This window comes from uncultured Pedobacter sp., assembly GCF_913776295.1.
Lineage (GTDB): Bacteria > Bacteroidota > Bacteroidia > Sphingobacteriales > Sphingobacteriaceae > Pedobacter.
Window position 1 is genome coordinate 57672 of record NZ_CAJYOJ010000013.1, and the last position, 57671, is coordinate 115342.

Annotated in this window: 56 protein-coding genes (2 of these 56 cut by a window edge); 34 read left to right on the plus strand and 22 right to left on the minus strand. The window is 39.4% G+C overall.

Going from position 1 to position 57671, the window contains the following annotated elements; all coding sequences use genetic code 11:
- The 10 genes from QZ738_RS02560 to QZ738_RS02605 all read left to right on the plus strand — a co-directional run.
- Positions 1-422, plus strand: partial view of a hypothetical protein gene (locus QZ738_RS02560; RefSeq protein ID WP_293784097.1) — the end only. It extends 847 nt beyond the left edge of the window; the window shows 422 of its 1269 coding nt (coding positions 848-1269); the start codon falls outside the window, past its left edge; its stop codon occupies positions 420-422.
- Between the two features lie 85 nt (positions 423-507).
- Complete coding sequence (gene upp / locus QZ738_RS02565) at positions 508-1152, plus strand: uracil phosphoribosyltransferase (protein ID WP_293784100.1); 645 nt, start codon at positions 508-510, stop codon at positions 1150-1152.
- A gap of 52 nt (positions 1153-1204) precedes the next feature.
- Positions 1205-1534 (plus strand): protein tyrosine phosphatase, encoded by a 330-nt coding sequence (locus QZ738_RS02570; RefSeq protein ID WP_293784103.1) that lies wholly within the window; start codon positions 1205-1207, stop codon positions 1532-1534.
- Between the two features lie 571 nt (positions 1535-2105).
- Positions 2106-2795: a YjjG family noncanonical pyrimidine nucleotidase gene (locus QZ738_RS02575; RefSeq protein ID WP_293784106.1), complete on the plus strand. Its 690-nt coding sequence runs from the start codon at positions 2106-2108 to the stop codon at positions 2793-2795.
- A gap of 185 nt (positions 2796-2980) precedes the next feature.
- The gene (locus QZ738_RS02580) at positions 2981-3499 is read left to right on the plus strand and encodes a DinB family protein (protein WP_293784109.1); all 519 of its coding nucleotides are present in this window, start codon (positions 2981-2983) and stop codon (positions 3497-3499) included.
- Between the two features lie 27 nt (positions 3500-3526).
- On the plus strand, positions 3527-3730 hold the full coding sequence (locus QZ738_RS02585) for a hypothetical protein (RefSeq protein WP_293784112.1): 204 nt from the start codon (positions 3527-3529) through the stop codon (positions 3728-3730).
- Between the two features lie 55 nt (positions 3731-3785).
- The gene (locus QZ738_RS02590; RefSeq protein WP_293784115.1) at positions 3786-5105 is read left to right on the plus strand and encodes a flippase; all 1320 of its coding nucleotides are present in this window, start codon (positions 3786-3788) and stop codon (positions 5103-5105) included.
- A 210-nt stretch (positions 5106-5315) separates the two neighbouring features.
- Positions 5316-6077: a class I SAM-dependent methyltransferase gene (locus tag QZ738_RS02595; RefSeq protein ID WP_293784118.1), complete on the plus strand. Its 762-nt coding sequence runs from the start codon at positions 5316-5318 to the stop codon at positions 6075-6077.
- A 172-nt stretch (positions 6078-6249) separates the two neighbouring features.
- Entirely contained in the window at positions 6250-7167 is a 918-nt protein-coding gene (locus tag QZ738_RS02600) for a sugar transferase (protein WP_293784121.1), read from the plus strand.
- Between the two features lie 126 nt (positions 7168-7293).
- The gene (locus tag QZ738_RS02605) at positions 7294-7749 is read left to right on the plus strand and encodes a PA2169 family four-helix-bundle protein (RefSeq protein WP_293784124.1); all 456 of its coding nucleotides are present in this window, start codon (positions 7294-7296) and stop codon (positions 7747-7749) included.
- Between the two features lie 242 nt (positions 7750-7991).
- Here QZ738_RS02605 and cphA read toward each other — a convergent pair whose 3' ends face one another.
- On the minus strand, positions 7992-10607 hold the full coding sequence (gene cphA / locus QZ738_RS02610; protein ID WP_293784127.1) for a cyanophycin synthetase: 2616 nt from the start codon (positions 10605-10607) through the stop codon (positions 7992-7994).
- 296 nt (positions 10608-10903) lie between these two features.
- On the opposite strand from cphA, the gene QZ738_RS02615 reads away from it, so the two are divergent.
- The 4 genes from QZ738_RS02615 to QZ738_RS02630 all read left to right on the plus strand — a co-directional run bounded on the left by QZ738_RS02615 (position 10904) and on the right by QZ738_RS02630 (position 15919).
- Positions 10904-11779, plus strand: a complete 876-nt coding sequence (locus tag QZ738_RS02615) for a cyanophycinase (RefSeq protein ID WP_293784130.1) — start codon at positions 10904-10906, stop codon at positions 11777-11779.
- 148 nt (positions 11780-11927) lie between these two features.
- Complete coding sequence (locus tag QZ738_RS02620; protein ID WP_293784133.1) at positions 11928-12770, plus strand: isoaspartyl peptidase/L-asparaginase; 843 nt, start codon at positions 11928-11930, stop codon at positions 12768-12770.
- A gap of 29 nt (positions 12771-12799) precedes the next feature.
- Entirely contained in the window at positions 12800-13486 is a 687-nt protein-coding gene (locus QZ738_RS02625; RefSeq protein WP_293784136.1) for a hypothetical protein, read from the plus strand.
- Positions 13487-13729: 243 nt separating this feature from the next.
- Positions 13730-15919, plus strand: a complete 2190-nt coding sequence (locus tag QZ738_RS02630) for a carboxy terminal-processing peptidase (RefSeq protein ID WP_293784139.1) — start codon at positions 13730-13732, stop codon at positions 15917-15919.
- Positions 15920-15982: 63 nt separating this feature from the next.
- Here the strand turns inward: QZ738_RS02630 and QZ738_RS02635 are convergent, their stop codons facing one another.
- From QZ738_RS02635 to QZ738_RS02645, 3 genes are all read right to left on the minus strand, one after another.
- Positions 15983-16903, minus strand: coding sequence for an AraC family transcriptional regulator (locus QZ738_RS02635; protein WP_293784142.1), 921 nt, complete (start codon positions 16901-16903; stop codon positions 15983-15985).
- An 8-nt stretch (positions 16904-16911) separates the two neighbouring features.
- A complete protein-coding gene (locus QZ738_RS02640) occupies positions 16912-17805 on the minus strand; it encodes an SDR family oxidoreductase (RefSeq protein WP_293784145.1) in 894 nt (297 codons plus the stop codon).
- 199 nt (positions 17806-18004) lie between these two features.
- Positions 18005-18937, minus strand: coding sequence for an SPFH domain-containing protein (locus QZ738_RS02645; protein ID WP_293784148.1), 933 nt, complete (start codon positions 18935-18937; stop codon positions 18005-18007).
- 165 nt (positions 18938-19102) lie between these two features.
- Between QZ738_RS02645 and QZ738_RS02650 the strand changes: the two genes are divergently transcribed.
- Positions 19103-21145, plus strand: coding sequence for a M13 family metallopeptidase (locus tag QZ738_RS02650; RefSeq protein ID WP_293784151.1), 2043 nt, complete (start codon positions 19103-19105; stop codon positions 21143-21145).
- 99 nt (positions 21146-21244) lie between these two features.
- Here QZ738_RS02650 and QZ738_RS02655 read toward each other — a convergent pair whose 3' ends face one another.
- Entirely contained in the window at positions 21245-22654 is a 1410-nt protein-coding gene (locus QZ738_RS02655; RefSeq protein ID WP_293784154.1) for a hypothetical protein, read from the minus strand.
- 359 nt (positions 22655-23013) lie between these two features.
- Between QZ738_RS02655 and QZ738_RS02660 the strand changes: the two genes are divergently transcribed.
- Entirely contained in the window at positions 23014-23199 is a 186-nt protein-coding gene (locus QZ738_RS02660; protein WP_293784157.1) for a hypothetical protein, read from the plus strand.
- 68 nt (positions 23200-23267) lie between these two features.
- Here the strand turns inward: QZ738_RS02660 and QZ738_RS02665 are convergent, their stop codons facing one another.
- The 3 genes from QZ738_RS02665 to QZ738_RS02675 all read right to left on the minus strand — a co-directional run bounded on the left by QZ738_RS02665 (position 23268) and on the right by QZ738_RS02675 (position 25348).
- The gene (locus QZ738_RS02665; protein ID WP_293784160.1) at positions 23268-23447 is read right to left on the minus strand and encodes a hypothetical protein; all 180 of its coding nucleotides are present in this window, start codon (positions 23445-23447) and stop codon (positions 23268-23270) included.
- A 44-nt stretch (positions 23448-23491) separates the two neighbouring features.
- Positions 23492-24589: a CapA family protein gene (locus QZ738_RS02670; RefSeq protein ID WP_293784163.1), complete on the minus strand. Its 1098-nt coding sequence runs from the start codon at positions 24587-24589 to the stop codon at positions 23492-23494.
- A gap of 201 nt (positions 24590-24790) precedes the next feature.
- Positions 24791-25348, minus strand: a complete 558-nt coding sequence (locus tag QZ738_RS02675) for an NlpC/P60 family protein (RefSeq protein WP_029274974.1) — start codon at positions 25346-25348, stop codon at positions 24791-24793.
- 498 nt (positions 25349-25846) lie between these two features.
- Between QZ738_RS02675 and pdhA the strand changes: the two genes are divergently transcribed.
- Together pdhA and QZ738_RS02685 are read left to right on the plus strand one after the other, a co-directional pair.
- On the plus strand, positions 25847-26842 hold the full coding sequence (pdhA, locus tag QZ738_RS02680; protein ID WP_293784173.1) for a pyruvate dehydrogenase (acetyl-transferring) E1 component subunit alpha: 996 nt from the start codon (positions 25847-25849) through the stop codon (positions 26840-26842).
- Between the two features lie 30 nt (positions 26843-26872).
- On the plus strand, positions 26873-28546 hold the full coding sequence (locus QZ738_RS02685) for a pyruvate dehydrogenase complex dihydrolipoamide acetyltransferase (protein WP_293784176.1): 1674 nt from the start codon (positions 26873-26875) through the stop codon (positions 28544-28546).
- 164 nt (positions 28547-28710) lie between these two features.
- On the opposite strand, the gene QZ738_RS02690 is transcribed toward QZ738_RS02685, so the two are convergent.
- Complete coding sequence (locus QZ738_RS02690; protein ID WP_293784179.1) at positions 28711-29088, minus strand: GxxExxY protein; 378 nt, start codon at positions 29086-29088, stop codon at positions 28711-28713.
- A gap of 404 nt (positions 29089-29492) precedes the next feature.
- Here QZ738_RS02690 and QZ738_RS02695 point away from each other — a divergent pair, with 404 nt between their 5' ends.
- The 5 genes from QZ738_RS02695 (at position 29493) to QZ738_RS02715 (ending at position 33388) form a co-directional block, all read left to right on the plus strand.
- Positions 29493-30044, plus strand: coding sequence for a cupin domain-containing protein (locus QZ738_RS02695; protein WP_293784182.1), 552 nt, complete (start codon positions 29493-29495; stop codon positions 30042-30044).
- A gap of 68 nt (positions 30045-30112) precedes the next feature.
- On the plus strand, positions 30113-31342 hold the full coding sequence (locus QZ738_RS02700; protein WP_293784185.1) for a serine hydrolase: 1230 nt from the start codon (positions 30113-30115) through the stop codon (positions 31340-31342).
- A 4-nt stretch (positions 31343-31346) separates the two neighbouring features.
- The gene (locus tag QZ738_RS02705) at positions 31347-32330 is read left to right on the plus strand and encodes a hypothetical protein (protein WP_293784187.1); all 984 of its coding nucleotides are present in this window, start codon (positions 31347-31349) and stop codon (positions 32328-32330) included.
- A 21-nt stretch (positions 32331-32351) separates the two neighbouring features.
- The gene (locus QZ738_RS02710) at positions 32352-32657 is read left to right on the plus strand and encodes a YbaB/EbfC family nucleoid-associated protein (protein WP_293784189.1); all 306 of its coding nucleotides are present in this window, start codon (positions 32352-32354) and stop codon (positions 32655-32657) included.
- 53 nt (positions 32658-32710) lie between these two features.
- On the plus strand, positions 32711-33388 hold the full coding sequence (locus QZ738_RS02715; RefSeq protein WP_293784191.1) for a metal-dependent hydrolase: 678 nt from the start codon (positions 32711-32713) through the stop codon (positions 33386-33388).
- A 270-nt stretch (positions 33389-33658) separates the two neighbouring features.
- On the opposite strand, the gene QZ738_RS02720 is transcribed toward QZ738_RS02715, so the two are convergent.
- The gene (locus tag QZ738_RS02720) at positions 33659-34000 is read right to left on the minus strand and encodes a hypothetical protein (RefSeq protein ID WP_293784193.1); all 342 of its coding nucleotides are present in this window, start codon (positions 33998-34000) and stop codon (positions 33659-33661) included.
- 182 nt (positions 34001-34182) lie between these two features.
- Positions 34183-36990 (minus strand): DNA polymerase I, encoded by a 2808-nt coding sequence (gene polA, locus QZ738_RS02725; RefSeq protein ID WP_293784196.1) that lies wholly within the window; start codon positions 36988-36990, stop codon positions 34183-34185.
- Between the two features lie 168 nt (positions 36991-37158).
- Between polA and QZ738_RS02730 the strand changes: the two genes are divergently transcribed.
- Together QZ738_RS02730 and QZ738_RS02735 are read left to right on the plus strand one after the other, a co-directional pair.
- A complete protein-coding gene (locus QZ738_RS02730; protein WP_293784199.1) occupies positions 37159-37929 on the plus strand; it encodes a hypothetical protein in 771 nt (256 codons plus the stop codon).
- Positions 37930-37977: 48 nt separating this feature from the next.
- Positions 37978-38658, plus strand: coding sequence for a hypothetical protein (locus QZ738_RS02735; RefSeq protein ID WP_293784202.1), 681 nt, complete (start codon positions 37978-37980; stop codon positions 38656-38658).
- A gap of 37 nt (positions 38659-38695) precedes the next feature.
- On the opposite strand, the gene QZ738_RS02740 is transcribed toward QZ738_RS02735, so the two are convergent.
- From QZ738_RS02740 to QZ738_RS02755, 4 genes are read right to left on the minus strand one after another with little or no spacing between them, the layout of a single operon-like run.
- Complete coding sequence (locus tag QZ738_RS02740; RefSeq protein ID WP_293784205.1) at positions 38696-39238, minus strand: GNAT family N-acetyltransferase; 543 nt, start codon at positions 39236-39238, stop codon at positions 38696-38698.
- Complete coding sequence (locus QZ738_RS02745; protein WP_293784208.1) at positions 39238-39825, minus strand: DNA-3-methyladenine glycosylase I; 588 nt, start codon at positions 39823-39825, stop codon at positions 39238-39240. The genes QZ738_RS02740 and QZ738_RS02745 overlap by 1 nt, the downstream gene beginning before the upstream one ends.
- 1 nt (position 39826) lies before the next feature.
- Positions 39827-40189 carry a four helix bundle protein gene (locus tag QZ738_RS02750; RefSeq protein ID WP_293784211.1) on the minus strand — a complete coding sequence of 121 codons (363 nt, stop codon included), beginning with the start codon at positions 40187-40189 and terminating at the stop codon, positions 39827-39829.
- 54 nt (positions 40190-40243) lie between these two features.
- Complete coding sequence (locus tag QZ738_RS02755) at positions 40244-40597, minus strand: carboxymuconolactone decarboxylase family protein (protein WP_293784213.1); 354 nt, start codon at positions 40595-40597, stop codon at positions 40244-40246.
- Between the two features lie 52 nt (positions 40598-40649).
- On the opposite strand from QZ738_RS02755, the gene QZ738_RS02760 reads away from it, so the two are divergent.
- The gene (locus QZ738_RS02760) at positions 40650-41009 is read left to right on the plus strand and encodes a hypothetical protein (protein WP_293784216.1); all 360 of its coding nucleotides are present in this window, start codon (positions 40650-40652) and stop codon (positions 41007-41009) included.
- Here QZ738_RS02760 and QZ738_RS02765 read toward each other — a convergent pair.
- Both QZ738_RS02765 and trmB read right to left on the minus strand, forming a co-directional pair.
- The gene (locus tag QZ738_RS02765; RefSeq protein ID WP_293784219.1) at positions 40999-41331 is read right to left on the minus strand and encodes an MGMT family protein; all 333 of its coding nucleotides are present in this window, start codon (positions 41329-41331) and stop codon (positions 40999-41001) included. The genes QZ738_RS02760 and QZ738_RS02765 overlap by 11 nt on opposite strands.
- Positions 41331-41981, minus strand: coding sequence for a tRNA (guanosine(46)-N7)-methyltransferase TrmB (gene trmB / locus QZ738_RS02770; RefSeq protein ID WP_293784222.1), 651 nt, complete (start codon positions 41979-41981; stop codon positions 41331-41333). The genes QZ738_RS02765 and trmB overlap by 1 nt, the downstream gene beginning before the upstream one ends.
- Before the next feature lie 113 nt (positions 41982-42094).
- Between trmB and QZ738_RS02775 the strand changes: the two genes are divergently transcribed.
- The gene (locus QZ738_RS02775; RefSeq protein WP_293784224.1) at positions 42095-43021 is read left to right on the plus strand and encodes a GDP-L-fucose synthase; all 927 of its coding nucleotides are present in this window, start codon (positions 42095-42097) and stop codon (positions 43019-43021) included.
- A 51-nt stretch (positions 43022-43072) separates the two neighbouring features.
- On the opposite strand, the gene QZ738_RS02780 is transcribed toward QZ738_RS02775, so the two are convergent.
- Positions 43073-44200: a glycoside hydrolase family 130 protein gene (locus tag QZ738_RS02780; RefSeq protein WP_293784226.1), complete on the minus strand. Its 1128-nt coding sequence runs from the start codon at positions 44198-44200 to the stop codon at positions 43073-43075.
- A gap of 220 nt (positions 44201-44420) precedes the next feature.
- Between QZ738_RS02780 and QZ738_RS02785 the strand changes: the two genes are divergently transcribed.
- Positions 44421-45353 (plus strand): hydrogen peroxide-inducible genes activator, encoded by a 933-nt coding sequence (locus tag QZ738_RS02785; protein WP_293784228.1) that lies wholly within the window; start codon positions 44421-44423, stop codon positions 45351-45353.
- 254 nt (positions 45354-45607) lie between these two features.
- Here the strand turns inward: QZ738_RS02785 and QZ738_RS02790 are convergent, their stop codons facing one another.
- From QZ738_RS02790 to QZ738_RS02805, 4 genes are all read right to left on the minus strand, one after another.
- Entirely contained in the window at positions 45608-46069 is a 462-nt protein-coding gene (locus tag QZ738_RS02790; RefSeq protein ID WP_293784231.1) for a hypothetical protein, read from the minus strand.
- A gap of 98 nt (positions 46070-46167) precedes the next feature.
- Positions 46168-46776 (minus strand): superoxide dismutase, encoded by a 609-nt coding sequence (locus QZ738_RS02795; RefSeq protein WP_293784234.1) that lies wholly within the window; start codon positions 46774-46776, stop codon positions 46168-46170.
- A 246-nt stretch (positions 46777-47022) separates the two neighbouring features.
- Positions 47023-47490, minus strand: a complete 468-nt coding sequence (locus tag QZ738_RS02800) for a nucleoside deaminase (protein ID WP_293784237.1) — start codon at positions 47488-47490, stop codon at positions 47023-47025.
- 304 nt (positions 47491-47794) lie between these two features.
- Positions 47795-48130 carry a tRNA-binding protein gene (locus QZ738_RS02805; protein ID WP_293784240.1) on the minus strand — a complete coding sequence of 112 codons (336 nt, stop codon included), beginning with the start codon at positions 48128-48130 and terminating at the stop codon, positions 47795-47797.
- A 186-nt stretch (positions 48131-48316) separates the two neighbouring features.
- Here QZ738_RS02805 and QZ738_RS02810 point away from each other — a divergent pair, with 186 nt between their 5' ends.
- From QZ738_RS02810 to QZ738_RS02835, 6 genes are all read left to right on the plus strand, one after another.
- Positions 48317-49801 carry an FGGY family carbohydrate kinase gene (locus QZ738_RS02810; RefSeq protein WP_293784243.1) on the plus strand — a complete coding sequence of 495 codons (1485 nt, stop codon included), beginning with the start codon at positions 48317-48319 and terminating at the stop codon, positions 49799-49801.
- A 72-nt stretch (positions 49802-49873) separates the two neighbouring features.
- A complete protein-coding gene (xylA, locus tag QZ738_RS02815; protein WP_293784245.1) occupies positions 49874-51205 on the plus strand; it encodes a xylose isomerase in 1332 nt (443 codons plus the stop codon).
- A 268-nt stretch (positions 51206-51473) separates the two neighbouring features.
- The gene (locus QZ738_RS02820) at positions 51474-53141 is read left to right on the plus strand and encodes a sodium/sugar symporter (RefSeq protein WP_293784247.1); all 1668 of its coding nucleotides are present in this window, start codon (positions 51474-51476) and stop codon (positions 53139-53141) included.
- Between the two features lie 921 nt (positions 53142-54062).
- Positions 54063-56507, plus strand: a complete 2445-nt coding sequence (locus QZ738_RS02825; protein WP_367268555.1) for a TonB-dependent receptor — start codon at positions 54063-54065, stop codon at positions 56505-56507.
- Positions 56508-56588: 81 nt separating this feature from the next.
- Positions 56589-57233: a thiamine phosphate synthase gene (locus tag QZ738_RS02830; RefSeq protein WP_293784249.1), complete on the plus strand. Its 645-nt coding sequence runs from the start codon at positions 56589-56591 to the stop codon at positions 57231-57233.
- 60 nt (positions 57234-57293) lie between these two features.
- Positions 57294-57671, plus strand: partial view of a hypothetical protein gene (locus QZ738_RS02835; RefSeq protein ID WP_293784252.1) — the 5' portion only. The gene runs 915 nt beyond the window's last position; only the first 378 of its 1293 coding nucleotides appear in the window; it begins with the start codon at positions 57294-57296; the stop codon falls past the right edge of the window.

Here is a 57671-nt window from a genome sequence, read left to right on the forward strand (position 1 = left end):
TGGTAAAGCTCAAAAAAATACATCCAGATCTCATTAAGTTGACCGCCCAACAGCTGGATGCATTAAAATTCCCGGTATGTTATTTAAATATGCTTAATTCAGGAATTAGCGCCGATTATTCGATGGGTTATAGCCATGTAACAGGATTTAGGGCAGGTACGTGTACTCCGTTCAACTGGTATGATCTGCAGCTGGAGAAAGTTACACCGTTGATGATTAACCCTTATTGTTTAACCGACCACAGCCTTCAGTTTTTAACCCGAGAAGAGGCCGTAAAAGAAGTATATCACTACATTGATGCGGTTAAGGTAGTAAACGGGTCCCTTTACAGCAGTTGGAGCCTGAAAAGTCTGTCAGGCCATCCCAAATACAAGAAATTAAAATTACTCTTCGAAGAAAGCCTGCGTTATGCAGCGAATTGATTTTAACTGACCTTATTCCGCTTAGAATTGCTAAATTTAATGATTGAACCCATTGTTGCAACCATAATATTCCAAAAACAAAATCATGATTTTTGATATCAGCAAGACAAAATCTATTGCTAATACCTTCATAGCCGAACTCCGGGATGAACATATCCAAAAAGATGCTATGCGTTTCCGCAAAAATATGGAGCGGCTGGGCGAATTTTTTGCCTACGAGATCAGCAAATCATTAAAATATGTGGCCCGGGAAACCGTAACGCCATTAGGGGTATCTTCTTGCGAAGTGTTGAGCGAACAACCCGTTCTGGCTACCATACTCAGGGCAGGGCTTCCACTCCAGCAAGGCCTGCTCAATATCTTCGATAAAGCTGAATGCTGCTTTATTTCTGCTTACCGCAAGGCAAATAAAGGAGGTGATTTTATTATTCAGATGGATTACATTTCTACTCCGGATTTAGAAGGAAAAGTTTTGATTATGGCCGACCCGATGCTGGCCACCGGACAAAGCATGGTGATGTGCTGTAAAGAGCTGATTAACCGCTACAAAATTGCCGAGCTTCATATCGTTGCGGCAATAGCGAGTGCAGAAGGTGTTGCGCATGTACGTGCCAACCTGCCTAAAGCCAAACTTTGGCTCGGGGCAATAGATCAGGAAATGACCAGTAAATCTTACATTGTACCGGGCCTTGGCGATGCGGGCGATTTAGCTTATGGAGAAAAGGTTTAGGTTAGTCCTCAGTCTGGAGTCTTTAGTCCGGAGTCTGTAACGTTTAATATAAATGAATATCCTCTTTGTATGCAGCAGAAATAAGTGGCGTAGCGCAACTGCCGAAACCATGTATAAAAATCACCCCGGGCAACAGGTGCGATCAGCCGGAACCGAACCATCAGCAAGGATTAAAATCAATGCAAAAATGATTGAATGGGCTGATGTGATTTTTGTGATGGAAAAAAAACACAAACAAAGAATAACGGATCGTTTCCCTCAGGAAGTTTATGAAAAAGAAATAATCATCTTGGATATCCCTGACGATTATCAATACATGGATAAGGAGCTTATCGAAGAAATTGATTCAAAAGTTGCGCCCTACCTATCCGAACGTGGATAAATGTCCTACCAGGGTTATCGCACCTAATTTCATTATCCTGTAGGTTGGTGCCGCACCGACCGAAATAGATTTTAGGAAATGAGCATGCAGTATTGCTTGGCGGCGTGCAGCCCCGCTTTTCGCTTTACTCCGTTTCACTTTGTGTTCGCTTTAATCCGGGTTTAGCAACAAAGGCTTCTGCACCCAACACCCCGAAAATGAAATGCAGGTGTAGCCATCTAGCCCCGGTTGCAGCGGTACCCTGCAGCAACGAGGAACGAGGCAGCGAAGCGTAAAAGCGGAAGACGGGAGGAAACCCAGTGTTTTGTACTAAACCTGCGCTCCTTTCAATAAGAATATAATACTATGGGCTGGTGTCGCGATCACCGAAATAGGATTTGGGGATGAGCATGCAATAATCCGGGGTGGTGGATAGCCCCGCTTTTCGCTTTACTTCGTATTCGCTTCAATCGGGTTTGGCAAAAAAGCTTCTGCATCACAGTACTAAAAAAAGAAAAACGGCAATAAATAATCGAACTCCGATTATCTGTAAATCAGAGATCATTCAGTTACCTTTGTTAAAATATTATAAATGAAAAAACACATCTTCTTCGACCTCGACCATACCATCTGGGATTTTGACCGCAATGCTGAAGAAACATTAAATGAACTTTATCACACTTATCAGTTAAATACACTCGGCCTTAAATCCTGTGCCGATTTTATTACTACCTATACCGAAAATAACCATCAGTTATGGGCCGATTATCATTTAGGTAAAATCACCAAAGACTTTTTAAGATCGGAGCGGTTTAGCAAAACCTTTATTCAATTGGGTATTCATCCTGACGCTGTGCCTCATCAGTTTGAAGATGATTATGTTAATATTTCACCTACCAAAACCAATTTATTTGAAGGTGCTGAACATGTTTTAGCTTATCTACAGCAAAAATATACACTGCATATCATTTCCAATGGTTTCAAGGAAACTACCTTAACCAAAATGAACCTATCCAATCTTAACCCCTATTTTAAAAATGTAATTATCTCAGAAGATGTGGGCGCAAACAAACCCAGCCCAATCATTTTTGAATATGCATTGGATCAGGCAAAGGCTCTGAAAGAAGAAAGTATCATGATTGGTGATAGCCTCGAAGCTGATATTTATGGTGCGTTAAATTTCGGTATAGATGCCATCTTTTTTAATCCATTGCGGAAAGAAAAACCTGAAGATGTAAAAAAGGAAATCTTTCATTTAGAAGAGCTGTTGAAACTTTTTTAGTGTAACCACCTGAAGTTCGGTATAAATCGTTAAAAATCAATATAAAACTTTATAATCGACAACGTCTATCAAACAGTTATAAATCAACAAATTATTTTATAATTGCTGAAACATTTGAATTTCCCTATCATAAACCCAAATTTTAAAATATTTGGAGAAGCGGCAATTCAACTTATCTTTATGATATGACGGCTACAAAAGTGAAGGCATCGATACATCAGGTTGTGGATGCCTACAAATCGAAATTATCGCGTTATCCTGATGATATTTTCCAGATTACTCCGCCAATTTCTGGCTGGAGTTATAGCGAGGTATACTCGCATATTTTTGACTCGAGCCTCCTTTCATTAATTGCCTTTGCCCATGCAGCAAATGGTAAAGGCGAAGAAAAGCCTACTCATTTTATGGTGAAGCTGATTTTATTACTGGGCGCATTACCTCCGGCACAAAAGTATAAAGTGCCGAAACGGCTGGAAGAGCGCATAAAAAAGATCAGTAAAACAGAAGCCCTCAACTTGATCTTGGAATTTGAAAAAGCTTTGAACGATAATTATGCATTACTTGAACATGCAAAAGCCAACAGCAAAACGAAACATCCAAGATTAGGTTATTTAAATGCTAAACAATGGCTCAGGTTTATAGAGATACATCTAAAGCACCACCTCAAACAGTTAGAAAGAATAGAAAAGAGTTTTCAGTTTTAAATTAATATCTGATTAATCCTGAAATCTATGGCCATTAAATATGTTTTTTTCTTCTCAAATCCACATCACGGCCGGGCTGATCACATGAATGGTTTTGCAGTTGGTGCACCATCGAACAGCAAAGCAGCCACTACTGCAAACCCAGCACCAATTCCAACACCTAAGGCCAAAACCACAGAGACAAAAGTTTTGAAAACCAAACGTGAAGGCTGGTTTCCAAACCGGGAATAAATATTTGAATTCGGGCTGCCTCACTTAACGCACATTTTTTTACATCTTTGCGCTAATGAAATTACCCACCATAAAAGGTTTTGATGAAGCCGCATTTAACAAGTATTTGAAGAATACGGGTTGGTTAATGTTCGGGCGGATTTTAAGTATGGTAGTTGGCTTTATGGTTGCCAGATTTTTAGGGCCTGTATCTTTTGGCGACCTGAGCTTTGCAGATGCATTTACAGCAATAGCTGCCGCTATCGGTGCATTGGGTTTAGATACTTTTATTATTCGTGAAATCATAAACGATCCATCTAAAAAGGATGAAATTCTAGGGACTTCATTATTTTTAAGATTAAGTGTAAATCTATTGCTCATTCCTATATCTATTGGTTTATATCTTATATTCCATCGCCTATCGAATAATCCGGGCGCTCCACTTACTTATGTTGTAATACTTTTATCCTTTGCCGCTTTCTTTAAATCATTTAACGTAATTGATTCCTATTTTCAATCACAAGTACAGTCTAAATATGTAGTTCAGGTTCAGAATATCTGTGTAATACTTTCTGCATTGGTAAAAATAGTGCTGGTAATACTGCATCTTCCGGTTATCTGGTTTGCATGGGCATTGGTTTTTGATGGATTTATTTTGGCTTCTGGCCTGATGTTAGTGTATCGATTAAAGGGATTCGAAATATCTAAATGGCACTTTAAGAAAAGCAGGGCAAAGTCTTTGCTCAAACAATCGGCACCACTTATTTTGTCGGCAGTAATGGTTTCTATTTATATGAAGATAGATCAAGTAATGCTAAAAACTGAGGGAAGTAAAGCTGTGGGGATTTATTCTGCTGCGGCAAAAATAAGTGAGGCATGGTATTTTATACCCGTGGCTATTGTAACCTCGGTTTTCCCAGCACTTATCCTTGCTAGAAAAACGGATCATGAACGTTATCTAAAAAGGTTGCAAAACCTCTACGATTTATTAGTCGCCATAAGCTTGCCAGTGGCGGTAATCATTACTTTCACATCATCATTTATAATCGATATTATTTACGAGAACCGTTTTGAAGGAGCGGAAACCATGTTACCGATCCATATATGGTCTGGGGTTTTTGTATTTCTTGGAAGTGCAAGTTCTCAGTTTCTGCTTGCAGAAGGTTTCACTAAAATTTCTTTCTATCGAACTGCATGTGGAGCTGTATTAAATATTTTGCTCAATCTTTGGTTAATCCCATTGTACGCAGGAGTTGGAGCCTCGATTGCTACATTAGTTGCCTGTGCAAGCTCCACATTTTATCTTTTATTGATTCCAAAAACACGTAAACAAGGTATTATGATGCTAAAATCATTATTTTTGGTCACCGCATTCCAAAAAATATTTAACCGGTAAACGCAGGTACGTTAAGTTTTTGCAAAAAAGGTATAACCTTATCCTTTCAGAATTTGTATATCGGCGAATGATTGAGGTCGCCAATATTAACATTTGGTGTAGATTCAATGTCGGATCCCCCTTCCACCCACATAGAAACGTTAAGACAGGAAAAAAACTTGGTATTTACTAAATTTAACTATTTTTATCGCAATTAATAATACCAGCTCCATGTTAACTGAAGAAGTAAAAACAGCCTACGATAATTTTTATACCAACAGCGATGTGGCATGGAGGATGCTCGGGGCAAAATATAAGGCCCAGAACATTGTTGAGGTATGCAAAGGACTAAAACCCAAAAAAGTGCTTGAGGTTGGCGCCGGAGATGGCAGTATTTTACATTTTTTAAATGAATGGCATTTCGCACCAGAACTTTATGCTTTAGAAATTGCACAAAGTGGTGTCGACCTAATAAAAGATCGTAACCTCCCCAGCTTAAAAGAAGCCCAGACTTTTGATGGCTATAAAATCCCTTACCAAGATAATACATTTGATCTGATTATCCTTGCGCACGTTTTAGAGCATGTAGAGCATGAACGGATACTCATCAGAGAATTAAAACGCGTAGCTAAATATATTGTAGTGGAAGTACCGAAAGATTACCGTTTTGATGTAGACAAACGCATGAAACACTTCCTTGATTATGGGCACATTAACATGTACACTCCAACTTTGCTCCGGTTTTTACTACAAAGCGAAGGGCTGGAAATCTTAGCTGATAAGATATCGATGACAGCTACCGAAACCGTAAAATTTAATGAGTTTGTGAATAGAAAAGCAGCTAGAACATTTACTAAAAGTCTGAAAATAGAACTGGAATATCGCATAAAGAAAACCTTGGGTAATTTACTGGGAAGGAAAAAGCAGGAACAGTTTGCCAATGCCTATACCGTGTTAACCCAAAAATCAGATCAGGATCTGCAGATATTTTAGGTGGTAAAGAGGATGCTCTGGTTATCGTCATTTCGAGCGAAGTGAAACGGAGCCGAGAACCACGAAGTGCTCAGCGAAGCTAAATCTATCCAGACAGATCTCTCCATTCCACTGCGTTTCAGTCGAGATGAAGAACACTTTAATTAAAAATCGGTAATTGAAATAAAACAACATGCAAAACCTTGCTCCTATAGCTCTCTTCGTATACAACCGTCCGCAGCATACTGAGCGCACGTTAGAATTCCTGCAACAGAACGAACTGGCTGCTGAAAGCTATTTGTATATCTTTTCTGATGGTGCAAAAACCGTTCGGGATGAAGAAAATGTGGTTGCCGTGAGGAAAATCATCAATAAAACAAAGGGCTTTAAATCCGTTAAAGTCATCGAGAGAAAGCATAACGCAGGCTTGGCCAATTCGGTAATTGCAGGTGTTACCCAGCTTATAGAAGAATACGGTCAGGTAATTGTTTTTGAAGATGACCTGATTACCTCTCCGCACACTTTGCACTATTTTAACGAAGCCTTAAACCGCTATAGTGAAGAAGAAAAAGTGATGCATATTGGCGCTTATATGTATCCCTTAAAGGCAAATAACCTTCCTCAATCGTTTTTTTACAGGGCAGCCACCAGTTGGGGTTGGGCTACATGGGGAAGGGCTTGGAAAAATTTCGAACCAGATATTGATGTTCTGATCAAACAGTTTGATAAAAAGAAAAGAGCTGCGTTTTCCATTGATCATAAAATGAATTTCTGGAAACAGGTGCAGGACTTTAAAAAAGGGAAAAACAATAGCTGGGCCATAAGATGGTATGCTTCCATATTTTTAAAAGGTGGAATTACACTTAACCCGTCGCAATCACTCGTAAACAACATTGGCCACGATGGCACTGGCGTACATTCAGGAATCAACGATATTTATAATGTCGTTATCAACCCTAAACCAATTGTCGAATTCCCAACAGTAATAGCTGAAGATCCCGTTGCCTATCAGGCCATTAAACGCTTTCTGATTAAGCGAAAAGGTAATATGGTTACCCGGGTGAGGCGTTTCGTAAAAGAAAAGCTGACACAATATTTTTCCAAAAAATAATAACAAGCTACTATCTCTCATCTGATAGCCCATATCACTCCATGTTGTAGGCCGTTGTAAAAAATGACAAACTTTTTTTGATTGCTCATGTTGCTTTTATACATCGAAACTATAAAAATATAAAACATGAAAACGACAACAGAAACAGCAGAAGTATTAAATGATTTGATCCAAATTAATAACGATCGTATTGAAGGTTATGAAAAAGCCCGTCAGGAATTAAAGGATGAAGATGCCGATTTGAGGACGTTATTTTTGAATATGATAAGCGAAAGTCAAAAATATAAAATGGCATTGGCAACAGAAGTGTCTGCTTTGGGTGAAGATATTGAAACCGGAACTACCAATTCAGGTAAAATTTACAGGGCCTGGATGGATGTTAAAGCCTTGTTTACCGGCCACGACCGCAAAACAGTGTTAAACAATTGCGAGTTTGGTGAAGATGCTGCACAAAATGCCTATAAAATGGCTTTAGAGGCAGATGATATCCCTTCAAATATCAGAGAATTAATTTCAGACCAAAAAGCAGCTTTAAGACAGTCGCACGATGAAATCAAAAGATTACGTGACGCTCAGGCTTAATCAGCAAATCATTACATAATGAAAAACCTCCTTTGATCATAATCAGAGGAGGTTTTTCATTTTATTATTTCGTCATCTTGACTGAAGCATTGCGGAATGCCCGCCTGTGCGGACAGGCCTGTCCGGACAGGCGGGGAGATCTATCTCGGCAGATTTAGCTTCGCTGAGCACTTCGTGGTTCTCGGCTTCATTGCATTTCGCTCGAAATGACGATCTTTTGAAGCGAAAACTCAATTAGGACATTATGATTCCAATTCCCTATCCAAATGTTCAGTAACTCGCTGGATCGTATTATCAATCGTATTGCTTAAAATGGTAAGGTAAGAACCTTTTTTAGCGGTTTCAATGGCAATCTGTAAACAAGCTGTACTTTTATGGTTTACAATAATTTCCTTATTAGGATCGATCTCTCTTATGCCTTTAATCAGCAAATCAACCAGTTCCTGCTGTTGCCGGCCACGAAGATATTTCTCCTGGCAGATATAAATCTTGTCAAACATCTGGGCAGAAATACGGGCAGTTTCCAAAATATCCTCATCTCTTCTATCTCCTGTTGCCGAAATAATTCCAACCTGTTCTGTTGCCTCAACACCTTGCAAGAAACCTTTCACGCCATTAAACCCATCAGGATTGTGCGCAAAATCAACCAGTACTTTAAAATCTTTGAACCTGAAAACATTCATTCTACCTGGTGTATGCGCCGCAGATGGGATAAAGGTTTCTAATGATAAGCGGATATCCTCTGGCTTATATCCCCATAAATAAGTTGCCAGCGTCGCAGCAAGCACATTCTGGATCATGAAATTTACAGACCCACCAAAAGTTAAAGGAATGTGGGTGGCTTTATCTACCCTTAATTTCCAGTCGCCCGTTTTGATGGTGATGTATCCATTTTCGTAAATAGCCGCAATACCACCTTTCTTGCAATGCTCTTTTATTACAGGATTATTTTCATCCATGCTAAAATAAGCCACATTGCAACGGGCATCTTTGGCAATCCGAACACAATAACCATTATCGGCATTTAAAACGGCCCAGCCTTTCCGGCGCACCGCCCCAATTACAACGGCTTTAACTCTCGTTAAATCGTCAAGATTATGAATATCAGAAAGCCCCAGGTGATCTTCCTGAATGTTGGTCACCACACCGATATCGCAGGCATTAAATCCTAAACCCGCCCTCAAAATTCCGCCACGGGCAGTTTCCAGTACCGCAAACTCCACTGTCGGGTCTTTTAAAATGAATTCGGCACTTACCGGTCCGGTGGTATCGCCTTTCATCAACATGGTATTGTGCACATACACACCATCACTGGTGGTGAAACCTACACGTTTGCCATTGCTACGGATAATGTGCGCAATTAAGCGCGTGGTGGTGGTTTTTCCATTGGTTCCCGTTACGGCAATAATCGGGATTTGTGATAATTTACCCTGTGGATATAACATATCAATTACCGGTGCCGCAACGTTACGCGGCAAACCTTCGCTCGGTGCCAAATGCATTCTGAAACCCGGGGCAGCATTCACTTCCAATACCACACCTCCATTTTCGGTCAAAGGCTGGGTAAGGTTCTGCGCCATAATGTCGATACCGCAGATATCCAATCCGATTACCCTCGAAATCCTCTCGCAGATAAAAATATTCTGTGGGTGAACAATATCGGTCACATCAATGGATGTTCCGCCAGTACTTAAATTAGCGGTTGATTTCAAATAAACCACCTCTCCCTTTTCCGGAACGGTTTCTAAGGTATATTCTTTTTTGGCTAACAAATCCAACGTATCACGATCAACTGCTATTTCGGTTAGCACATTTTCATGGCCATAACCACGGCGTGGATCTTCATTTTCCTTGTCAATTAATTCCTGGATGGTATGGATACCGTTTCCTTTTACATGTGCCGGATCGCGTTGCGCCGCAGCAACCACTTTATGATCTATCACCAGCACCCGGAAGTCAAATCCGGTAATGTATTTTTCAATAATAACCCTTCTAGAATACGTTTTGGCATACTCAAAAGCTGCCACAGCACCTTCCATTGTTTTTACATTAATGGTTGCACCTTTTCCATGGTTGCCATCAAGTGGTTTAAAAACGAGAGGAAATCCCACCTTTTTAACAGCAGCTTCCAGATCATCAGGATTTGAAATGGTTACTCCAGATGCTACCGGAATAGCAGCTTCTGTAAGTAAACGTTTCGTTTCTTCCTTATTACTGGCAATATCTACTGCAATACTGCTGGTTTTTTCGGTCATGGTGGCCCTAAAACGTACCTGGTTTTTACCATAGCCCAACTGTACCAACGAACTTTTATTCAATCTAATCCATGGAATGCTTCTCTTTACGGCTTCCTCAACAATCGAACCTGTACTAGGGCCTAAGGCTTCCAGTTCACGTATTTCCTTCATCCTGCGGATATCGTGTTCCAGATCGTACTCTTCATTGTTGATCAAAGCCTCGGCAATTTTCACCGATGCTTCGGCAGCATAAACGCCCACCTTCTCTTCCAGGTAACTAAAAACAACATTATAAATGCCTTCGGTTTTGGTCATGCGTGTTCTGCCAAATCCGGTTTCCATACCAGCAAGCGTCTGAATTTCAAGCGCAATATGCTCAATTACGTGTCCCATCCAGGTTCCCTCTTTCACACGTGTAAAAAAGCCACCTTCAACACCTTTTGAGCAACGATGGGTAAACATGCTTGGCAACAATTTCTCCATCCTTTCGCTAAATCCTTCTATTACGTTTGTTGGTTTTTGCTCCAGATCTTCCAGGTCCAATCGCATCTGGATCAATTTTTTCCGGTTAATAGACCATATGTTTGGTCCTCTTAATACTTGTATATTTAATATCTTCATGTAATGTTTTGTCCGTTTTTTTTGCAAAGAGGAGAATTTAGGAACAACTCTTTATACTCCATATTAAGATTGAAATTGACGACTGTAAATTATGCATTTATTTTGAAAATAGACCTTCCATTTAGCTAAATCAATTTTAAGCTGTATTTGTTTTATTTTCAAGTACAATCCAGTGAATTTTAGATCAGGGAATTTTAACTTTTTGTTAATAAATTGAAATTCTTGACAAAAAAAGTCGTGTTTTTTATCTTAAGCCTATATATTTGGGTTTTTTGATACACTATAATACACAAAGAATGGTTCCGAAAGGTAAACTCATCATCATTGGTGGCGCAATAAATACTGGTAGCTTTGCAGAAACTCAATTTGGACTGCCTGAAAATATGAATTTTTTCGAGCGTGGCATTTTAAAACGGATTACCACAGAATCAATAAAAGATACTCAATCCCGTTTCGAAATCATTACCACAGCCTCATTAATGCCTGAAAAGGTTGGTGAAGAATACATTAAAGCTTACGCACAATTGGATGTACATAATGTTGGTGTGCTTAATATTACCAATCGAGAAGAAGCCAATTCTGATGAAAATTACGAGCGTATCAGAGCTGCAGAAGTAATTATCTTTACCGGTGGCGATCAGCTCCGCCTTTCTTCCATCTTCGGCGGCACTAAAACCCACCAGATCCTGTTAGAAAAATATAGAAACGAACCTGTGGTTATTGCAGGTACTTCAGCCGGAGCTGCTGCGAGCTCCAAAAACATGATTTATCAGGGTAGCAGTAAGGATGCCTTGCTTAAGGGAGAAGTTAAAATTACCGGAGGCTTAGGCTTTATTGACGATGTGATTGTAGATACTCATTTTGTTCAGCGCGGCAGAATCGGCCGGTTATTATATGCTGCAGCCAGTAATCCTGGTATTTTAGGGATCGGACTCGGCGAAGACACCGGGCTTTTCATATCTGATGGCCATAAAATGGAAGCCATAGGCTCCGGAATGGTAATTTTAGTAGATGGCCGCACTATGGCCGATACCAATTTAACCGATGTAGAAATGGGGCAGCCTGTTTCTATTAAAAACATGGTGGTACATGTAATGTGCGATGGTGACGTTTACGATCTAACAGACCATAGCCTAGTAATCCATCATCCAAAGGTTGTTCCTATTGCCTAAAGGTGGAAGGTTGAAGGTTTAGGGTTTAAGGCTTAGAACCATATCCTTATGCTTCACGCTATCTTTAAGGTTTAGGGTTCAATAAATTTCAATCATCATGCTGTGGGTATTTTCTCATATCACACATCTCAACACTAAAATCTAACTCATGAAACTAATCATACATGGCGGTTTCTTCAGCGAATCGTCTACCAACCAGGAAACGAAAAAAGCAAAACAAGATGCCTTAGCTTCAATTGTTACACTTGGGCACGAGTATTTAAAAACGCATACCGCTTTGGAAACCGTTGTTTATACTGTTGCACTGCTGGAAGATAACGAGCTGTTTAATGCAGGTATTGGTTCGCAGATCCAGAGTGACGGAAAAGTAAGGTTGAGTGCGGCCCTGATGGATGGCAAAACGGAGAAATTTAGTGGGGTTATTAATGTAGAAGATGTAAAAAATCCTATACAGATTGCACAGGAACTACTCGCATATGATGACCGAGTATTAAGTGGTGATGGTGCCCGGCAATTTGCCAGAACAAATGGATTTGGACATTTCAATCCCATTACTCCACAGCGCCAATCGGAATACGAAGCTAAATTAAACCAAAAGAACAATAAAGGAACGGTAGGCTGCGTAGCGCTTGATGCAAATGGCAACTTAGCAGCTGCAACATCTACTGGCGGAAAAGGATTTGAAATCCCCTGCCGGGTGAGCGATTCTGCAACCGTAGCAGGCAACTATGCCAATCAGCACGCAGGTATATCCTGTACGGGAGTAGGTGAAGATATTGTAAGCGGTGCTTTGGCTGCAAAAATTGTAACCCGCGTTACCGATGGTTTTTCTTTAAAAGAAGCATCAGATAAATCTTTTGCAGAACTTCAAGCTTTTGATGGCTTTGCCGGTGTGGTTGGTATTTCTGCAACAGGTGAAATTTACCATTGCGATTCGCACCCTTACATGGTTTGGGCATCTTTTGATGTTAATTTACAGGTATTTAGCTGAAATTAGATTTAAAGTATTATTTTTGTTGCATGACCAAAATTGTATTGGCTTTAATCAGCCTTTTTGTATCATTACAACTACAAGCTCAAAATCTGGATAAATCTGAGATCCAGGAACCTAATGGTAGTGCGATCAGTATTGCTGTATCTAAGTTTGAACTGGAGGATGGAAATTCTTTTTTTCAGGAAGCAGAAGATTTTGAGCGAAAAGGCGATTACAACGAGGCCCTCACCTTATTTGGCAAGGCAGCTTTTGAATATAATTCCGTAAAAAACTTCAATAGGTATGGCCTGGCCGTGATCAAGATGAGCAATATGCACTATCAGCTTGGCCGTTTCGCAGATGCTGAACAGATTCTTTTAAACGTAGCGCTAAAAAATTATTCTAAAACCGGGAACAGGGCGGGAATAATGAATACCTATAACTTATTGGGCAAAGTTTATCTGGCCAATACAAAATATACCCAATCCATGTGGTTCTATACCCAGCAAGGTATTTTGGCAAAACAATTAAAAAGCAACAATGCCTATATCGAATCAATTCTCGGTATTGCTCAGGTCAAAATTAAAAAGAAGGATTTCACACTTGCGCTGAGAGATCTTAAATCGGCCGAATGGTTGGCCAACTCCATCAAAACCAATCAATATAAAACCCAGATTAAAGATGCCAGGGAGATGATAGCCAGTAAAACCGGCAAAAAGGTTAATCCAAGCTAATTAAGCAGCATATCTTGCTATAAATTCTCTTTACTTATCTATTTATAATCTGTCAGAGCTTGTAAATAAACAAAGTTGGTTATAGATAAAACAAAAAATAATACTCAACGTTCTACATAAGCAATTGTTAAATAAAGTGCTTTTAGTTAGATTTGATAAAATTTTAACAAGAGACAGTAATAATGCTGTCTCTTTTTTGTTTTTTTGCTAAAATGGTATCATATTGGCTATATAGAATTGAAAATGGATTTTAAATCATTTAAAGAAATGTTAAAGAGGATATTTTTTGTAATTTTTACTGCGGCAGTACTTGCTTGTCATGCTGCCCCTAAAACTCAGCCAATGGTTGAGGGGGTTACCAATGTGAAGCCAGATGAACAGCAGCAACTGGTTATCAGGGAAGTTGTAAATTTGATCGAGAGTTATAATTACAAAAAAGTTAAGATCAATGATTCTATTTCCTCAATCGTTTTAGACAAGTACATCAAATCTTTAGATCCGGGTAAAAATTACTTCCTGGCATCAGATATCAAGGAATTTGAGAAATACAGGTATACTTTAGACGATGATTTCAAAAATGGCGACCTGAGTGGACCATTTTTTATATATAATGTTTATGCTAAAAGACTTAATGAATATTTCACCTATTCACTGGCGCAGATCAAAACCAAATTTGATTTTAACCAAAACGACACTTATGTTTACGACAGAGAGAAACAGCCATGGGCAACTTCTTCTACAGCTTTAAATGACAACTGGAAAAAACGGGTTAAATACGAATTGATTAATTTGAATCTGGCCGGTACTGCTGAAGCAAAGAATGTAGAGACATTAACCAAACGTTATAAAAATTTACAATCACAAACTTCAAAAACCAATAATCAGGACGTTTTTCAAATTCTGATGGATGCTTTTACCGAATCCATTGATCCACATACCAATTATTTTAACCCAACCAATGCCGCAGCATTTAACGAAGACATGTCACGCTCTTTTGAAGGTATTGGCGCCCGCTTACAATTGGAAAATGAGGTAGTTAAAATTTCTGAAATTATTGCCGGCGGACCTGCTTTTAAGGGCAAACAACTCAGTGCGGGCGACCGTATTATTGCAGTAGCACAAGGTGACGGGGAGTTTGTAGATGTTGTAGGCTGGAGGCTGGATAATACTGTTGCGAAAATAAAAGGTCCGAAAGGGACTAAAGTGCGTTTAAAAGTAATCCCAGTAGGCAAAGAAATGTCATCTAAACCAGTGATTATCGAATTGGTTCGTGACCGAATTGTTTTAGAAGAAACATCTGCCAAAAAGAAAGTTAAAACCATTAATAGTAACGGTAAAGAATATAAAATCGGGATTATTACCTTACCTGCATTTTACGCAGATTTTAAAGCTGCAAATGCAGGCGATAAAAATTACAAAAGCACCACCCGTGATGTTAAAAAATTAATCGACTCGTTAAAGACCTTCGATAAGGTAAATGCAATCGTAATGGACTTACGTGGAAACGGCGGAGGTTCACTGGTTGAGGCCATATCATTAACAGGATTGTTTATCGATAGAGGTCCTGTTGTACAGGTTAAAGATCTACGTGGTAAAATAGAAGTGGATGAAGACGAAAATAGTGGTGTAGCCTGGGATGGTCCATTTGGCGTGATGGTAGACCGTTTAAGTGCATCAGCATCAGAAATTTTTGCAGGCGCTATACAAGATTACGGACGCGGAATTATCATGGGCAGCCAAACCTATGGTAAAGGTACCGTACAATCTTCAATAGATTTAAATAAACTGGTAAACCCAAGTATGCTACAAAGAGTAGCAGGATTAATTTCCAAAGATAAAACTATTGGAACCTCACCTAGCAGTGCCAACCCAGCAGATATTAATTTAGGCCAGATTAATTTAACCATGGCGAAATTTTACCGTGTGGCCGGTAGCAGTACGCAGCACAAGGGTGTAACTCCTGATGTTGTTTTTCCTTCTGTTTATCCGATGGATAAAATCGGAGAGGATACTGAATCATCCGCTTTGCCATGGGATGTTATTCCTAGTTCGAACTTCAAAGCAGTTGCCAATTTGAGTGCTGTTAAAGCGCAGTTGATCAAAAACAGCGAGCAGCGTGTTGCAAACTCGTTGGATTTTAAATACCTGAAACAAGATGTTGCAGAACTTAAAAAACGCGATAGTGAAGTTTCTGTAACGTTGAACGAGGCTAAACTTAAAGCAGAGCGCGATGCACAGGAAGCTAAAACCCTGGCCAGACAAAATGAATTAAGGGCATTAAGAGGATTGCCTGCGCTTAAAAAGGGTGCTAAAGTGACCAAGCAGGATGCATTCGATTTCATTGAAGATGAATCGCTAAAAGTAATGGGCGATTTCATGCAGCAATCTGGAAATTATGTGATGAATCTGGGTATAACGCCGTCGAAACTTTAATAAAAGAGATTTTATACCGAGCGAGCTATCTTTATTCAGATAGCTCGCTTTTTTTTAACATTTTCAGTTAAACGATTGTCTGAATGCTGAAGGTGTAAGGGTTGTTTTCGATTTGAACAGCTTGGTAAAAGATTGTAAATGTTCGAAGCCAAGGGCATAAGCAATTTCACTAACCGAAAGATCTGTTGTAGAAAGCTTTTCCTTTGCCAAATCAATTACTTTTTGATGCAAATATTGTTGTGTGTTTTGTCCGATAAGCGTTTTCAACAATCCGGATAGATATCCTGGCGAAACGTTGAGCATTTCGGCAATATAAGTTACAGTTGGTAAGCCCCTGTTACCAGGATGATCATGTAGAAAATAATTTTTAACAACATGCTCCAGTCGATCGAGCAGCTGGTTATTGATTGTTTTACGCGTAATAAACTGACGGCCGTAATAACGTTGTGCATAGTTGAGAAGAAGTTCTATTTGCGCTATTACAACATTTTGAGTAAAATGATCGATATTGTTATTGGTTTCATTTTCCACCAATTTAGCAATCGAATTAAGTACGGCTTCTTCATTTTCAGAAACATGCAATGCCTCAGACAGCGAGTAATTAAAGAAGTCATAATCCTTGATTGCTTTAGCTAAATGAGTGTGCCAAAGTAAGTCAGCATGGAAAAGTATCATCCAGCCCGTTGGGCGATGCGTTTTATCCTGATCAATTTCGACTGTAAAAACCTGTCCGGGAGCCATAAAAAATAACACACCGTTGTCAAAATCACTGATTTGCTGCCCGTATTTAATTTTCGCATCAGGAACCCGTTTGAGTGAGATGGAGTAAAAATCAAAAATTATAGTTTTTAATCCGCCATCGAATGGCATATTAACTTCTGCCATATTAACGACACTAACTAACGGATGGCCTGGTTGAGGCAATCCGGCAAGTTTATGGTAGGCTGATATTGTTTTAAAACGGTAACGGTTTGAAAGTTCCACGATACAATTTACTTAAAATAAATGCCCTTTTCCAAATCTTCAAGCAAACTGGAATATTGAGGTTTCCAATTTAAAAGTGTTCTGGTTAAACGCCCCGAAGCCGGTCCATTTACTGCTACGAAACGTTCAAACCAACCAAAATGTGCTGCTGCCTCGTTTTTAGCTATAGAAACAACAGGTAAACCGAGCTGTTCGCCAATGGCCTCTGCTATTGCTTTAAGGGGAATCGATTCTTCAGCTACCCCATGAAAACGTGCTCCTGGCGTAGCTTGTTCCAAAGCCAACCTGTAAAGTTTTGCAGCATCAAGCCGATGGATACCTGTCCACCGGTTTTCTCCATCGCCGATGTAACCTGAAAAACCCGTTTTTCGGGCGATACTAATCAGCATGGGTACGAAGCCATGATAATCGCCTTCACCATGTACAGATGGCGACAAACGAACTACCGATACACGAATATTCTGAGCAGCAAGTAGATCAACAGCCTTTTCAGAAGCAAGTCTGGGATTTACACCATTATAATCGGGCAGCATATCTTCCGTGGCCAATATACCAGGATTAACCATAAGCGTTCCGGAAGTTACAATAAAGGGTTTATTGGTTCCTGCAATCGAGTTCCCAATGGCTTCTATGGCAAGTCTGTCAATTTCACAAACCGCTGCAAATCGGGAAAAATCATGGATAAAGCCCGTGTGGATAATACCATCAGCTAATCTGGCGCCCTCCTGTAAACGCTGTAAGTCTTCTAAATCCCCTCTATGTACTTCGGCTCCGGCAAGTACAAGTGCTTTTTCAGCTACCTCATTCCTTGCCAAACCTAACACCTCATAACCTGCGCTAATTAATTCTTTTACTACGGCCGAACCGACAAATCCGGTTGCACCTGTGACAAAAACTTTCATCCTGATTAATTTAATTTTTAAATGGTGTACAATAATTACCTGCCGATTAACATAAATCGCATGTTATTATCACTCAAAATTCAATTAATTTTATGGAAACAATTTAGGCTAATCAATTCTTCATTTAGCCAAAACGAATAATTGACGCAAAAAAAAGACTGCTACGTTTTGCAACAGTCTTTTGGTATAAAAAATACTGCTATCCCTTCTTCGGAGGATTCTGACCCAGCTGCATGGCCATCATTTCTTTCATGGTTTTATTCATGCCCTCGGTACTGCCATCTAAGAAAATGATATTACCATCGCCATATTCTGCAAATTGTTTAATGGCTTCCGTCCACATGGTAAATAAAATGACCGAAGTATCCAAATTTGCCTGTTGCATTTCGTGCGCGGCATTGGTCATACCCTTTGCAACTTCTTCTCTAAACAATGCGATACCCTGACCGCGAAGTTGTGCAGCCTCACGTTCAGCTGTGGCTGCAATTTTGATTGCATTACCATCCGCCTCTGCAGCTTTGGTTTTGGTAATCAATAACGCCTGGCCTTCGTTTTCAGCTGCTGCCTTTAAGTTATTTGATGCCACCACTCGACTCATGGAGCGCATAATTTCTTCATCAAAAGTAATATCGTTCAACTGAAGATCCTGGAGATGGTAACCCCATCCATCCAATACCTGATCAATCTGTTCTTTAACATGCAGCACAATCTCATTTCGCTGGGCCAATACATTGGCTTGCTTTTGCGTAGCTACATATGCCCTGATCGATCCTTCGATTGTTCTGATTAATGCCTGCATCAGGTTGGTAGCATCAACAAATTTAAATGCTACATTTTTGATGGTTTCTTCATCCTGGTTAATTACAGAATAAAGTAGCATAGCCTTGAAGTAAACATTCGCCTGATCTTGCGTTACAGCCTGAAAAGAAAGTTCTACTGAGCGGTTCTGGATCGATATCCGCGAATAAATCTGTTCTATTAAAGGGATTTTAAAATTTAAACCTGGTCTCAAGAGCCTTTGGTACTTACCAAAAACGGTAACAACAGCAATCGTACCCTGTTTAACGGTAACGAATGAGCTTAGTAGAATAATAACGCCTATTGCCACTAAAATATAAACGGTGTATTGCATAATTAGATTTTTTTATGAAGGTATAAAAATTCATACAAACTACACCAGGCATTTTGTAGCTTTAAGCTTTTCTAAGTTATTTATATAAATAGAGACCATCTTGATTTTTCAAACCGCACAATGGATTGAACAAATCTGATCACTTAAAAACAAATTTATACATAGATGAAAATTAAATTATTTCTCCCCGCGGCAGGCATTTTGCTATTTGCGGCCTGCCAGAATAAAAAACATCAGGAAATGGATATGGTAAACATACGTACCGTGTTTTTTGATAAGGCCGGCATGGATACCACTGTAAAACCAGGTGATAACTTTTTCCTTTATGCCAATGGAAAATGGATGAAAAACACTGAAATTCCTAAAACCGAAACCGGTTGGGGTTCTTTTTATACGTTATATAATGATAACCTGAAAAATCTGAAAAACATTCTCGAAGATGCTTCAAAAGCGAAGGCAGCGAAGGGAAGTGCCGAACAGAAAGTTGGCGATTTTTATACCAGTGGAATGGATACCTTAACCATCGAAAAGCTCGGTATCGAACCCATAAAACCACTTTTAAGTAAAATAGATAAGATTAAAGATGATAAAGATTTAATCAGTTTTATTGCCGAGGGCTATAAAAATGGAGAAGGTGATTTATTAGGCTTTGGCGTTGAACCAGATGATAAATTAAGTGTTAAAAATGCACTGTCATTTACACAGGCCGGCATCACCTTACCAGACAGAAGTTATTACCTGGAACAGGATGAAAAAGCAAAAAAGATTAGAGCCGAATACATCAAATACATCACAAAAATCTTTACCCTTTCAGGTGATGCTGCAAATGCGGCTAAATCTGCCGCCGATATTTTAAAACTGGAAACAGTAATTGCACAATCCCATTCAACACCTGTTCAACTACGCGATCCACAGAAAAACTATCATAAAATGACGGTGGCCGATTTTCAAAAGATGACCCCGAATATTGACTGGAAATCTGTTCTACACAAACTCGGTGCAGCCACAGATACCGTTATTGTTAGGCAGCCAGAATATTACCAAACTCTATCTGCCCTGGTTAAAAGCCAACCTATCGAAATTTGGAAAGAAAAACTAAAATTTGATGCCCTGAACGAATCAGCCAATGCTTTTACCAAAAAATTCAGGGACGCTAAATTTGATTTTTTCTCTAAAACACTCTACGGTCAACAAGCGCCTACAGAAAGATGGAAAGCCATTGTAAACGCTACTGATCGTAATTTAGGCGAGCTTTTAGGCCAGTTATATGCCGAAAAGTATTTCAAGCCGGAGGCCAAAGAGCGTATGCTAACCTTGGTAAACAATTTACAGAAAGTATATGCAGAAAGAATACAAAAGGTAGACTGGATGACGCCAGAAACCAAAAAGAAAGCTTTGGAAAAATTGAATGCCTTTATCAAAAAAATCGGTTATCCTGATCAATGGAAAAAATATGATGATGTGGAGATTTCGAAAAACACCTATTATGCAAACCTTCAGTCGGCAAGTAAACATGCTTATAAAGAAATGATGGATAAGCTAGGCAAAAATGTAGATAAAACAGAGTGGGGCATGACACCACCTACTGTTAATGCCTATTACAATCCATCTTTCAATGAAATCGTTTTCCCTGCTGGAATTTTACAGTTTCCTTTCTTTGATTTTAGCGCAGATGATGCCATTAACTATGGTGCAATTGGTGCAGTGATTGGTCATGAGATGACACATGGTTTTGACGATCAGGGCCGCCAATACGATGCCATGGGCAATTTAAAAGAATGGTGGACAAAAGCCGATGCAGATCAATTTAAAGCCAAAGCCGGTAAAGTAGAAAATTTCTACGACAAGTTTTCGCTATTAGACAATCAACATGTAAACGGTTCATTAACCTTAGGCGAAAACCTGGCCGATCTTGGGGGCTTGAACATTGCTTATGATGCTTTTAAATTAACAGAACAAGGAAAAAGTGATAAAAAGATTGATGGTTTTACACCCGATCAGCGTTTCTTTTTAAGTTTTGCCCAGGTATGGCGAATTAAAACCCGCGACGAAAGCATGCGTGTGAGGTTAAAAACAGACCCGCACAGCCCGGAAATGTTTCGCGTGAACGGACCGGTGTACAACATGGAGGCATTTTATAAAGCGTTTAACATCCCTGCAAACGCAAAAATGTATATTGCGCCAGCAAATAGGTTAGGCGTTTGGTAAAATTTAAAAGCATAATTTTAAAATATACGTTTTGCAAATTATGATCCCGGAATTGATCAACTCTTAAATTCCGGGATCAGCTTTATTTTGCAGTTGATATTATTGCAACAACCTCCACTCACTTAACTGCAAATCTACGCTCCCATTATTGGCAGTAATAAAGAGCTTATAATATTTGTATGCGGTAGTGTTTGAAATCAACATTTTTTTTGTTTGCCTTCTTAAGCCAAAAGTTTCGTTACTACGGATATCGAGTTGAGTATAGTTCGTACCATCGTTAGATCCCATAAGTTTCCAGCCTTTCGGATCACGATCCGGTGCATCGTTCCCTGCAGTAATAGTATATCCTTTTACTACCTGACTGCCAGGAAAAGTGAGTTGTGCCCAAAAAGTGTTAGGGTAAGCTCCCAGAAAGAACTTGGTATTATAATAACTATCAGAAAGTTTAGCTGAACCTTCAGCTGCAGCAGCACCGCCAGCATTTTCGTTACTCACACTCACCACTGCCTGGCTGCTTATATCTTTCAGATATGTTACACCGGGAAAGGCGGTTTTTGCCGCATTCAACTGTGCCACCCAATCATTACCCTGCTCATCCAGGTTACCAAAAGCGCTTAGGGCAAGTGGCTTTAAATCCATCCCTGTTGCGCCGCTCCAAAAGTGGATAAACTCGCCATAATTCATTGATCTTGAAAAGCGCTGTATATTGGTTTGCCCATTATTTACGGTTTGTTTAGGAAAATACTGTGCCAGCAGGCTGAAATACTTATTTAGTGAAGAAGCATCGCCCTGTTGAGAGTAAATAGGGAAAAACCAGTCTCTAAACCAATACGTCTGCGCACGTGGATAGCTTTCCGATCCATTGGCAACCAAATTATACCAACGTTGCACATCGGCCGAACGGTTAAGACCAATGTAAACATCATAAATGTAAATTTCCATCCATTTACTATCGTGCCAGATACCAAAGGCTGGCGAATTAAGTACATTGCGCGAAGCACCTTCTACAATATGACCCACCTCATGTGTGGTAAGGTCCAGATCGTTCCCTGTCCCACTGAGCCAGGCACTTGTGCTCGAGGATCCCACATCAATTACATTCCGATAATCATGACTGGCATCCATGTAAGTGCTGGGATGCCCCCCGCTATATTTTCCGGTATGAAAAATGGCCCATAAGCGAGAGTCTGTACCGAACGACCCATATTTACTTTTGGTGTAGTTCCAAACCTGAGCTAGATACGTATTGGGCCAGGTAACCGTACTGCTTACATCATTATCGTGGTAAACTACAATGTTCGTATCGTGGTAAAACCGTTGCAATACCTGCACATGGTCAAACCAATGTTCTTGCCAGGTAAGCGGAGGATCGGCAAGCAGGCTGTTGTTTACCTTTGCCAGGGCATGTTTTGTCACTGCAGGTTGAGATTCTTCCAGTCCTTTTTTGGAGCAAGAGAGTAAAGACGCAAAAATCAGCATGCCCAAGAGGATAATCCGTTTGTTTTTCATCTGTTTAGATTGTTTTAATGTTAGAAGGGATCTCTTGAAGTGGTTAGTAAGATCACAATCTATTCATTGGGGTTAATATTTAGGTTGAGTTGATTCCTTGAGTTAAATAATCTTGTTTCCCCTGCTGTTCTCTATTCACAAAATGATAACGGTAATATATCTAATTTCACTAAAACGTTTTACGATTAAATGAAAATTTAATCCACCTGGCTTCAGGTGGATGACACTTAAAGTTAGACTTTCAGATTACAAAGTCAGTATTGTAATTTAAATATTACAATTTACAAAATGTAAACCTACTCTGCAAAATTTCATCAAACAAAAAGTTTGAATTCCTTGTTTGATGTTAAAAACAGATCATGAACGTAAAACGAACCTTCGGAACGATATTAACCATTTTAGGAATTATTGGCCTAATTTATGCCGGATATGGCTTTGTTAACCACAGTCAAAACGACAGAGGATTGCTGGTTTATGGAATAATCGGATTAATTTTCTTTGTGTCCGGAATTGGTCTGGTAAAAAACACAAAGGATGAAAGCTAGATCAAGCTTTCATCCTGAATATTGACGCACCGAAATCTATTGAGCTTTTAGCATCCATCGCAGCAATATCACTTCTTCTTCTGTTTGATGATCTGATACTGGCTAAAGGCAACCAAACAACCTGCAAGGATAATAATCCCCGCAGATAATAAGTTTTTAGGATTCTGGTTGATGTAGTAAGCTGTTGCCAACACTAAAATTGCTGCAGCGATACCTATGATATAATGAAGTATTAATCCTGTTTTCATACGACAAATATTCTGAAATAATTTGAAATTGATGTCGCAGAAGATTAATCTTTTAAACTGATCCTGTTATCCGCAAATTTTAACTGATGACCGGTAAAATCAAGATCGGTCAGTTCTTTCATGCGCTTAAAGGCCCTATTGTTATCGTCGAGGGTTAAACGGTTAATTTTATCCTGTTGAATGGATACAACATCGGCGTAGAGAAAATCGCCTTTCGCATTTATTTTTAGCTGAAGCAAGGGTGCAATGCCGTTATTACCTTTTAAACTGAACATCCCATAGGTACAAAAATTACCTAAACTATAAGCAATGAATTTATTTTTATAAACTTCAACCGCCCGGGTAACATGCGGACCATGCCCCAGTACCACATCGGCACCGGCATCGATCATTGCGTGCGCAAAGGCATATACATTTCCTCTGTTCTCTTTGTAAAAAATCTCGTTTTTGCGCGGAACGTGTTCAAATCTTGCACCTTCGCCTCCGCCATGAAAAGAAACAATCACAATATCGGCCATTCGTTTTAAACGGGCCACCAATGCTTTTGCACTATCAATCTTATTAATCGATACTGTATTTTCATTTGGCGCAAACGCACAGAAGGCATACTTTACACTATCTTTTTCAAAAACTTCAAAAGGTTTATTTACCTGCCCGGCATAATGAATCTGTAGCGAATCTAAAATCCTTGCGGTGTTTTTCCTTCCCCTTGCATCAAAATCACCGACATGATTATTGGCAATGCTCAACACGTTAAATCCTGCATCTTTATATATGCCTGCGTATCGCTCCGGCATTCTAAACGCATAACAGTTATTCGGATTAATGCCGTTACATTTGTTTGAATGCCCTGAGTTTAGAAAACAGCCCTCTAAATTGCCAAAAACGATATCTCCTTTTAATAAGTCAACAACGGCCTCGAAACTGTTTACAGCATCGTCAGGAGGGAGGTTGGCTTTAGTGGGAAAAGCAGAGCCGAGCATGATATCGCCTACGGCGGTAATGGAAATAGTATCTTTAATTTTCCGGATTATGGTATCCTTCCTCGGTACAGCCACTGTAACCTGTGCATTGTTGCTCGTGCAACTGATCAGGATTATAATAACAAAAGGTAAGATTAGGATGGAATTGATAAGCTTCATGGGGTGTTTATTGTAACCTTCGTCTCGACTTAGATGTAGTATAATTAAGAAATCTTTCTCTACAGATATCTCGAATACGTTGCACCAGGCTCGAAATAACGGATTGAACTTGTATTAAACAAAAAATCCTCCGAAATTTCTTTAGGAGGATTATATATCTTTTATTAACTGTTAACTGAAAACCGTTAACTGCCAACTGAACTATTCTACTGTAAACTCTTTCTTAAACGATTCTAAAACGCGACCGCCTTTGTAAAAGTAACGACTGTAATAAGGTTCGTTAAGGTTGCTGATAACTACCCCACGAGAACTTGATGCATGTGCAAACCTGTTATCGCCCAGGTAAATACCTACATGCGAAATGCTTCTGCTTTTGATTTTGAAGAAAACCAGATCGCCTTCTTTTAAATCTTCTTTTGATAATGGATCTACCATGCTGAAAATATCGCGTGAATTTCTTCTGATGGTAGTGTTGAAAACTTTATCGTAAATGGCTTTAGTGAAAGCCGAACAATCGATGCCTCTTTTGGTGTTTCCACCGTAACTATATGGCGTTCCGATCCATTCGTAAATAAACTTGTACAGTTTTAAATTTGAAGTTGCATCTACCGCTACACCCATTACCTGCGAAAAATATTGCGATGCAAGGTTATCGGGGTCATTCAATTCTTTACCAGATTCTTTTGTTTTTGTCTGCGCAAATGCGGCTGAGAGCGTGCAGATAGCAATTAGAGTAGAAAACAAAAATTTTTTAATCATGTTATACAGTTATGTTTGGGTATTCACTTACACATTAACGTACACCACATGGGCTTATTGTTGGTTGCCAAAAGTATTAATTATACAAATGTTATCCAAATGTAATCTTAGAAAAAATGAAAGTTATCAACATTTCTATTTTTTATCCACCGGTTTTCATTAAAATTTTCGGAGAAAACGGATTCTTTTTTTTCTAAAATACCTCATCTCCAATTCTACTGTTAATGGTAAAAAACCTTATTTTTAAATTATGGATATAAGCTGATATACAAAATTAAATTTCAGAATAAATTGATTCCATATTATGATAAGGGGCATTGATTTAATTATAAAAAATCGATGTTAAATCAATATGAATAACGGAACTTTAAATTTAATTGTAAAACAACTGTTAAATCTGATTATAACCCTAATAGTATGACGTTTTTACATTAAAAAGTGCCAAAAATTACAATAAAAAAATTAGATTTGCTGTCGCAAAAAAACAAATACCCTAAAATGAGTGCAGTAGAAATAAATAAAGATACCTGGTTAAAGTGGTTCGAGTCGATGTTGCTGATGCGCAAATTCGAAGAAAAAACTGGCCAGTTATACGGACAACAAAAAATACGTGGCTTTTGTCATTTATACATTGGACAAGAAGCTGTAGTTGCAGGTGCAATATCTGCAATGCAAAAAGGTGATTCAATGATTACGACTTACCGTGATCATGCTCATGCCTTAGCTTTAGGAGTTAGCGCTGACAGTATTATGGCAGAAATGTACGGTAAAGCTACAGGTTGCTCTAAAGGTAAAGGTGGTTCCATGCATATGTTCAGTAAAGAACATAACTTCTACGGTGGCCATGCAATTGTTGGCGGTCAGATTCCATTGGGTGCCGGCGTTGCTTTTGCAGAAAAATATAAAGGAACTGATAACGTAAACATTTGCTACATGGGCGATGGTGCGGTGCGCCAGGGTGCATTAAACGAAACTTTTAACATGGCTATGCTTTGGAAATTGCCTGTTATTTTTGTTTGCGAAAATAATGGTTATGCCATGGGTACCTCAGTACAACGTACCACTAACATGACCGACATTTATAAAATAGGTTTAGGTTTCGATATGCCGTGTGCACCGGTTGACGGTATGGATCCGGTTGCGGTACACAACGCGATGGACGAAGCCATTCAACGCGCACGTAAAGGTGAAGGACCTACTTTCTTAGAAATGAGAACTTACCGTTATCGTGGTCACTCGATGTCAGATCCGGCAAAATACCGTACGAAAGAAGAATTAGAAGATTATAAAGCAAAAGATCCTGTTGAATTAGCCAGAGAAACTATTTTAAAAGAAAAATATGCAGATCAGGCCTGGATTGAAGAAGTAGAAGCTAAAGTAAAAGGTATCGTCGATCAGGCAGTAAAATTTGCTGAAGAATCTCCTTGGCCTGATGCATCTGAATTATACAAAGATGTATATATGCAAGAAGACTATCCTTACGTAATGGACTAATATTAATAAGATTTCAATTAATTAGATATAATGGCTGATGTAATTAAAATGCCCAAAATGAGCGACACCATGACCGAAGGGGTTTTGGCGAAGTGGCATAAAAAAGTGGGCGATAAAGTGAAAAGCGGCGATGTTTTGGCAGAAGTGGAAACTGACAAGGCAACAATGGATATGGAATCTTATTGGGATGGTACCCTTTTATACGTCGGTGTAGAAGAAGGCCAGGCTGTTCCAGTTGATGCCATCATGGCCGTTATCGGTAAAGAAGGTGAAGATTATAAAGCAGCATTAGAAGCTGAAAAAGGTGGCGAAGCTCCGAAAGCTGAAAGCAAAGAAGAGGCCCCTAAAGCAGAAGATAAAGAAGACGAAGCCGCCCCTGCACAAGGCGGAGGTTTAAGCGAAGAAGAATTGGCTGCTAAAGGTGTTACGGTGATCCGTATGCCTTTGTTAAGCGATACCATGACTGAAGGCGTAATCGCCGAATGGCATAAAAAAGTTGGTGATAAAGTTAAGGATGACGATGTTCTTGCTGACGTAGAAACCGATAAGGCTACAATGGAAGTAATGGGGTATGCAACCGGAACTTTATTGCATATCGGTGTAGAAAAAGGCCAGGCTGCCAAAGTGAACGGAATTATCGCTATTGTTGGTCCGGAGGGGACTGACGTAAGCGGAATTTTGGCCGGTGGCTCAGCTCCTAAAAAGTCAGAAAGTCAGGAGTCGGCAAGTCCGAAGACTGAAGAAGCTTCAAAACCAACTACTGATTCAAGTTCATCTGCTCCTGTGGCAGAAAATACTTCAGATAGCCGCGTTAAAGCATCTCCTTTAGCTAAAAAAATAGCTAAAGATAAAGGCATTGATTTATCGCAGGTTTCGGGTAGCGCAGAGGGTGGCCGTATCATTAAAAAAGATATCGAAAACTTTAAACCAGCTGCAGCGCCTTCAAAATCAGAATCTGCGCCAGCTCCGGCTGCTGAGAAAGCTGCTGCACCAGCACCAGTTATTCCTCAGTTTGTAGGTGAAGTTAAATTTACTGAACAGCCAGTTTCGCAAATGCGTAAAGTAATTGCAAAACGTTTAGCAGAGAGTTTATTTACAGCGCCACATTTCTATTTAACCATTAGCATTGATATGGACAACGCGATGACTGCACGTACAGCTATTAACGCAGTTGCTCCTGTTAAGGTTTCTTTCAACGATATTGTGATTAAAGCGGTTGCCGTTGCATTGAAAAAACACCCGGCTGTTAACTCATCTTGGGGTGGCGATAAAATCAGATTTAACGAACATACTAACATTGGTGTAGCCATGGCAGTAGAAGACGGCTTACTGGTACCGGTAGTGCGTTTCGCTGATGGCAAATCTTTATCTCACATCTCTGCTGAGGTGAAAGAATACGGTGCAAAAGCAAAAGCCAAGAAATTACAACCGACAGATTGGGAAGGTTCTACTTTCACTGTATCTAACTTAGGTATGTTTGGTATTGATGAGTTTACCTCCATTATCAACTCTCCTGACGGTGCAATTTTATCGGTAGGTGCAATCCAACAGGTACCTGTGGTTAAAAATGGTGCCGTTGTTCCTGGTAATGTAATGAAACTAACTTTAGGTTGCGATCACCGTGTGGTTGATGGTGCAACCGGAGCAGCTTTCTTACAAACCTTAAAAGGTTTATTAGAAGAGCCGATCAGGTTATTAGCTTAATCAGCTAGCAGTTTACAGTTTTCAGTTTATACTGACTACATACTAAAAGCCATCCTTTGGGGTGGCTTTTTTGCGTTTAAGTTTTGATGAAAAATACCCGCAGATTTCGCAAATAACGCAGATATTCAATTATGCGATTTCCAGGCGATGACCAGAAACATTTATCAAAGTCCATTCACTTTTCGCCATATAGAACTGGATATATCTGATGAATTAAAATTAACAAGTAACCCAAGTTTTAGCCCAGAAAGTTTGAGATACGTAAGCAATTGTTTGTGATGAACAGGAGCAACAGTTTCTACAGACTTAATTTCGATAATCACCAAGTCATTTATCAATAAATCTATTCGATAGCCAGTATCTAATATGATGTCTTCGAATACTATTGGTAATTGTACTTGTCGTTTAACTTTTAAACCACATTCATCTAAAACATAAGATAACACTGTTTCGTAAGCAGATTCTAATAGACCTGGCCATAATGCATTGTAAACCTTAAATATTGCACCCCTAATTCGGTAGGAGATATCATTCTCATCCATAATAAAAAATGTATAAGTTTTTTTTTGTCAGGATGATTAATTAAAAATACCATATCTAATTAATAATCAAAGTAATGTTAGGTTCATTGAACAATAAGATAATTCTGCGTTGATCTTCTTAAATCTGCGGGAAAATTCTTCACCTTTCATATTTATAACGGGGATGAACGAGATCAGCGATTGTATCGCCCATCAACGCTGATCCCGATTTTTTCATAAGCAATCTTTATAGTAAGACTCGCTAGCACGAAAGATCTCTCCCCGCCTGTACGGGCAGGCATTTCGCGTTGCTTCAGTCGAGATGAAGACTGTATGCACATGATCTGCAGGGTAATTAAAGGCTATTCCTCAAATCTCGAAACCCTTTGCCAATTCCTTTGTTAATCATTAAAAACACCCAAATCATGGATAAAGAAAAACTGATACAAGAAGCTTACCTGGTTGCACATAAAATAGAAGAAAACGGCAATTTTCCCAACAATCCTCATTTGCCATTGATGATATACAAAGGTACGTTCAGGTTGCATCCTAATGATACTGAAGAGGTAATAAAAAGGGTTTTTGCACAAAACGGTTATACCAACGCATGGGTAGATGGCATTTTCGATTATCACCATTATCATAGTAACACACACGAAGTAATGGGCGTATTTTGTGGCAAAGCAGATGTGCAATTTGGTGGCGAGCATGGCGTTTGCATCGAGTTGGATAAAGGAGATGTAGTGATCATTCCTGCAGGTGTAGCCCATAAAAAACTGAACTCAAGCGATGACTTCACTGTTGTTGGCGCGTACCCAAATGGCGCAGATTATGATATTAAATATGGCCAGGCCGGGGAGCGTCCTGAAGCAGATGAAACCATTTCTAAAGTAAAAAATCCGGATAGCGATCCTGTTTATGGAAGTAAAGGTCACTTATTTGAATGCTGGTATGGCCAAAATTGCGAAAATGTGTAAAACTCTTTTGTTGCAACCGTCTAAAATTCTTTAATTTTCGGGTTTTAAATACACTATCCCTAGTATAAATGAATTTTCGATATATATGTTCAGCATTAGCCCTCTCCGCAACTTTACTAACTGCCTGCTCCGGTAAAAAATCTGAAGAAAAAAAGGAAGCTGATAAAAAAGTCCGTACCAAAGAAGATGATAAGGCGGACAGCCTTTTATTAGTATATAATCCCCAAAAAGGCGACAAATGGATTGCTGATTTTGTTGACAATCTCCATAAAAAATACGGTTTTAACGGAAATATGCTGGTGGCGAAAGATGGAAAAATTCTTTATGAAAAAGCAATCGGCTGGGCCGATTACCTCCATCGCGATAGCTTAAAGATCAATTCGGAGTTTGAACTGGCATCCATTACCAAGACATTTACCGGTACAGCTATTATGCAGCTGGTAGAAGCCGGGAAACTTTCTTTAAACGATGACGTAAAAAAGTTCTATCCTAATTTCCCTTACGATGGCATTACGGTAAAGCTGTTACTTTCGCACCGTAGCGGTATGATGAACTACGTTTATTTTATAGATGATATCTGGCGTAAAGAAAAACGCAACATGAAAAAAGGCGTAACTAACCAGGAGGTAATGAACGTTATTGCGGAGCGCAAACCTAATCCGTATACCAAACCCGATAACCGATTTCATTATAATAATTCGAATTTTATGGTACTGGGTGCCATTATTGAAAAAGTAACCGGACAGCGTTACTCTCAATATATGATGGAACATGTATTTAAACCAGCCGGGTTAAAACATACACACGTATACAGCACAACAGAATATGAAAAAATCCCGGTTGATGTAGTTGGCCACGACCGCACCTGGCGCTATTCTGTAGCGCAGAACTTTTTGGATGGCCCCGTTGGCGATAAAGGCATTTATAGTACCGTACATGATTTGGTATTATTTGATAAATATTTAAAAAATGGCAGATTATTGACTAAAAAAAGCCTCGATTCTGCTTATTTAGGTCGCAATAAGCCAGTAAATGGCCATTTTAACTATGGTTATGGCTGGCGAATGTTCGATGGCGAGAATATGGACAAAGTGGTATACCATACGGGTTGGTGGCATGGTTTCCGCCATATTTATGTAAGAGACTTAAGCAAAAATATTATCGTTATATTTTTAGGCAACTTAACAAATGGCAGCTTAATGCATTTGGATGATCTTTACAAGCATTTAAATATGCCAATTATACGTAAAGGTGCATACCATGGCAACGGCAGTTTGCCAGGCTCAGACGAAGATTAGATTTATGGCAAAAACAAAATGGATAATCGAACCGGAAACATTAACCATCTATCCTAAAAGGAACTTAAGGATTGTTGGCATCATCTTCCTTGTACTTATCGCAGCATTCATTTTCTTTTTATCGAAATCAATGCAAGGTTATTCCGCAGGGTTTACCTTCGGATATTACGCCTTCTTTCTGTTCATTCCCTTAATGCTGATGTTTGTTGCAAAATCTAAACTAATTTTCGATGGGAACAGCAGAGTTTTATATAAAAGGATTGCATTTTTACCGGTCGGATCAATTCCCTTTGATGATATCGCTTCAGTTGAACCTTACGAAGTATTAGGTAGCGGCTTCAATTACAGACTGTTTAAAAAAAGTAACCGGCACGGCAGAGGCGTACTGGTTTCTGCAGGGTATAGCAAAGAAACAGATCCCAATCTAATTGCCTTTCAGCAAGAAGTATTGCCAAAAATTGATGAACTGGTGTTTGTTAATGCACCTATAGTTCCGAAACAGACCATTTATGACTTTAGGTTTTTTAAAGAACAAGGTGGTGTATACCTATTGCGCGATAACAAGATCGGAAGTTTTATTTTTGGATTAATTTTCATCGGTGCTACAGTTGCCATATTGTTTAGTCCGGATTTTCTTTCAGAGAAAGGATCCCTTCAAAAAATACTGATTACGTATTTTCCGGCGCTAATCGGCTTAGCACTTCTTTTCGCTGCCACCTCCAATATCCATTTTGATAGGAACCAGAGGAAGATGATCCGCTCAACCTTCGCCGGCCGGTTTAATAAAGAATATCCTTTTGATGACCTGATCCGTTTTCAGGTGATCCGTAAAACTACTAATTTTATTTATTCGGGTACAGAAGTTAGGGCAGAGATTTTTTTGCCTGCTAAAAACAAAACCATCACGTTAAACCTTAAAAGCTTTATAGGCACTAAAAAGATTGCGCGCTTCCTTGATGAAGCCAATACGATTTTGGGCCGGATTTAGTTTCATTTACAAAAAACGATTATGTTCGATAAATTATTTGCGGCACAACAAAAAGCCGAAGAAATTAAAAAACGCCTGGATACCATCTCGGTTTATGGCGAAGTTGAAAATGGAGCCATCAAAATTACGGCAACGGCAAACAAAACCATAACCGGGATAGCCATTGATGAAGATTTTTTAAAAGGCGCTGATAAAGAAGAATTGGAAGAGCTGTTGCTCACCGCTATCAATAAAGCGATGGCAAGTGCCGAACAGGTAAGTGCAGCCGAAATGCAGGCCTCAGCACAGGATATGCTGGGTGGCTTGGGCGGCATGTTTGGCCAATAATATTTCATCAAATTTAATCTTGATACTTAAGTCAACCTACTTGATATAAAAATATGAAATATACCTATTATGGCCAATCGTGTTTCCTATTGGAAACAGCTGGTAAAAAACTATTGTTTGATCCGTTTATATCACACAATCCATTAGCAAAAAACATCGATATTAAAGCGATTGAAGCTGATTATATTTTGGTAAGCCATGGCCATGCCGACCACGTTGCAGACCTGGTTGAATTGGCTAAACAAACTCAGGCTACCGTTATTGCGATGCCAGAGATTATTGATTGGATTTCGAAACAGGGTGTAGAGAAAGTGCATGGAATGAACTTCGGTAAGTTCACTTTTGATTGGGGAACCGTACGCATGGTACCTGCCACCCATTCATCCAGCTTACCTGATGGAAGTTATGGCGGAAACCCTGCTGGTTTTGTACTTGAAGTAGATGGCAAGCAAATTTATTTTGCGGGTGATACGGGTTTAACCATTGAGATGAAAGTTTTAGCTGATATTTATAACCTGGATTATGCCATTTTACCAATAGGTGGAAATTATACCATGGATGTTGATGATGCCTTGATTGCAACTAAATATTTCGATTGCGATAAGGTAATCGGCGTTCATTATAATACTTTCCCTGTAATAGAAATTGATACCCAGACGGCGTTAGATAAATTTGCACGCGAAAAGAAAACCTTGCTATTACCAGCGATTGGTGAAACGATAAGTGTGTAATTTAATGCGGATTATAAATCTGCAGTTCGAACGGTAGTGATAGAAAATCACAATCAACGAAAGAACCGTCATTTCGACTGAAGTGCAACGAAATGGAGAGATCTATCTCGAGGTAGATCTCTCCCCGCCTGTACGGGCAGGCGCTACACTGCGTTCCGGTCGGGACGATTTTTTTTTGCGGCGTGCAAGCTTAGAAAGTAATCCATGTGGCCTGAAAACAAAAAAGGGCCTCCAATTTACCGAAGACCCTTTCAAATTATAAACCTGAACCTAATTTTTTTTAGCGGCAGCTTTGTTTGCTTTATAACGCATATCAGCTGTACCATCTTTTTTTGTCGGACCAGCAACTTTGGTTACTGCTTTAGCTTTATTTTCTTTAAAACGCATATCTGGCGTACCATCTGCTTTTACTTTAGCAGCTGTAGTAGTGGTTTTAGTTTCTACTTTTTTAGCTTCTTGTTTTGCACCTGCTTTAACTGGTGCTGTTGTAGTTTTTACTTCTTTTTTTACAACGTTTTTAGCTTTAGCCGGAGTGGCTGTTGCTGGTGTTTGAGCAAATGCTGTTGTTAAACCAAATGCTGCGATTGCGATTAAACTCAATAACTTTTTCATAATTTTTAGATTTTTTTAACTGTTATGAAGCTTCTTCGTTTCACTCAGAGGTTTCATAATTTCTGATTTTTTATTTTACTCGTTTATTTTGTTGATATAAAATTCCTGAATCGATATGAAGTTTTAATGAAGATAATGAACATTTTTATTTTTAGAATGCTGAAGCAATCAAATCCTATCTTTTAATGTGCAGCCAGCCAGTTTTCGCCCTCCCCAATTTCTACCACAATCGGTACCTTTAATTTAATAGCATTGGCCATTTTATCCTGGATAATGGCTTTCATTGCTTCTTTTTCTGATTTCAGTACATCAAAAACCAACTCGTCATGTACCTGCATGGTCATGGTTGATTGCAATTTTTGCGCTTTCATCTCATGGTGGATATTGATCATGGCAATCTTGATCATGTCAGCTGCAGAACCCTGTATAGGCGCGTTGATGGCATTTCGTTCAGCGAACCCCCTTACGGTTTGGTTGGCCGAATTGATGTCTCTTAAATAACGTCGTCTGCCCATTATGGTTTCTACGTATCCGTTCTCTCTTGCAAAATTCATGGTATCGCTCATGTAACGCTTAATACCAGGATATTGTGCAAAATACTGTTCAATAATTTCAGCTGCTTCTTTACGCGGAATACCCAGGTTCTGTGATAAACCAAAGGCAGATTGACCATAAATGATTCCAAAGTTTACTGCTTTGGCATTTCTACGTTGTGTTCCATCCACTTCCTCAATACTAACGCCATATACTTTGGCTGCTGTTGCCGTGTGGATATCAATCCCTTTGCTAAAAGCATCAAGCATGTTTTCTTCTTTGCTTATTTCAGCAATAATGCGCAGTTCTATCTGTGAATAATCGGCTGATAACAAAATATGGTTTTCATCCCTTGCAATAAAGGCTTTACGTACTTCTCTTCCCCGTTCCGTGCGGATCGGGATATTCTGTAAATTAGGATTATTGGAACTCAATCTACCGGTTGCCGCAACAGCCTGATTATAAGAAGTGTGTACCCTACCGGTTTTAGGATTAACCATAAGGGGCAATGCATCCACATAGGTTGATTTAAGTTTCTGTAACTGCCGGAAATCTAAAATATCCTGAACAATATCGCTTTTACTGGCCAGGGCCGTTAAAATATCTTCTCCGGTTTGGTACTGACCGGTTTTTGTTTTTTTTGCTTTCGGATCAAGCTGAAGTTTATCAAATAAAACCTCCCCTAACTGTTTCGGTGAAGCCAGGTTAAATTTAATTCCAGCTTTGTCATATACATTTTGTTCGAATTTGATAATCTCAGTCTCCAGCTCTTTAGAATAGGCCTGTAAGGTTTCAATGTCAATCCGAACGCCCTCTTTCTCTATATCTGCCAATACATAAACCAAAGGATTTTCAATTTCTTCGGCAAGTTTGGCTGCATTTAATTCTTTTAATTTGGGTTCAAAGATGTGTGCCAACTGCAAAGTTACATCGGCATCTTCAGCAGCGTAATCTACCACATCTACCACAGGAACATCACGCATCGTAAGCTGATTTTTACCTTTCGCCCCAATGAGTTTGGTAATCGAGATAGGTGAATAACCAAGATAGTTTTCCGACAGCACGTCCATTCCATGGCGGGTATCAGGATCAATCAGGTAATGCGCCAGCATGGTATCAAAAAGCTTTCCTTTTACTTCTACGCCATACCATTTTAATACCAGGATATCGTATTTGGTATTCTGACCGATTTTCTCGATATCCTCATTTTCCAATACCACTCTAAATTCATCAACAATTAACTGTGCCGCTGCTCTTTCTGCCGGAACCGGGATATAATAACCTGTTCCAGGCTTAATAGAGAATGATAAACCCACCAAATCGGCCAGGTTTGCATCGGTACCAGTCGTTTCGGTGTCAAAAGAGATCCGTTTTTCAGCCAGCAACAATTTAATCAGGTCGGCACGTTGTTCGGCAGACTCAACCAATTGGTAATCATGTTCCGTATTTTCAATGGTTTTAGCTGGTAATTTTTCTGCCGGTTCTTCTTCCTCCAGCGTATTGGTATACTGTATGGCTTCGCCAGATTGATTGCCAAACAGATCGGTTTGAGTACCTTCCTGAAAGCGGGCTGTAGTTACCGAAAATTCATCACCAAACACCCTTCGCCCTAAAGTCCTGAATTCCAATTCGGTAAACAAAGGCTCTAACAAATCGCGGCTCGGATCGCAAAGTTCCAAACTGGCTTCATCCAGTTCAACCGGAACATCCAATAGAATAGTGGCTAGTTTTTTGGAAATTAATCCCTGTTCTGCAAAATTTTCGACGTTTTCGCGTTGTTTTCCTTTTAGCTCATGGGAGTTTGCAATAATATTCTCCATAGAGCCATATTGCTTGATCAAGGCTTTTGCAGTTTTCTCTCCAATCCCCGGAATACCCGGGATATTATCTACGGCATCGCCCCATAAACCCAAAATATCAATTACCTGTAACACATTTTCAACCTCCCATTTAGCCAATACTTCCTTTACACCCAATATTTCCATATCGTTGCCCATACGGGCCGGCTTGTAAATAAAAATATTTTCAGAAACCAACTGGGCAAAATCCTTATCAGGCGTCATACAATATACCTGATAACCTTTTTGTTCCGCTTTTTTAGCCAGTGTACCTATAATATCATCAGCTTCGTAACCATCAGAAGTAATTACCGGAATGTTGAAACCTGTAATTAATTTAAGCACATAAGGCATTGCTGCAGCCAGGTCTTCAGGCATGGCCTGGCGGTGTGCTTTATAGGCTTCGAAAGAAGTATGCCTTTCGGTTGGGGCATCTGTATCAAAAACTACGGCAATATGCGTCGGTTTTTCTTTCTTCAACACATCCAACAAGGTATTGGTAAAGCCCATCACTGCAGATGTATTGATGCCTGTTGAGGTAAAACGCGGATTTTTACTGAGTGCAAAATGCGCTCTGTACATAAGCGCCATACCGTCGAGGAGAAAGAGTTTTTTCATATTATGATTTCACTGATTAAATGATTGCACCGATAGCCCATTTACATGTACTTACCGGATGATAAAAGTAAAGAAAGATAATCATATCGCTAAAATGCTTTATCAACAAAAAAATTAAATTAATTTATTGAATTCTTTAACTTTCATCATCATTAAATAAAACGCGCTATGAAAATATTTTGTACATTAATCTTTTGCCTGATTACAGGATGGGTTAAAGCCCAGCTTCCAGCTGATACTTTGGTTAACTACATTACTTTCGAAAACATGAAAGGTAATGACGATGGCTATGGTGCATCGATAGACCGACCAATAGGTACCGGTGCATTTAAAAATCTAGCGAATAAAAGTTATCTGAGTATGAGAATGGCCAAACTGGAAAATTCTTACCGCTGGCCGGATGGTTCAAAGATTGATTTTAACAGAAGAAAGACTGAACATTCAGCTACAGGGATTGTAGATCGATATACTTTAATAAATCCTGATTTAAAAGATACCGTATTTCTTTTTGTTGATCCCTACAAATTAGATTCTGCTTTCTTTATACCTAAAGGGCTGATTGCACTTAACAAAGAGATTTTAGCGAGGGAAATTACTACACAATTGAAAGCCATTGAGCACATAAATGCAGCAAAAGATGCCTTTGAAACAAAACAGGACAGTCTAAACAAAGTTGCCAACTATATTGCTTCTTATGCTGGTCTGGTTAATTTTGTTGATCGGGAAAATTTAGCCAAAGTCATGACGGATACGCAGGCCTCTCCAGAAATAAAAGAATATCTATTTAAGATTTACATCATTAATAAATTTTATGCAATGGGTAAAAACATCAGTGGTTCTAAAGCTTATGCCTTAAACAAAATGAAAGAATTGTTTAACATCTTTCAAAGGGAACATCCAAATATAGAAACGGGCAACATCAAAATTAATCTGAATTAGTACGATTTGAAATTTAGTTCCGTTATTTGTGGAAAGCCAATCGATAATATGAAATTCTTGTTTTCTATCTTTCTTTTCTCATTTACTTTAACTCAGCTCTTTGCACAGGATTTTATCGTTAAAAACAACGATGATGTCATCCGCGGAACAATAAAAGGGACTGATTATTTTTCCGTTTTTATCAGTGCCAACGATGAAGCGGACGTAATTTTGCCAGCAAAGGATGTAAAAAACTTCTTCTGGAATGGCGACAGCTTTGTGAGCAAAGGATTTGCCAATGGCCGTAATTTCGAATATCGTTTTGTAAAGGTAATCGAAATGGGAACAGTTAATCTTTATTCCTTCGGCGGAGGTACACTCGTGCCGCAGGTGAAAGAGAAAAAGGTAAAATTCCGGCCATCAATTGGCATCGGAACGGGAACAGGTGGTTTTGGCGGTATGGGCATGGGAGGAGGGATTAGTATCGGCGGCGGGCGAAACTCAGTTCCCGAAAAACCTGCAGGAGCACCCGTTGTTCGCTATTTTATTGAAAAACCTGGCGCAGGGCCTTTACAGGAAGTGCCAATGAAAGCGATAACCGAAGATGCTAGAAAGTTGGAGGTCAAAAATATCCTGCTCCAGAAAATAGGGGATCAGCCAGCTTTAAAAGCAAAAGTTGAAGCGGGAACAAATTTTAACAGCAGAGATGTTATTGAATGGGTAAAAGAATATAATGCGACAAAGAAATAAAGCCAGGATTAATGAAGTTTTGGGATGGTAAAATCGTTCAAGTAATATCATTATCCTTAAGCTTTACATAGACTTCTAAACTGATAGACTCATCATTTTTAATTTCGTAATCCTTTAGCGTTTCCTGATAATCAAAACCAATTTTTCTTAGTACCTTTTTGCTGTTCTCATTTTCTATTTCAACCATGGCCTCGATTTTTCTTAAACCTAAATTCTCAAAGGCATAATTGCAGATGGGATTGGCTACCTCTTTAACGATTCCTTTTCCCCAATGTTCTGGCAACAGCCAGAAACCGATCTCAGCCTTTTGATCTGATTTATTTAGATAATTAAGTCCTATTCCGCCTAACAAAGTCGGTCCCTCCTTATCACATATTGCCCACCAAATGCCTGTTTCATTCCGTTGAATTTCATCAAACCATATAAGTTGATCTTTGGTGTGGGCAAGGCTCGTATAGCTTACCCCATAATAACGAATGACATCTGGATGGGATAATCCTTTAAAAACAAATGCCAGGTCGTTAGCGCAGAACTGCCTCAATAAAAATCTTTCCGTATATAGTGTAAAGGAGCCAAACATTATCTTGCGCAACAGTTTAACAAATGGTCGTTCACCATACCTGTCGCCTGCATAAATGCATAACAGATGGTGGTACCAAAAAACCTGAAGCCACGTTTCTTCATGTTTTTACTGATTTGGTCGGACAGTTCTGTTCTTGGCGGGACATCGCCCATTTTCTCCACGTGATTTAGGATGGGCTTGCTTTGTGGAACAAAACTCCATATAAATTTAGAAAAGCTCCCAAATTCCTCCTGGATTTCCATAAATAGCCTGGCATTTGAGATGGCGCTATTTACCTTTAATCTGTTACGGATAATGCCTTCGTCATCCATCAATCGTTCTACATCTTTTTCGGTAAAAGCAGCAACCTTTTTCACATCGAAATCAGCAAAAGCTTTACGGTAGTTCTCCCGTCTTTTGAGAATGGTAATCCAGCTTAAACCAGCTTGCGCACCTTCAAGGATTAAAAATTCGAATAAAATTCGATCATCATAAACAGGTTTTCCCCACTCTTCATCATGGTATTTAATATAAAGCGGATCGGAACCAGCCCAGCTACAGCGGATTACTGAGTCCTTAGTCGTGAGTCCGGAGTCGTGAGTCATACTAAGCGAATTTTGAAGGATGGCTGATCATGAAATTTAATAATTTGCTTATTTCTTCACACTGAGCATCCAAATAATTGAATTTTTCTTCAGTGATATAATTACAGGCTAGCGCTATATCTAACCAAACCTGCGTTTCACCATTTTCCATATCCGCATCTGATAGTTTACTGATAAAATGATTAGGGTATCTTCTCTTTTTGTATGCTTCATCTATACTGCTACAAACAGACCTCGAAGATCTACGCATCTGATCTACCAAGCTGTATTGCTCTGACTTTGGGAAATCCTTCGTCAAATTAAAGATGTCCATCAAAAGAGCGAATCCTTTTTTATAAGCGATTAATTCTCTAAACTTTCCCATATTTTTTTACCAATATAATAATTTGGGAAGAGAAAAAGACTATAGACTTAGGACTTAAGACTCCGAACTAGAACTCAGTTCATCCCAATACTCCACAGCCCTCCTGTAATGCGGAATAACGATGCTACCACCCACAAGATTGGCGATCATGAAGATTTCGTTCATTTCATCATGGTTTACACCAGCATCGAAACATTTGCCCAGGTGGTATTTGATGCAATCGTCACAACGCAAAACCATAGAGGCCACCAGGCCCAACATTTCTTTCGTCTTAACATCCAAAGCCCCATCAGCATAAGAGGTAGTATCGAGCGCAAAAAAACGTTTGATATTCGTATTTGCCGTTACCATAATCCTATCGTTCATTTTTTCACGATAGTGATTAAATTCTTCTACAAGCTTTCCCATATTATAAAAATCTTTTTTAATTGTTATTTGTTCAGGCTATAAACATTTGATTATGAAAATAATATCCTCAAAATTCCATGCGGTTTTAGATTACCTGTTAATCATGCTTTTATTGGCTTCTCCCGATATCTTTGGCCTTTCTACAACTGCCTCAACACTCGCTTACGTGTTGGGTATCGTTCATTTTTTATTAACGGTAATGACCAATTTTAGTGGAGGTATCTTTAAAATCATTCCGATCAAACTTCACGGTATTATTGAGTTTTTCGTTAGTGCTATTCTCATTATTTTAGCATTTACACTTTTTAAAGGGAATTTAACAGACGAAATCTTCTTTGCCTGCTTTGGCTTATTGATTTTAATTATTTTTGCCCTTACTGATTATAAACGAAGTTTACCGGTTATATTATAATTTCTTCCATCGGATTCCAAAATACCTTTTTAAAGTTCAGCACCCTGTCGTTCTTCACTTCAACACCTTCTTCTTTCAACAGCTCTTCCATTAACTCCGGTGGCTTAAAATGAAACTTTCCGGTAAGCAGGCCACTACTATTTACGACCCGATGTGCAGGCACACGTGGATGGGCTGTTCCGGCATAGCGCATGGCATGCCCCACCATTCTTGATGATTTCGCCGCACCTAAACTTTTTGCGATAGCGCCATAAGAAGTAACCCTCCCTTTCGGAATCAACCGGGCAATCTCATAAACCTGTTCGTAAAAGCTGGTGTTCATTATTCAAAAGAAAATTGAATATAATTAATATTTTTATCGTGTAGCAGGTATTTTTTCTCGTAATAAGTTTTGATCGACAGTACCTCATCCACCAGATCTGAAGTATACAGATGATCGGTATTTTTATGTACAGGCAAATTCAATTCTGCCACTTTTTCGCAGGTGTAGGCATACAACTGGTCATTATCTGTTTTCAGATTAACTTTACCTCCGGGTTTTAAAACCAATTTGTACCTGTTCAGGAATGCCGGAAAGGTTAAACGTTTTTTCTCCCTGCTATCTTGTGGCTGTGGATCAGGGAAGGTGATCCAGATTTCGTCGATCTCCCCTTCATTAAAGTAGTCCAATATGTTTTCAATCTGGATCCTTAAAAAAGCAACATTATCAATCCCATCTTCAATAGCCGTTTTGGCTCCGCGCCAAATGCGGTTACCTTTATAATCTACCCCAATAAAATTTTTACCGGGAAAAAGCCTGGCCAGATTTACCGAATATTCACCTTTTCCACAGGCCAGTTCCAGTACAATGGGATTCGTATTTTTAAAATGTGCCGAAGCCCACTTGCCCTTTAAAGCTTTTCCTTGTTCTAATTGATATACGTTCGCAAATGTTTCTATTTCAGCAAAACGCCTAAGTTTATCTTTACCCAAAAGTTTTTTTTCTGCAAAAATACAATTAAATCAATAACCGGAGTTTCTTTTGCCTCAAAGATTGATGGCAATCTTATTTAGGAATTGTATTTTTGTAACCTATAAAAATTACCGTGGAAAAAAACGCGAAAATATATGTTGCAGGCCATCGTGGAATGGTAGGTTCGGCCATTTACCTTAAACTGCAAAAAGAAGGTTACGAAAATATCATTACCAGAACTTCAGCAGAGCTTGACCTGCGCAACCAGCAGGCAGTTACTGATTTTTTTGCTGAAGAAAAACCGGATTATGTTTTTCTTGCGGCAGCAAAGGTTGGTGGTATTGTAGCGAACAACCTTTACAGAGCTGATTTCCTTTATGAAAATTTAGCGATACAAAATAATGTAATCCACCAGGCGTATGTCAATAGCGTTAAAAAACTCATGTTTTTGGGCTCTAGCTGCATTTACCCTAAAATGGCTCCACAACCCTTAAAGGAAGATTACCTTTTAACCGGCACATTAGAGCATACGAACGAGCCTTATGCCATTGCCAAAATTGCGGGTATTAAAATGTGCGATGCGTATCGCGATCAATATGGCTGTAATTTTATCTCCGTAATGCCAACCAATTTATATGGCTATAAGGATAACTATCATCCTCAAAATTCGCACGTTTTACCAGCTTTGATCCGTAAGGTGCATGAGGCAAAAGTAAACAACGAAAAAGAAGTTGTGGTTTGGGGTTCTGGCTCACCCATGCGCGAATTTTTATTTGCCGACGATTTAGCTGATGCCTGTTATTTCCTGATGCATAATTATAATGAACCGCATCTGATCAATATTGGCACCGGGCACGATTTAACCATTAAAGACCTAGCTTTGCTGATCAAAGATGTTTTGGGATTCGATGGGGAACTGGTATTCGATGCTACTAAACCAGACGGCACACCACGCAAATTAATGGATGTGAGTAAACTCCATAGTTTAGGCTGGAAACATCAAATTGAGCTTAAAGAAGGGATCGCCCTGGCTTATCAGGATTTCGAAAGCAGATATTAAATGAATTTACAAGGGCGTTTAACATACCGTCCCGCCCTTGTGATTTGCGCCTTATTTTGGAGGAGCAGGATCATAAATGGCTACTGCTACATGGCTATCTGCACAGCCATAATATAAAAACCATTGCTTCTTAAAATAAACCAACCCTTCGAGAAAAACGGTGCCCGAAGGATATTGTCCGCTTTTCTCGAAAGGAGCTGTAGGCACGAAAAAAGGTTTATCCAGCCTCGCGATCACTTTAGAAGGATGTTTGAGATCAAAAAGAACCTGCCCGGCAGAATAGGTATTGGCTACATAATTGGTATCCCGCTTGTCATCGCCCCTGTTTTTGCCGTTATACAGCACCAGTATGCCTTGATCAGTTACAATTGCCGGCGGACCACATTCTGTTAAATCGCTATCAAAAAAGTGTTGTCGGGGCTTCACAATCATATCCAGTTCATTCTTATCGTTTAAGGTAGGCTCCCAGTTAACAAGGTCGGTTGAGATGGCAATATTCATGAAACGTTCGCCCCAGTACATCATATATTTACCGTTTATTTTGGCAATGATCTGTTTACCGTTTTCTAACTTCGTCACAATTGAACCAGATTTGCATTTGAGATCCTTAAATTTGCCATTATAGGCCTTATTGAATGCGGGGCCATGTTTGGTCCAGTGTTTTAAATCTTTGGAAGTGGCTACAGCCAGGCGGAAGATATTGCGGTTCCATTGCGTATAGAACATTACATATAGGCCCTCTTCAGTAACAGCAATACGTGGGTCTTCACACCCCCCCGGCCATTCGTTTGCTTTCTGCTCATCCTCATCCGGGTAGAACACCGGTTCAGGACTACGTTTCATATTAATGCCATCATTGCTTTCTGCAATTCCCAATCTGGAAGTGCGCATGCCTATTCCATTACCAGAACGATCTTCACTACGGTATAAAACATAGATCTTGTTTTTATGCACAGCGGCAGCGGGATTGAAAACATCGCCGGCCTCCCAGGCTATTTTTTTCTTGAGTATGGGATCCATAAAAACACTTTCTATGTTTGGCGAAATAATGGGATTAACATTTTCTGGCCGTGAAAATGGCCCAAGTGCCCAATTTGGGAGTTTATCCTGAGCATTTGCCGCAAAGGCTAGCAGAAGAAAAACAACAAAAAGATATAGGCGAAAAATGGCTCTGTTCATGAAACTAAAATACTAATTAATATGCCAAGCTGGTGATAGTATAATTACCCAAAATTAAATCAATCAGATTAAAATGGCTGTTCAATCTTTTGTTAAAATGGATCATTTTAATCGAAAATTTTAATTCAAATCATTCAAGTTTAATGATATTATAAACACAAACAGTTTTCGACTATAGTTAAAATTGATATATTTGAACTGATTAATCAATTTTACCTATATGACTTTAGTCCAGCTCGAATATATTGTCGCAGTAGATACCTATAGAAGTTTCGTAACTGCTGCCGAAAAGTGTTTTGTAACCCAGCCTACCTTAAGTATGCAGGTACAAAAACTGGAAGAATTAATTAGCGTTAAAATTTTCGACAGGAGCAAACAACCTGTAAGTCCGACAGAAATTGGTACCCAGATTATTGCCCAGGCCAGAATTATCTTACAGGAGAGCGGGAAAATTAAAGAGTTGATCAGCAGCCAGCAGCAAGATGTAATGGGCGAACTGAAAATTGGGGTGATCCCAACCATTGCCCCATATTTATTGCCAGAGGTGATTTCGGCCATGCTGGATAAATACCCTGAACTAAAACTTTTAATCTGGGAATATACCACAGAGGACATTATTCATCATCTGAAAACCGGTGTGCTGGATTGCGGTATTTTAGCCACGCCACTTACCGATCCGAACATTACCGAAACACCACTATATTACGAAAACTTTGTCAGTTACATCAGTAAAAACAGTAAACTGTACAAAAAGAAAGCGCTGGATGCCGAAGATCTGCACGATGAGAATATCTGGCTCTTAAATGAAGGCCATTGTATGCGCAATCAGGTATTAAACATTTGTCGTTCCACCAAAAACAACAGGCTGCAGGGGCTAGAGTATAATACAGGCAGTGTAGAAACCCTGGTACGTATGGTTGATTTAAATGGGGGTGCAACGCTGTTGCCCGAACTGGCCATAGCAGAACTAAATGCGAAGCAGACCAGTAAGGTACGTCATTTTAAATCACCTGAACCCGTGCGTGAAATTAGCCTGGTTACCCATAAAAACTTTATTAAAAAGCGGATGCTCAATGCCTTAAAAGAGGAGATCCTGACTATTATTCCAAAAGCGATGAAGCAGAAAAAAAAGAAAGATGTAGTTGGGATTTAACTTCTTGCGAAGTTTTTTCCCCTTCTGCCGTCATGCAGAATTTAGTTCAGCATCTTTCTTGCTATAAAGACCCTGAAATAAATCCGATGGCTATCGGAGCAGGGTGACGACACTCCGGTAAGTGCCTAGATTAAACAAAACAGATCTTTTAAATTTAGTGAATTAACTTTTGATCCTTATCTAAATGCCCCGCCAGTTTATAACCCGTTGCAGCAGGATTATTATCTTCTAAAAGCTCAGATAATTAAAAAAATCTACTGGTTCTGTTTTTCTACCGGAGGTGCAGATAATAATCCTTTGATATCGCTTTCCACTTCTTCCTCTTCGCCCTTTTTCTTTTTCTTGTTTTTAGCTTTTAATCCTTTGCCACTTAAACGCTCCTCCACAATTTTATCGTATTCGGTTTGTTGCTCTGGCCTTAAAACATTGCGGATATTTTTTGAAGTTTCATTCTGAAGTTTATAAAATTTATCTACATCCTCCTCGCGCGAGTTACCGGCCTGTTGCCTTTTAATTAAGTCGGCCTGTTCTTTTGCCTGGTTATAGGTATAGCTATAAATGACGCTTTTTTGCGTACCATTCAATTTTAGCCGTTTTTCCAGATCATCAACATTTTTTTGTGCAATTTCTGCCGGGGTAGGCATTTTATTCTGTTGTGCACGTACCAGCACATTTACGCCAACAATCATTAAAAATAAAACTACAAGCCTTTTCATTCCGAATATTTTAATATGCGAAGTTACTTAATTATCTTAAAACAAGAAAGTCCCGATCTGCACCGGGACTTTCTATTAAATTTTTATGGAAGGCGAGCTTACAACGCTTTTTTATAAAGTTCAGCAACTGCATCCCAGTTAATTACATTCCAGATTGCGGCTAAATAATCCGGGCGTTTGTTTTGATATTTTAAATAATAGGCGTGTTCCCAAACATCAATACCCAAAATTGGTGTGCCTTTTACTTCAGCAACATCCATCAAAGGATTATCCTGGTTTGGTGTAGAGGAAACCTGAAGTTTTTTATCTGCACCGACAGATAACCAGGCCCAGCCAGAACCAAAACGGGTAGCGCCAGCTTCCTGTAATTTAGTTTTAAGCTCAGCAAACGAACCGAAAGTTTCATTAATTGCTTTAGCTAAATCGCCAGTTGGCTCACCGCCTTTATTAGGACCTAAAATATTCCAGAATAAGGAGTGATTATAGTGTCCACCACCATTGTTCCTAACAGCAGCAGGGAATTTTGAAATGTTTTTTACAATTTCCTCGATGCTTGAATTCGCCTCCGGCTTTCCTTCTAACGCTTTATTTAGGTTGGTAACGTAAGCCTGGTGGTGTTTATCATGGTGAATTTCCATGGTAGTTTTATCAATATGCGGTTCTAATGCATCGGTTGCGTAATGTAACGCAGGTAATTCAAAAGCCATAATGTTTATGATTAAAGATTTAAAAATGTTTCTTGTAGCAAATATAACATTACAACGTTAAGATTTGTTCATGTTATTATCATCAAATGGTTTTGTGGGTATCGGCATTGATTGAAAATTATAATAATCACCAAGATAATAGTCATTTACATAATGCAAAAAAAAGGTTGCCCTACGTCATCTATATGACCCCGCTGACCATTAACTATCAACTATTGACCATGAATCAATTATAGAAACAGGAAGCTATCTTTTCTTAGCAAAGAAACCTTTCATCAATGCGCCACACTCCTCCGCCATTACACCACCTTTGAGCACAGTTTTAGGGTGCAGCAGTTGCGCATTTTTGGAGATAAAGCCTCTTTTTTCTTCTCTGGCACCATATACAATACGACCAATCTGCGTCCAGTAACTTGCTCCGGCGCACATTACACAAGGCTCGATGGTTACATATAAGGTGCAATCCCTTAAATATTTCCCGCCAATGGTTTGCGATGCAGAGGTGAAAGCCTGCATTTCGGCGTGTGCAGTCACATCGTTAAAGCGTTCGGTTAAATTATAGCCACGGCCGATAATCCTGTTTTTACTGACCACAATCGCACCTATTGGAATTTCATCTTCAGCCAAAGCCTTTTTCGCTTCTTCCAAAGCCAATTTCATGTAATGAATATCTTCTTCTTTAGGATCGGTATTTTCGAAATTGTAAAAACTCATGAAGCAAATATAGGGTAATAATGGCCAAAAAGACCTCCGAAGTTTTGGTGGCCATGGGCGCGGTAAACTTATGAAGTCTAAGCTGAAACTTTAATTGGATTTTGGAGCGCAGTGTCAGTACTGATCGGCTGTTTCAGTCCTGCTTTACGTTCCAAGTCCTCTCCCGGTGAAAAACCGGGATTGCGGGCTTTGCGCTGCCATCAGGGCTATTTAACAAAAGTCTGTGCTAATAGTGAACAAATAACGCGCAGACTTCCGAAGTTTTCAAGAGCAAAGGCCGGTAAAACTTCAGTATCTAAATGCATTATATCAGTTTACTTCCGTTCGGCACTTTACGCTCTACCGTAGTTAATACGATATCGCCATTTTCATCAGCAAAACCAGTTACTAAAAATTCAGACATAAATTTTCCGATTTGTTTTTTAGGGAAGTTAATCACCCCAACAATCTGTTTTCCCGGTAACTCTTCCAATGTATAATGTTTCGTAATCTGCGCGCTGCTCATTTTAATGCCAAATTCGCCAAAGTCTACTTTTAATTTGTAAGCTGGTCTTCGGGCCTCCGGAAATTCAAAGGCTTCCAGAATAGTACCTACCCTTAACTCAACTTTTTCGAAATCGCCCCATGTAATCTGTTCCATAAATATTTCTTTGTACCTGGTAAAAATATAAATAATTAACAATTCCGCATCAGTTTAAACGCAAATTGACACAATTCAACCGTTTGCATAAATGAATCGTTTTTTACAAAAAATTTGCGTTTTATATTTTTACTACTATCTTTATGCAACCGTTTGCATAACCAAATATTTAAACCATATGAAAGCATGTATTTATTAGGTATTGATTTAGGCACCTCATCCATCAAAGTTGCTGTTGTTGATGCAGCTACACAAAAAAACATCGCCACAGCTCAATATCCTGAAGAAGAAACTGCCATCAAATCTTTACAATCCGGCTGGGCAGAACAATCGCCGGATGACTGGTGGCATAATGTTCAACAAGCCATTCTTAAATTAAATTCAACCGGTCTTTTTGAGCCAAAAAAAATTAAAGCCATTGGCATTGCCTACCAAATGCACGGACTGGTTGTTGTAGATCAAAATCAGCAGGTGCTTCGCGATAGTATAATCTGGTGCGATAGCAGGGCAGTTGAACTGGGCAATGGTGCTTTCGAGGCAATCGGTCACGAAAAATCTTTGCAACATTTATTAAACTCTCCCGGCAACTTTACGGCATCAAAACTGGCCTGGGTAAAAGCAAACGAGCCAGACGTATATAACCGTATCGACAAAATCATGCTCCCCGGCGATTTTATTGCGATGAAATTAACTGGAGAAATCACTACAAGTATTTCGGCCCTCTCTGAAGGTATTTTTTGGGATTTTGAAAACCACGAAATTTCTAAAGATGTAATGGGTTATTATGGCATTTCAGGCAACCTGATCCCAACCCTGAAACCCCTGTTTTCAGAACATGGTTATTTAAAAGCCGATATTGCCCATGCCCTGAACCTGCCATCTCGCATTCCGGTTGCCTATAAATCTGGCGATCAGCCAAACAATGCACTTTCCCTAAATGTGTTAAAACCTGGGGAGGTCGCGGCTACAGCGGGAACTTCCGGGGTAATTTACGGGGTAAGCGATGGGCTTACTTACGATCAACAATCGAGAGTGAACACCTTTGCACACGTAACGTATTCTGAAGAAAAAAAGCACACTGGTGTTTTACTTTGTATCAATGGTACCGGTAGCATGTATCGTTGGGCAAAACATAATTTTGCACCGCAATCTACCTATGCAGAGCTGAATATCCAGGCCGAAAGAGCACCGATTGGCAGTAATGGTTTAAAAGTACTTCCTTTCGGTAACGGCGCAGAGCGGATGTTGAACAACCAATACACAGGCGCAGCGCTACTGGGCATTGATTTAAACCTGCACCATCAGTCAGACATCTTCAGGGCGGTACAGGAGGGTATTGCGTTTTCTTTCCGTTATGGATTGGATATTATGCGCGAAAATGGCATGCAGCCTAAAGTGATCCGCGCCGGAAAGGCCAATCTATTTTTAAGTGATGTATTTGCACAAACTTTTGTAGATGTTACGGGCATTCCGGTAGAACTTTACGAAAACGATGGCAGTGTCGGGGCGGCTCTGGGTGCGGGTATAGGTGCCCGCATTTTTAAAAGTGCAGAAGAAGCTTTTAGTAACCACAAAGTAATCAAAACCTTAATACCACAACATTCAGCTGAGTACGAACCAATCTATCAGGATTGGAAAGAAATATTAAAAAAACAATTAGCAACCGGTTAAGGGTTGATAATTCATGATGAGTTTTTACCATGAACCATTGACCAACAGACCATCAATCAAAAAACAAAAAACATGACAAAAGTAGTAACCGGAGCAACGGAATTTTTCAAAGGCATTGAGCAGATCAGATTTGAAGGTCTGGAAAGCGATAATCCATTAGCATTTAGATGGTATGACGCCAACAAAGTAGTAGCAGGCAAAACCATGAGTGAGCATTTCAAGTTTGCCTGTGCTTACTGGCATTCATTTAATGGCAATGGTGCCGATCCATTTGGAGGTGCCACACACGTTTTTCCATGGGATGAAAAAAAAGATGCAGTAGAGCGGGCAAAAGATAAAATGGATGCAGCCTTTGAATTTATTACTAAAATGCAAATTCCATACTATTGCTTCCATGATGTGGATGTGGTGGATTATAGCGACGATGTTGCCGAAAATGAACGCAGATTACAGGTACTTGTTGAGTATGCCAAACAAAAACAGGCCGATAGCGGCGTAAAACTCTTGTGGGGAACAGCCAATTTATTTAGCCACAAGCGCTATATGAATGGTGCATCTACCAATCCGGATTTTCATGTGCTGGCACATGGTGCTGCCCAGGTTAAAGCTGCGTTGGATGCAACCATTGCACTTGGCGGTGAGAACTATGTTTTTTGGGGTGGCAGAGAAGGCTATATGAGCTTATTAAACACTGATATGAAACGTGAGCAGGAGCATTTGGCAAAATTCTTACATACGGCTAAAGATTATGCCCGCAAACAGGGGTTTAAAGGAACATTTTTTATTGAACCAAAACCATGTGAACCTTCTAAACATCAATACGATTACGATGCAGCAACAGTAAGGGGCTTTTTACAACAATACGATCTGTTGGCAGATTTTAAGTTAAATTTAGAAGTAAACCACGCCACACTGGCTGGTCATACTTTCCAGCATGAATTACAGGTTGCGGTAGATAACGGCCTGTTGGGCTCTATCGACGCTAACCGTGGCGATTACCAGAATGGCTGGGATACGGATCAGTTCCCGAATGATATTAACGAACTAACCGAAGCCATGTTAATCATTTTAGAGGGTGGTGGCTTACAAGGTGGGGGTGTAAACTTCGATGCAAAAATACGCCGTAACTCTACTGATCAGAAAGACCTATTCTACGCACACGTAGGTGGCATGGATATCTTTGCTAGGGCATTAGTTACTGCAGATGCCATTCTTCAGAAATCTGATTATAAAAAGGTAAGGGCCGACCGCTATGCCTCATTTGATAGTGGAAAGGGTGCCGAATTTGAACAAGGCAAATTAAGTTTGGAAGACTTAAGAAATTACGCCGCAGAAAATGGCGAACCAGAGGTACGCAGCGGCAGACAGGAATATCTGGAGAACCTCATTAACCGATATATCTAAAATTATCTCTACGTAAAATATATTATCCGCGGTTTGTGCAGGCACAAACCGCGGTTGTATTTAAACTAAGCAAACTTAAAATATCTCTACTCCAGCTGGGCACTCACGCTATTGCGAATGCTAATCAAATTAACCATCTTAGCCGAATAATCTTTATTTTGAGGAAGTTCAAAATTAATAAACGTCATTTTAACATTTTTTAATTCAAAAAAAGCGTAGATTAATTTATGATTTTGCTACATTTAGATTTCTAAACCAAATAACTTAAATGAAAGTCACAGATTACATTATTTTTTTAGCCTACTTCGCCATTGTGGCAATTTATGGCTTTTGGATTTACCATCGTAAAAAGCAGAAGCAGATGAGCAGCAAGGATTATTTCCTTGCAGAAGGTTCACTTACCTGGTGGGCCATTGGTACATCTTTAATTGCCTCCAACATTAGTGCCGAGCAATTTGTAGCCATGAGCGGCGATGGATTTAAAATGGGATTGGCTATCTCCACTTACGAATGGATGGCCGCTGCAACATTGGTCATTGTAGCTACATTTTTTATTCCTGTATATCTTAAAAATAAGATCTACACCATGCCACAATTTTTAAGTCAGCGTTACAATGGCACCGTAGCCATGATTATGGCTGTGTTTTGGTTGTTATTGTACGTGGTGGTAAACTTAACTTCTATCCTATACCTGGGGGCACTCGCTGTGAGCAGTATTTCGGGTATCGGCTTTTGGTATTGTATGATCGGCCTCGCTATTTTTTCTGTAATTATTGCATTGGGCGGCATGAAAGTAATTGGTTACACGGATGTGATCCAGGTAGCATTTTTAATTTTCGGCGGTTTAGCCACTACTTATCTGGCACTTAATTTAGTGAGTGATCATTTTGGTGGCCACGGCGTACTGGATGGTTTATCCTTCTTAAGGGAAAAAGCACCAGATCATTTCCACATGATCTTTAAGAAAGATAGTGCTAATTATGCTTCCTTACCAGGCATGACGGTATTGCTGGGCGGGATGTGGATTGTAAACTTAAACTATTGGGGATGTAACCAGTACATTACGCAACGTGCTTTAGGCGCTGATTTGAAAACAGCAAGAGCTGGTATCCTATTCGCCGCATTTTTAAAGCTGTTAATGCCATTAATCGTGGTGCTGCCAGGTATTGCAGTATATATGTTATATACAGAAAAAACAGGTATCGATGTGAATTCAATGATGCCCGGCGGAGAACTTCGTCCGGATAGGGCATACCCTACTTTATTGAATATCCTGCCTACAGGACTTAAAGGTTTATCTTTTGCCGCTTTAACCGCAGCAATCGTAGCCTCGTTAGCCGGTAAAATCAATAGTATCTCTACCATTTTTACACTGGATATTTTTAAGAAACACATCAATGTAGAAGCCAGTGAGAAAAAATTGGTAGGCACCGGACGTGTAGTTGTAATTGTAGCAATGGCTATAGCAATTGCCATTTCGCCATTCTTAGGTATCGATAAAAAAGGTGGTTTCGAATTTATTCAGGAGTATACCGGCTTTGTAAGTCCTGGTATTTTTGCCATGTTTATTTTGGGCTTCTTCTGGAAAAAAACCACTTCTAATGCAGCTTTATTTGCAACTATTGGTGGTTTTGGTTTATCGGTATTGTTAAAATTCCTGCCTGGAATGATGGACTTATCTTTCCTTCATAATTTTGGATTCTCGGTAGCTAACGCAGATGGCGTTTATGAAATACCTTTCCTGGATAGAATGGGAATTGTATTCGTAGTTTGTATAATCGTGATGTTTGCCATCAGTATGTTCGAAAACAGCAAAGGCGATAAATCTAATGGTTTAGAAGTAGATTCGAGCATGTTCAAAGTTCATCCTTCGTTTGCCGTTGGATCACTGATTGTATTCGGAATTTTAGTTGCACTTTATTCTACTTTCTGGTAAAATTCGAAACCAGAAATATCCAAAAGGCTCGGAATAAAAATTCCGGGCCTTTCTTGTTTTTCTACTATCCTCAATTTTCATCAGTCCGTAGAAACGCTACGCTTAACTCAACGGACAGGAAAAAAAGCCGATTAATAGTAATACAGAGCCAAAATAGCCCTGATTGAAGTGGAAGCCCGCAAGCGAGGCATGAGCGCGGACTTATAACGGAAAGCAGGACTACAATAACCAATCAGCACTGCAATTGCGCTTCAAAAAAACAGGGATAATAATTTTAGACTATATCATTAACCAAACCCGGCAAATCCCAACTTTTCGATAAAATTCACTTCTGTTTAATTGGAAATATTGAGTTTGAAAACCCAATCCTATCCTTCAATCTGTATAGACGCTACATTTAACTTTACAGCCAGGATAGCTGGAAGAGCCAATTAATAGTAACACAAACTCCAATTAACATAGCCCTGATCCTATAGACCCTAATGTCAGCAGGTTAACATCTGGATCAGATCGGCAAGAGGGAAATGTGGCACTGAAAATGCCATGCATACAGTACCGATCAATTTCTAAGCCTCATCGCCAGAAAATTTATTAAACATGCTGTAAAGCTTTCAATTATTAGCCAATTAGTTTATAAATCTTCAAAATTCATTCGAACTGTCAAATATTTTCTACATTTGTCTCATCATTAGGGGTGCCTTGTTTAAATGACACAAAAACAGGCTGAGATCATACCCATTTTGAGGCAAAAGGTAGAAGGTAAAAAGGTAGAGGGTAAAATCCATCAGCCTTAAAACCTTCCAACCATCAACCTCAAATGCACCTGATCCGGGTAATGCCGGCGTAGGGATTGGAGTTATGGAAGTTTAACTGAAATCGGGGAAGCCCCTTTTCCGATGGGTTTAACTAAAAACAAAAACATTGAAAAATTTACTTTTTGCAGCACTTGTTGCAATGTTGCCCTTCTTTGCATCGGCACAAATTTCGGTTACGGGTAAAGTAACAGACCAGAACCAGCAGCCGTTGCCAGGCGCTACAGTTAAATTGCGGAATCAAAAAACAGCGGTGGTAAGCGATGCTACCGGAAATTACAACATTACAAACCTATCGAACGGAAAATATACCATTATAGTAAGTTATGTAGGTTATAAAACAATCGAAAAAGCTGTTGAACTTACCCGGAATATTATAGTTGATTTTAGCCTGGCACCACAAAATTTCCTGGCTGAAGAAGTTATTGTACGTGCTACCCGTGCTACAGATAAATCGGCAACTACTTATAAGAATATTGGTAAGGAAGAAATCCAGCAGAATAATTTCGGGCAGGATCTGCCTTTTATTTTACAAAACACACCAGGTGTAGTGGCTACTTCTGATGCTGGTGCAGGTGTAGGTTACACTGGGATCAGAATCCGCGGAAGCGACAACAGCCGGATTAACGTTACGGTTAACGGCATTCCCATTAATGATAGCGAAAGCCAGGGAACATTTTATGTAAACATGCCCGATTTTGCCTCGTCCGTTGATAATGTGCAGATTCAGCGTGGAGTAGGTACCTCAACCAATGGTGCGGGTGCATTTGGAGCCAGTTTAAACATACAGACTACCGCCAGTGAAACTGAACCCTATGCTGAACTAAACAATACTTATGGCAGTTTCAATACCTGGAAAAATACCGTAAAGGTAGGAACAGGTTTGATTAACAACCGTTTTAGCTTTGACGGCCGTTTATCAAGAATCAGTTCAGATGGTTATGTAGATCGTGGAGCTTCCTTATTAAAATCGTACTTTTTATCTGGTGCTTACCATGGTGATAAGGATTTATTGCGTGTAAATGTTTTTTCCGGAAATGAAAAAACTTACCAGTCGTGGAACGGCATCCCGCAATCGCGTTTAGAAAACGATTTGGCCGGCATGCAAGCTTATATTGATAGAAATGGATTAAGTGCAGAAGATGCAGCAAATTTGCTAAACTCGGGCAGAAGATATAATAGTTTTCTTTATAACAATCAAACAGACAACTATATACAGAACCATTATCAGTTAATCTATGCCAGACAGTTTTCTGATCAGTTTTCTTTTAACGGTGCCTTACATTACACTAAAGGTGAAGGTTATTACGAAGAATACAGGGTGCAGGATAAATTGAAAAATTATGGTTTAAATCCGGTTGTTATTCCGGGGGGAACACCGGTTACCACTACAGATCTGATTCGCCGTCGCTGGCTGGATAACGATTTTTATGGGGTTACCTACGCCTTTAATTATGTGCCGGAAAAGAATTTAAATTTTACTTTGGGTGGAGCTTACAATGAATACAAAGGCGCACATTTTGGCCAGGTAATTTGGGCACAATATGCTTCAAACGGAACTATTGACCGACATTATTATGATAACGGTGGCTTTAAGACCGATTTTAATGTGTATGGCAAAGTAAATTATAGTCCTGTTGATGATTTGAGTTTATTTGCCGATCTGCAATACCGCCGTGTGTATTATGATATTGCGGGAACGGAAAATAAATTGAATACACTGGCGATTAACCAAACCTTAAATTTCTTCAATCCGAAATTTGGTGCCACCTATTTTATCAATCCACAGAGCAACGTATATGCTTCATTCAGTTTGGCCAACAAAGAGCCTAACCGTGATGACTTTACCGATGCTGCCGTTGGCGTTACCCCTAAACCAGAGCGTTTAAATGATATAGAATTGGGCTATCGTTTTAAAAACGAACAATTTAATGTAGGTGCCAATGCCTATGGGATGTTTTATAAAAACCAATTGGTAGTTACCGGGAAAATAAATGATGTGGGTGGAAATTTCCGTCAAAATGTAGACAGAAGTTATCGTTTGGGGATTGAGTTAGATTGCGCTTACACCATCAGTTCTCATTTCGTATTAAATGCAAATGCCGCATTAAGCAAAAATAAAATCAAAAACTTCACCGAGTATTATGATGATTATGATAACGGCGGACAAGTAGTTAAAAACTATGACTTAACCGATATCTCCTATTCTCCAAATGCCGTACTTTTTGGCGAACTTGTGTATAAACCAATTAGTGGTTTTGCCGTAGCCTTACAAAGTAAATATGTAAGCAAGCAATACCTGGATAATACGCAGAATAACGACAGAACCATTAACGGTTACTGGGTAAGCAATGCCCGTTTGGGTTATGATTTTAAATTTGCAGGCGTTAAAAATATCAATCTTGGTTTACTGGTAAACAATATTCTCGATAAAAAGTATGAAAGCAACGGTTATACTTATGGCTATCAGTCGGGCGGAAGCAGAATCACCGAAAACTTTTTTTATCCACAGGCAGGCACCAACTTTTTGTTAAGTTTGAATGTGAAATTCTAATCTCTCGTTCAGAGTTGACAACTTTTAGGCAAGTAGCCTGTTTAAGTTGTCAACTCTTTATTGTCTTAGGAACAAATTAGCATGAAATACATAGAAAAGCTTCATTACATCACGCACGATATTCCACACTTAAACCACATTGAACAGGCACAACTGGCCTGCGAGGCCGGTGCAAAATGGATCCAGTACCGTTGTCTAAGCAAAAGTGATGAAGAACTTTTAAAAGATATTAAGGCAATAGCCGAAATCTGTGATGACTGGGGTACCACTTTAATCGTTACCGATCATATTCATTTAAATGGAAAGGCCGATATTCAAGGTTTTCATATCGAAAATATGGATGCCGATTTTATTGCCTTGCGTAAACTGGTAGGCGATGATATCACCCTTGGCGGATCTGCAAATACTATGGAAAATTTAACCCGCCTCGCCCTGGAGGGAGCCGATTATATAGGGTATGGCCCATTTGCAGCAACTGAAACCAAACCCAACAGTTATGAACATTTAGGTATTGAAGGTTATCAGCATGTGGTAAAAGAACTGAAAGGTCAGGCCATCAACATTCCGATATTGGCTGTGGGTGGTATTAAAACATACGATGTGGAAGCTTTAATGCAAACGGGCATTTATGGGATAGCTGTTTCCGGCGCCATTAATTTTGCTGATGATTTTTTGGAAGCCTATCGGGATTTTTACATATTAGTTAAAGAAAACACTGTTAATTAACACTTTATAATTTGAACGGTATAGTATAATTTTTAGCTTTGGGTAAAACCAAACTAAAATATGTCTGAAAACGCTATCCAAAATACTGTACCGTGGAGCATTTATAAAAAAATATCTTTCCGGTTCTTTTTTCTCCTCTTGTCCCTTTTCATCATCCTGAATAACAACGGAGCCTTTACGTTTCTCTCCGGTGTACTACAATTGCCAAATCTGGTATTACATGATTTTATTCCCTGGTTTTCTAAACACATTATCCACTATCATTATGATTTCGCTATTTATACCAATGGCAGTGGCGATACCTCTTACGACTGGGTGTTGCTACTGTTTATGTTTTTGATATCTGTAATTGGCTGTATTATCTGGTCGGTTTTAGATCGAAAACGCAAAAGCTATAACGCAGCTTATTACTGGCTTGTGGTACTGGTGAGATTTTAT

What these genes read in the sequence shown, in the direction of transcription:
- upp (WP_293784100.1), top strand. Translation starts at nt 508, where the DNA reads ATGATTTTTGATATCAGCAAGACAAAATCTATTGCTAATACCTTCATA.
- QZ738_RS02570 (WP_293784103.1), top strand. Translation starts at nt 1,205, where the DNA reads ATGAATATCCTCTTTGTATGCAGCAGAAATAAGTGGCGTAGCGCAACT.
- QZ738_RS02575 (WP_293784106.1), top strand. Translation starts at nt 2,106, where the DNA reads ATGAAAAAACACATCTTCTTCGACCTCGACCATACCATCTGGGATTTT.
- QZ738_RS02580 (WP_293784109.1), top strand. Translation starts at nt 2,981, where the DNA reads ATGACGGCTACAAAAGTGAAGGCATCGATACATCAGGTTGTGGATGCC.
- QZ738_RS02585 (WP_293784112.1), top strand. Translation starts at nt 3,527, where the DNA reads ATGGCCATTAAATATGTTTTTTTCTTCTCAAATCCACATCACGGCCGG.
- QZ738_RS02590 (WP_293784115.1), top strand. Translation starts at nt 3,786, where the DNA reads ATGAAATTACCCACCATAAAAGGTTTTGATGAAGCCGCATTTAACAAG.
- QZ738_RS02595 (WP_293784118.1), top strand. Translation starts at nt 5,316, where the DNA reads ATGTTAACTGAAGAAGTAAAAACAGCCTACGATAATTTTTATACCAAC.
- QZ738_RS02600 (WP_293784121.1), top strand. Translation starts at nt 6,250, where the DNA reads ATGCAAAACCTTGCTCCTATAGCTCTCTTCGTATACAACCGTCCGCAG.
- QZ738_RS02605 (WP_293784124.1), top strand. Translation starts at nt 7,294, where the DNA reads ATGAAAACGACAACAGAAACAGCAGAAGTATTAAATGATTTGATCCAA.
- cphA (WP_293784127.1), bottom strand. Translation starts at nt 10,607, where the DNA reads ATGAAGATATTAAATATACAAGTATTAAGAGGACCAAACATATGGTCT.
- QZ738_RS02615 (WP_293784130.1), top strand. Translation starts at nt 10,904, where the DNA reads ATGGTTCCGAAAGGTAAACTCATCATCATTGGTGGCGCAATAAATACT.
- QZ738_RS02620 (WP_293784133.1), top strand. Translation starts at nt 11,928, where the DNA reads ATGAAACTAATCATACATGGCGGTTTCTTCAGCGAATCGTCTACCAAC.
- QZ738_RS02625 (WP_293784136.1), top strand. Translation starts at nt 12,800, where the DNA reads ATGACCAAAATTGTATTGGCTTTAATCAGCCTTTTTGTATCATTACAA.
- QZ738_RS02630 (WP_293784139.1), top strand. Translation starts at nt 13,730, where the DNA reads ATGGATTTTAAATCATTTAAAGAAATGTTAAAGAGGATATTTTTTGTA.
- QZ738_RS02640 (WP_293784145.1), bottom strand. Translation starts at nt 17,805, where the DNA reads ATGAAAGTTTTTGTCACAGGTGCAACCGGATTTGTCGGTTCGGCCGTA.
- QZ738_RS02645 (WP_293784148.1), bottom strand. Translation starts at nt 18,937, where the DNA reads ATGCAATACACCGTTTATATTTTAGTGGCAATAGGCGTTATTATTCTA.
- QZ738_RS02650 (WP_293784151.1), top strand. Translation starts at nt 19,103, where the DNA reads ATGAAAATTAAATTATTTCTCCCCGCGGCAGGCATTTTGCTATTTGCG.
- QZ738_RS02655 (WP_293784154.1), bottom strand. Translation starts at nt 22,654, where the DNA reads ATGAAAAACAAACGGATTATCCTCTTGGGCATGCTGATTTTTGCGTCT.
- QZ738_RS02660 (WP_293784157.1), top strand. Translation starts at nt 23,014, where the DNA reads ATGAACGTAAAACGAACCTTCGGAACGATATTAACCATTTTAGGAATT.
- QZ738_RS02665 (WP_293784160.1), bottom strand. Translation starts at nt 23,447, where the DNA reads ATGAAAACAGGATTAATACTTCATTATATCATAGGTATCGCTGCAGCA.
- QZ738_RS02670 (WP_293784163.1), bottom strand. Translation starts at nt 24,589, where the DNA reads ATGAAGCTTATCAATTCCATCCTAATCTTACCTTTTGTTATTATAATC.
- QZ738_RS02675 (WP_029274974.1), bottom strand. Translation starts at nt 25,348, where the DNA reads ATGATTAAAAAATTTTTGTTTTCTACTCTAATTGCTATCTGCACGCTC.
- pdhA (WP_293784173.1), top strand. Translation starts at nt 25,847, where the DNA reads ATGAGTGCAGTAGAAATAAATAAAGATACCTGGTTAAAGTGGTTCGAG.
- QZ738_RS02685 (WP_293784176.1), top strand. Translation starts at nt 26,873, where the DNA reads ATGGCTGATGTAATTAAAATGCCCAAAATGAGCGACACCATGACCGAA.
- QZ738_RS02690 (WP_293784179.1), bottom strand. Translation starts at nt 29,088, where the DNA reads ATGGATGAGAATGATATCTCCTACCGAATTAGGGGTGCAATATTTAAG.
- QZ738_RS02695 (WP_293784182.1), top strand. Translation starts at nt 29,493, where the DNA reads ATGGATAAAGAAAAACTGATACAAGAAGCTTACCTGGTTGCACATAAA.
- QZ738_RS02700 (WP_293784185.1), top strand. Translation starts at nt 30,113, where the DNA reads ATGAATTTTCGATATATATGTTCAGCATTAGCCCTCTCCGCAACTTTA.
- QZ738_RS02705 (WP_293784187.1), top strand. Translation starts at nt 31,347, where the DNA reads ATGGCAAAAACAAAATGGATAATCGAACCGGAAACATTAACCATCTAT.
- QZ738_RS02710 (WP_293784189.1), top strand. Translation starts at nt 32,352, where the DNA reads ATGTTCGATAAATTATTTGCGGCACAACAAAAAGCCGAAGAAATTAAA.
- QZ738_RS02715 (WP_293784191.1), top strand. Translation starts at nt 32,711, where the DNA reads ATGAAATATACCTATTATGGCCAATCGTGTTTCCTATTGGAAACAGCT.
- QZ738_RS02720 (WP_293784193.1), bottom strand. Translation starts at nt 34,000, where the DNA reads ATGAAAAAGTTATTGAGTTTAATCGCAATCGCAGCATTTGGTTTAACA.
- polA (WP_293784196.1), bottom strand. Translation starts at nt 36,990, where the DNA reads ATGAAAAAACTCTTTCTCCTCGACGGTATGGCGCTTATGTACAGAGCG.
- QZ738_RS02730 (WP_293784199.1), top strand. Translation starts at nt 37,159, where the DNA reads ATGAAAATATTTTGTACATTAATCTTTTGCCTGATTACAGGATGGGTT.
- QZ738_RS02735 (WP_293784202.1), top strand. Translation starts at nt 37,978, where the DNA reads ATGAAATTCTTGTTTTCTATCTTTCTTTTCTCATTTACTTTAACTCAG.
- QZ738_RS02740 (WP_293784205.1), bottom strand. Translation starts at nt 39,238, where the DNA reads ATGTTTGGCTCCTTTACACTATATACGGAAAGATTTTTATTGAGGCAG.
- QZ738_RS02745 (WP_293784208.1), bottom strand. Translation starts at nt 39,825, where the DNA reads ATGACTCACGACTCCGGACTCACGACTAAGGACTCAGTAATCCGCTGT.
- QZ738_RS02750 (WP_293784211.1), bottom strand. Translation starts at nt 40,189, where the DNA reads ATGGGAAAGTTTAGAGAATTAATCGCTTATAAAAAAGGATTCGCTCTT.
- QZ738_RS02755 (WP_293784213.1), bottom strand. Translation starts at nt 40,597, where the DNA reads ATGGGAAAGCTTGTAGAAGAATTTAATCACTATCGTGAAAAAATGAAC.
- QZ738_RS02760 (WP_293784216.1), top strand. Translation starts at nt 40,650, where the DNA reads ATGAAAATAATATCCTCAAAATTCCATGCGGTTTTAGATTACCTGTTA.
- QZ738_RS02765 (WP_293784219.1), bottom strand. Translation starts at nt 41,331, where the DNA reads ATGAACACCAGCTTTTACGAACAGGTTTATGAGATTGCCCGGTTGATT.
- QZ738_RS02780 (WP_293784226.1), bottom strand. Translation starts at nt 44,200, where the DNA reads ATGAACAGAGCCATTTTTCGCCTATATCTTTTTGTTGTTTTTCTTCTG.
- QZ738_RS02785 (WP_293784228.1), top strand. Translation starts at nt 44,421, where the DNA reads ATGACTTTAGTCCAGCTCGAATATATTGTCGCAGTAGATACCTATAGA.
- QZ738_RS02790 (WP_293784231.1), bottom strand. Translation starts at nt 46,069, where the DNA reads ATGAAAAGGCTTGTAGTTTTATTTTTAATGATTGTTGGCGTAAATGTG.
- QZ738_RS02795 (WP_293784234.1), bottom strand. Translation starts at nt 46,776, where the DNA reads ATGGCTTTTGAATTACCTGCGTTACATTACGCAACCGATGCATTAGAA.
- QZ738_RS02800 (WP_293784237.1), bottom strand. Translation starts at nt 47,490, where the DNA reads ATGAGTTTTTACAATTTCGAAAATACCGATCCTAAAGAAGAAGATATT.
- QZ738_RS02805 (WP_293784240.1), bottom strand. Translation starts at nt 48,130, where the DNA reads ATGGAACAGATTACATGGGGCGATTTCGAAAAAGTTGAGTTAAGGGTA.
- QZ738_RS02810 (WP_293784243.1), top strand. Translation starts at nt 48,317, where the DNA reads ATGTATTTATTAGGTATTGATTTAGGCACCTCATCCATCAAAGTTGCT.
- xylA (WP_293784245.1), top strand. Translation starts at nt 49,874, where the DNA reads ATGACAAAAGTAGTAACCGGAGCAACGGAATTTTTCAAAGGCATTGAG.
- QZ738_RS02820 (WP_293784247.1), top strand. Translation starts at nt 51,474, where the DNA reads ATGAAAGTCACAGATTACATTATTTTTTTAGCCTACTTCGCCATTGTG.
- QZ738_RS02830 (WP_293784249.1), top strand. Translation starts at nt 56,589, where the DNA reads ATGAAATACATAGAAAAGCTTCATTACATCACGCACGATATTCCACAC.